Source organism: Streptomyces sp. NPDC056948 (assembly GCF_042674225.1).
GTDB lineage: Bacteria > Actinomycetota > Actinomycetes > Streptomycetales > Streptomycetaceae > Streptomyces > Streptomyces purpurascens.
Map to the genome: position 1 here is coordinate 1 of NZ_JBHUQX010000003.1, position 57,457 is coordinate 57,457.

Annotated in this window: 46 protein-coding genes, 1 other RNA gene and 3 pseudogenes (1 of these 50 cut by a window edge); 25 read left to right on the plus strand and 25 right to left on the minus strand. The window is 70.5% G+C overall.

Features of this window, described 5'->3' with window-relative positions:
• Positions 1–153 precede the first annotated feature (153 nt).
• The 7 genes from ACFTZL_RS00750 to ACFTZL_RS00780 form a co-directional block, all read right to left on the minus strand.
• A complete protein-coding gene (locus ACFTZL_RS00750; protein WP_382576503.1) occupies positions 154–504 on the minus strand; it encodes a hypothetical protein in 351 nt (116 codons plus the stop codon).
• Positions 501–1,805, minus strand: a complete 1,305-nt coding sequence (locus tag ACFTZL_RS00755) for a cupin-like domain-containing protein (RefSeq protein WP_382576506.1) — start codon at positions 1,803–1,805, stop codon at positions 501–503. The genes ACFTZL_RS00750 and ACFTZL_RS00755 overlap by 4 nt, the downstream gene beginning before the upstream one ends.
• A gap of 32 nt (positions 1,806–1,837) precedes the next feature.
• Complete coding sequence (locus ACFTZL_RS00760; protein ID WP_382576508.1) at positions 1,838–9,772, minus strand: amino acid adenylation domain-containing protein; 7,935 nt, start codon at positions 9,770–9,772, stop codon at positions 1,838–1,840.
• 6 nt (positions 9,773–9,778) lie between these two features.
• Positions 9,779–9,988: an MbtH family protein gene (locus tag ACFTZL_RS00765; RefSeq protein ID WP_382576510.1), complete on the minus strand. Its 210-nt coding sequence runs from the start codon at positions 9,986–9,988 to the stop codon at positions 9,779–9,781.
• Between the two features lie 83 nt (positions 9,989–10,071).
• On the minus strand, positions 10,072–10,692 hold the full coding sequence (locus ACFTZL_RS00770; protein WP_382576513.1) for an LmbU family transcriptional regulator: 621 nt from the start codon (positions 10,690–10,692) through the stop codon (positions 10,072–10,074).
• Positions 10,693–10,735: 43 nt separating this feature from the next.
• Positions 10,736–11,875, minus strand: a complete 1,140-nt coding sequence (locus ACFTZL_RS00775; protein ID WP_382576516.1) for a methyltransferase — start codon at positions 11,873–11,875, stop codon at positions 10,736–10,738.
• Positions 11,872–12,351 carry a flavin reductase family protein gene (locus tag ACFTZL_RS00780; RefSeq protein ID WP_382576620.1) on the minus strand — a complete coding sequence of 160 codons (480 nt, stop codon included), beginning with the start codon at positions 12,349–12,351 and terminating at the stop codon, positions 11,872–11,874. Before ACFTZL_RS00780 ends, ACFTZL_RS00775 begins: the two co-directional genes overlap by 4 nt.
• Before the next feature lie 397 nt (positions 12,352–12,748).
• Here ACFTZL_RS00780 and ACFTZL_RS00785 point away from each other — a divergent pair, with 397 nt between their 5' ends.
• The 5 genes from ACFTZL_RS00785 (at position 12,749) to ACFTZL_RS00805 (ending at position 19,427) form a co-directional block, all read left to right on the plus strand.
• Positions 12,749–14,182, plus strand: coding sequence for a DHA2 family efflux MFS transporter permease subunit (locus ACFTZL_RS00785; RefSeq protein ID WP_382576518.1), 1,434 nt, complete (start codon positions 12,749–12,751; stop codon positions 14,180–14,182).
• Between the two features lie 309 nt (positions 14,183–14,491).
• Positions 14,492–15,919 (plus strand): cation:proton antiporter, encoded by a 1,428-nt coding sequence (locus ACFTZL_RS00790; RefSeq protein WP_382576521.1) that lies wholly within the window; start codon positions 14,492–14,494, stop codon positions 15,917–15,919.
• A 97-nt stretch (positions 15,920–16,016) separates the two neighbouring features.
• Positions 16,017–17,387: a cytochrome P450 gene (locus tag ACFTZL_RS00795; RefSeq protein ID WP_382576522.1), complete on the plus strand. Its 1,371-nt coding sequence runs from the start codon at positions 16,017–16,019 to the stop codon at positions 17,385–17,387.
• Between the two features lie 28 nt (positions 17,388–17,415).
• On the plus strand, positions 17,416–18,411 hold the full coding sequence (locus ACFTZL_RS00800) for a terpene cyclase (protein WP_382576525.1): 996 nt from the start codon (positions 17,416–17,418) through the stop codon (positions 18,409–18,411).
• The gene (locus ACFTZL_RS00805) at positions 18,408–19,427 is read left to right on the plus strand and encodes a polyprenyl synthetase family protein (RefSeq protein ID WP_382576528.1); all 1,020 of its coding nucleotides are present in this window, start codon (positions 18,408–18,410) and stop codon (positions 19,425–19,427) included. Before ACFTZL_RS00800 ends, ACFTZL_RS00805 begins: the two co-directional genes overlap by 4 nt.
• A gap of 242 nt (positions 19,428–19,669) precedes the next feature.
• Here the strand turns inward: ACFTZL_RS00805 and ACFTZL_RS00810 are convergent, their stop codons facing one another.
• Together ACFTZL_RS00810 and ACFTZL_RS00815 are read right to left on the minus strand one after the other, a co-directional pair.
• The gene (locus tag ACFTZL_RS00810) at positions 19,670–20,752 is read right to left on the minus strand and encodes a pyridoxal phosphate-dependent aminotransferase (protein WP_382576530.1); all 1,083 of its coding nucleotides are present in this window, start codon (positions 20,750–20,752) and stop codon (positions 19,670–19,672) included.
• Complete coding sequence (locus ACFTZL_RS00815) at positions 20,749–21,399, minus strand: 2OG-Fe dioxygenase family protein (protein WP_382576533.1); 651 nt, start codon at positions 21,397–21,399, stop codon at positions 20,749–20,751. The genes ACFTZL_RS00810 and ACFTZL_RS00815 overlap by 4 nt, the downstream gene beginning before the upstream one ends.
• A gap of 204 nt (positions 21,400–21,603) precedes the next feature.
• Between ACFTZL_RS00815 and ACFTZL_RS00820 the strand changes: the two genes are divergently transcribed.
• The gene (locus tag ACFTZL_RS00820; protein ID WP_382576536.1) at positions 21,604–22,350 is read left to right on the plus strand and encodes a Clp protease N-terminal domain-containing protein; all 747 of its coding nucleotides are present in this window, start codon (positions 21,604–21,606) and stop codon (positions 22,348–22,350) included.
• A gap of 36 nt (positions 22,351–22,386) precedes the next feature.
• On the opposite strand, the gene ACFTZL_RS00825 is transcribed toward ACFTZL_RS00820, so the two are convergent.
• Positions 22,387–23,409, minus strand: a complete 1,023-nt coding sequence (locus ACFTZL_RS00825) for a GNAT family N-acetyltransferase (RefSeq protein WP_382576538.1) — start codon at positions 23,407–23,409, stop codon at positions 22,387–22,389.
• 448 nt (positions 23,410–23,857) lie between these two features.
• On the opposite strand from ACFTZL_RS00825, the gene ACFTZL_RS00830 reads away from it, so the two are divergent.
• From ACFTZL_RS00830 to ACFTZL_RS00845, 4 genes are all read left to right on the plus strand, one after another.
• A complete protein-coding gene (locus tag ACFTZL_RS00830) occupies positions 23,858–24,328 on the plus strand; it encodes a hypothetical protein (RefSeq protein ID WP_382576541.1) in 471 nt (156 codons plus the stop codon).
• Between the two features lie 185 nt (positions 24,329–24,513).
• On the plus strand, positions 24,514–24,861 hold the full coding sequence (locus tag ACFTZL_RS00835) for a hypothetical protein (protein WP_382576544.1): 348 nt from the start codon (positions 24,514–24,516) through the stop codon (positions 24,859–24,861).
• 8 nt (positions 24,862–24,869) lie between these two features.
• Entirely contained in the window at positions 24,870–26,000 is a 1,131-nt protein-coding gene (locus ACFTZL_RS00840; protein WP_382576547.1) for an MAB_1171c family putative transporter, read from the plus strand.
• A complete protein-coding gene (locus ACFTZL_RS00845; protein WP_382576550.1) occupies positions 25,997–27,181 on the plus strand; it encodes an amidohydrolase family protein in 1,185 nt (394 codons plus the stop codon). The genes ACFTZL_RS00840 and ACFTZL_RS00845 overlap by 4 nt, the downstream gene beginning before the upstream one ends.
• 121 nt (positions 27,182–27,302) lie before the next feature.
• Here ACFTZL_RS00845 and ACFTZL_RS00850 read toward each other — a convergent pair whose 3' ends face one another.
• A complete protein-coding gene (locus ACFTZL_RS00850) occupies positions 27,303–28,919 on the minus strand; it encodes an MFS transporter (protein ID WP_382576552.1) in 1,617 nt (538 codons plus the stop codon).
• Between the two features lie 133 nt (positions 28,920–29,052).
• On the opposite strand from ACFTZL_RS00850, the gene ACFTZL_RS00855 reads away from it, so the two are divergent.
• A complete protein-coding gene (locus tag ACFTZL_RS00855; RefSeq protein WP_382576555.1) occupies positions 29,053–29,640 on the plus strand; it encodes a TetR/AcrR family transcriptional regulator in 588 nt (195 codons plus the stop codon).
• Positions 29,641–29,677: 37 nt separating this feature from the next.
• Here ACFTZL_RS00855 and ACFTZL_RS00860 read toward each other — a convergent pair whose 3' ends face one another.
• Together ACFTZL_RS00860 and ACFTZL_RS00865 are read right to left on the minus strand one after the other, a co-directional pair.
• A complete protein-coding gene (locus ACFTZL_RS00860) occupies positions 29,678–30,322 on the minus strand; it encodes a TetR/AcrR family transcriptional regulator (RefSeq protein WP_382576557.1) in 645 nt (214 codons plus the stop codon).
• Positions 30,323–30,336: 14 nt separating this feature from the next.
• Positions 30,337–30,972: a TetR/AcrR family transcriptional regulator gene (locus ACFTZL_RS00865; RefSeq protein ID WP_382576560.1), complete on the minus strand. Its 636-nt coding sequence runs from the start codon at positions 30,970–30,972 to the stop codon at positions 30,337–30,339.
• A 159-nt stretch (positions 30,973–31,131) separates the two neighbouring features.
• On the opposite strand from ACFTZL_RS00865, the gene ACFTZL_RS00870 reads away from it, so the two are divergent.
• From ACFTZL_RS00870 to ACFTZL_RS00890, 5 genes and pseudogenes are all read left to right on the plus strand, one after another.
• Positions 31,132–32,250, plus strand: a complete 1,119-nt coding sequence (locus ACFTZL_RS00870; protein ID WP_382576562.1) for a VOC family protein — start codon at positions 31,132–31,134, stop codon at positions 32,248–32,250.
• 33 nt (positions 32,251–32,283) lie between these two features.
• Positions 32,284–33,222 carry a fumarylacetoacetate hydrolase family protein gene (locus ACFTZL_RS00875; RefSeq protein WP_382576564.1) on the plus strand — a complete coding sequence of 313 codons (939 nt, stop codon included), beginning with the start codon at positions 32,284–32,286 and terminating at the stop codon, positions 33,220–33,222.
• A 52-nt stretch (positions 33,223–33,274) separates the two neighbouring features.
• Positions 33,275–34,911: pseudogene (locus ACFTZL_RS00880) on the plus strand (bifunctional 3-(3-hydroxy-phenyl)propionate/3-hydroxycinnamic acid hydroxylase); the annotation flags it as partial.
• 13 nt (positions 34,912–34,924) lie between these two features.
• A pseudogene (locus tag ACFTZL_RS00885) lies at positions 34,925–35,464 on the plus strand (AMP-binding protein); the annotation flags it as partial.
• Between the two features lie 89 nt (positions 35,465–35,553).
• Positions 35,554–35,682 carry a DUF6408 family protein gene (locus tag ACFTZL_RS00890; protein ID WP_382576566.1) on the plus strand — a complete coding sequence of 43 codons (129 nt, stop codon included), beginning with the start codon at positions 35,554–35,556 and terminating at the stop codon, positions 35,680–35,682.
• A gap of 45 nt (positions 35,683–35,727) precedes the next feature.
• Here the strand turns inward: ACFTZL_RS00890 and ACFTZL_RS00895 are convergent, their stop codons facing one another.
• The 6 genes and pseudogenes from ACFTZL_RS00895 to ACFTZL_RS00920 all read right to left on the minus strand — a co-directional run bounded on the left by ACFTZL_RS00895 (position 35,728) and on the right by ACFTZL_RS00920 (position 42,648).
• Positions 35,728–37,860 carry a DUF2075 domain-containing protein gene (locus tag ACFTZL_RS00895; RefSeq protein WP_382576621.1) on the minus strand — a complete coding sequence of 711 codons (2,133 nt, stop codon included), beginning with the start codon at positions 37,858–37,860 and terminating at the stop codon, positions 35,728–35,730.
• Positions 37,861–38,054: 194 nt separating this feature from the next.
• Positions 38,055–39,941: a DNA/RNA helicase domain-containing protein gene (locus ACFTZL_RS00900; protein WP_382576569.1), complete on the minus strand. Its 1,887-nt coding sequence runs from the start codon at positions 39,939–39,941 to the stop codon at positions 38,055–38,057.
• Positions 39,942–40,281: 340 nt separating this feature from the next.
• Positions 40,282–40,473, minus strand: a complete 192-nt coding sequence (locus ACFTZL_RS00905; protein ID WP_382576571.1) for a hypothetical protein — start codon at positions 40,471–40,473, stop codon at positions 40,282–40,284.
• A 15-nt stretch (positions 40,474–40,488) separates the two neighbouring features.
• An RNA gene (rnpB, locus tag ACFTZL_RS00910) (RNase P RNA component class A) lies at positions 40,489–40,894 on the minus strand.
• A 115-nt stretch (positions 40,895–41,009) separates the two neighbouring features.
• A pseudogene (locus ACFTZL_RS00915) lies at positions 41,010–41,789 on the minus strand (DMT family transporter); the annotation flags it as partial.
• A 19-nt stretch (positions 41,790–41,808) separates the two neighbouring features.
• Complete coding sequence (locus tag ACFTZL_RS00920; protein WP_382576574.1) at positions 41,809–42,648, minus strand: AraC family ligand binding domain-containing protein; 840 nt, start codon at positions 42,646–42,648, stop codon at positions 41,809–41,811.
• A gap of 97 nt (positions 42,649–42,745) precedes the next feature.
• On the opposite strand from ACFTZL_RS00920, the gene ACFTZL_RS00925 reads away from it, so the two are divergent.
• The 4 genes from ACFTZL_RS00925 (at position 42,746) to ACFTZL_RS00940 (ending at position 45,637) form a co-directional block, all read left to right on the plus strand.
• Positions 42,746–43,501 (plus strand): MerR family transcriptional regulator, encoded by a 756-nt coding sequence (locus ACFTZL_RS00925; protein WP_382576576.1) that lies wholly within the window; start codon positions 42,746–42,748, stop codon positions 43,499–43,501.
• Entirely contained in the window at positions 43,498–44,079 is a 582-nt protein-coding gene (locus tag ACFTZL_RS00930; protein ID WP_382576579.1) for a hypothetical protein, read from the plus strand. The genes ACFTZL_RS00925 and ACFTZL_RS00930 overlap by 4 nt, the downstream gene beginning before the upstream one ends.
• Positions 44,080–44,132: 53 nt before the next feature.
• Positions 44,133–44,915 carry a peroxide stress protein YaaA gene (gene yaaA / locus ACFTZL_RS00935; protein WP_382576581.1) on the plus strand — a complete coding sequence of 261 codons (783 nt, stop codon included), beginning with the start codon at positions 44,133–44,135 and terminating at the stop codon, positions 44,913–44,915.
• 74 nt (positions 44,916–44,989) lie between these two features.
• Positions 44,990–45,637 (plus strand): bifunctional 4-hydroxy-2-oxoglutarate aldolase/2-dehydro-3-deoxy-phosphogluconate aldolase, encoded by a 648-nt coding sequence (locus ACFTZL_RS00940; RefSeq protein WP_382576584.1) that lies wholly within the window; start codon positions 44,990–44,992, stop codon positions 45,635–45,637.
• Here the strand turns inward: ACFTZL_RS00940 and ACFTZL_RS00945 are convergent.
• The 3 genes from ACFTZL_RS00945 to ACFTZL_RS00955 are packed head-to-tail and all read right to left on the minus strand — an operon-like array spanning position 45,612 to position 48,603.
• Positions 45,612–46,937, minus strand: a complete 1,326-nt coding sequence (locus tag ACFTZL_RS00945) for a bifunctional RNase H/acid phosphatase (protein WP_382576586.1) — start codon at positions 46,935–46,937, stop codon at positions 45,612–45,614. The two genes, ACFTZL_RS00940 and ACFTZL_RS00945, sit on opposite strands and share 26 nt — an antisense overlap.
• Before the next feature lie 20 nt (positions 46,938–46,957).
• Positions 46,958–47,701: a zinc ribbon domain-containing protein gene (locus ACFTZL_RS00950; protein ID WP_382576624.1), complete on the minus strand. Its 744-nt coding sequence runs from the start codon at positions 47,699–47,701 to the stop codon at positions 46,958–46,960.
• The gene (locus ACFTZL_RS00955) at positions 47,698–48,603 is read right to left on the minus strand and encodes a Nif3-like dinuclear metal center hexameric protein (protein WP_382576588.1); all 906 of its coding nucleotides are present in this window, start codon (positions 48,601–48,603) and stop codon (positions 47,698–47,700) included. The genes ACFTZL_RS00950 and ACFTZL_RS00955 overlap by 4 nt, the downstream gene beginning before the upstream one ends.
• A gap of 209 nt (positions 48,604–48,812) precedes the next feature.
• On the opposite strand from ACFTZL_RS00955, the gene ACFTZL_RS00960 reads away from it, so the two are divergent.
• Together ACFTZL_RS00960 and ACFTZL_RS00965 are read left to right on the plus strand one after the other, a co-directional pair.
• Positions 48,813–50,198, plus strand: a complete 1,386-nt coding sequence (locus ACFTZL_RS00960) for a hypothetical protein (protein ID WP_382576589.1) — start codon at positions 48,813–48,815, stop codon at positions 50,196–50,198.
• Between the two features lie 97 nt (positions 50,199–50,295).
• Positions 50,296–50,463, plus strand: coding sequence for a hypothetical protein (locus ACFTZL_RS00965; RefSeq protein ID WP_382576592.1), 168 nt, complete (start codon positions 50,296–50,298; stop codon positions 50,461–50,463).
• Positions 50,464–50,532: 69 nt separating this feature from the next.
• Here the strand turns inward: ACFTZL_RS00965 and ACFTZL_RS00970 are convergent, their stop codons facing one another.
• The 3 genes from ACFTZL_RS00970 to ACFTZL_RS00980 are packed head-to-tail and all read right to left on the minus strand — an operon-like array spanning position 50,533 to position 53,463.
• Positions 50,533–51,474 carry a 3-oxoacyl-ACP reductase gene (locus tag ACFTZL_RS00970; protein WP_382576594.1) on the minus strand — a complete coding sequence of 314 codons (942 nt, stop codon included), beginning with the start codon at positions 51,472–51,474 and terminating at the stop codon, positions 50,533–50,535.
• An 11-nt stretch (positions 51,475–51,485) separates the two neighbouring features.
• On the minus strand, positions 51,486–52,562 hold the full coding sequence (locus ACFTZL_RS00975) for a Zn-dependent alcohol dehydrogenase (protein WP_382576596.1): 1,077 nt from the start codon (positions 52,560–52,562) through the stop codon (positions 51,486–51,488).
• A 43-nt stretch (positions 52,563–52,605) separates the two neighbouring features.
• The gene (locus ACFTZL_RS00980) at positions 52,606–53,463 is read right to left on the minus strand and encodes a MaoC/PaaZ C-terminal domain-containing protein (protein WP_382576599.1); all 858 of its coding nucleotides are present in this window, start codon (positions 53,461–53,463) and stop codon (positions 52,606–52,608) included.
• A 300-nt stretch (positions 53,464–53,763) separates the two neighbouring features.
• Between ACFTZL_RS00980 and ACFTZL_RS00985 the strand changes: the two genes are divergently transcribed.
• The 3 genes from ACFTZL_RS00985 to ACFTZL_RS00995 form a co-directional block, all read left to right on the plus strand.
• Positions 53,764–55,602, plus strand: a complete 1,839-nt coding sequence (locus ACFTZL_RS00985) for a histidine kinase (RefSeq protein ID WP_382576601.1) — start codon at positions 53,764–53,766, stop codon at positions 55,600–55,602.
• Between the two features lie 129 nt (positions 55,603–55,731).
• Complete coding sequence (locus ACFTZL_RS00990) at positions 55,732–56,955, plus strand: hypothetical protein (protein WP_382576603.1); 1,224 nt, start codon at positions 55,732–55,734, stop codon at positions 56,953–56,955.
• Positions 56,952–57,457 carry the 5' portion of a response regulator gene (locus ACFTZL_RS00995; RefSeq protein ID WP_382576605.1) on the plus strand. Its footprint extends 112 nt past the window's final position, so only the first 506 of its 618 coding nucleotides appear in the window; it begins with the start codon at positions 56,952–56,954; its stop codon lies beyond the right edge, outside the window. Before ACFTZL_RS00990 ends, ACFTZL_RS00995 begins: the two co-directional genes overlap by 4 nt.

Consider the following 57,457-nt stretch of genomic DNA (forward strand, 5'->3'; position numbering starts at 1 on the left):
GCAGCCGGCCGACCGCGACGCCGACCAGCAGCATGAAGACGGCGGGTCCGACGCCGCCGATCACGATGGTGAGGAACAGCAGCGCCGTGCTCCCACGGCCCGACTGCCAGGCCAGCCCGATGAGATCCCGTCGGTTGTGCCGATGGGTGCTCTTCACGTGACGTCCTGCTCCTCCGCCGGTGCGCCCTGCGGGGTGAGGCGGGCCAGTTCCTTGCGCACGCGCTCCTCGTCGAACGTCGTGCCCCCCCGCTCGGCCAGGCCGGCGACGAGGGCTTCGAGGTCGGACACGCTGCTGATGTCGGCGGTCTCCTCGCCGGGCAGCGGCGGCAGCTGGAAGATCTCCTCCAGGGCGAAGGCCAGTTCGGCCAGGGCCAGGGAGTCGTAGCCGAGGTCCTCCCGCAGCAGCAGCTCGGCGGGCGCCTCCGCCGGCCGGTCGGGCGCGAGCCGGAGCACGACCTCGCGGACGCTGGCGCGCAGTGCGTCGGTACCGATGGAGGGCATCATGCTCCTTGGTTGGTCATGGCCACCGCCGGAACGGCGCCGGACGGCGAACGCAGGAAGGCGAGCAGGCGGGACGCTTCCTCGCGGTTGAGGTCCGAGAGCGAGGTCCTGCCGAACTTGTTGAACAGCACCTTGTCGAGCAGCGGGCCCGGATATCCCTTGGCGGCGACGGCCTTGTCCAGCGAGGCCAGCTGCGCCGGCGACGCCGCGGGCTCCGGCGTCGTGATGGCCTCCATCGAGGTGCGCACGCCGGGCCGGTACAGGAAGTTGCTGTTGAGCCGCATCTCGTCGTAGTAGTCGGTCTCGTCGTCGAGCGGGAACAGGAACAGGGGCAGCTCGGGCGTCAGGCCCTGCCTGACATGCAGGTCACGGAAGACCTGGCGCATCGCGCGGTACTTGTCGTGCCGGGAGTCGTAGTCCCGGTTGAACGCCTCGATGACCTCCTCGAGAACCTCGCGCTGCGCCGCGTCCGGCTCCGCCTCCGGCGCGATGCCCGCGAACGGCTCCGCCACCGCCTGGAGGTACTGGTCGGCGAGGAAGTTCTCCACGGACAGGAACTTGCTGTACGGGTTCCGGCCGAAGCGCACGTTGAAGGAGCCACCGAGGTCGAGGTAGTCGAGGTAGTGCCACAGCAGCGGGGGGATGTAGATGGCGTCGGTCGGGTGGATGACCGTGTAGGCGCCGCCGGCGAGCTCGACGAAGTTCTGGCGCTCCTCCGGCTCCATGACCTGCAGCGAGATCGACCCGAAGTTGCCGAAGGGGTGCAGCCAGGGGGACGACGAGGGCGGGAACAGCGCCACGCCCTTGCTGCCGAAGACCTGGGCGAGCAGCACGTGCCGCTGGTCCATGTCGAAGTGCAGGTGTGCCCAGTTGTGCGGACCGGCGATGAAGGAGTGCAGGTACAGGCTGTGGTGCGGGGTCGTGGGCCGGCAGAACTCGGGCAGGCTGAAGCTCTGCAGGAGGTCCGTGGGCAGGTCCCACTCCGTGACCACCTTGCGGCTCTTCTCCTGGGAGCCGTATCCGTCCAGGTACTCGGCGAGCGTGCTGAGGACCGGGTCGGGGGCCTTCTGCTTCGCCTCCGCCGCCTCCTTGCGGGTGTAGTCGATCTGCCGGGTGTACTCGTCCTGGACCAGGACCGGCATGGAGCCCAGCAGCCGGCGCGCCCCGTCGAGCGTCGCCGCCTCGGCGATGGGCTGGTCGGCGTAGATCCCGCGGATGACGACTGGCCTGCGCGGCAGTACGTAGCGTTCCCAGAAGCCGCCGACGTCGGCTGCGGATATCTCGTCGATCTCGAATTTCGGCACGGTGTTCTTCCTTCCTGGGGCGCGGCGGGGCTTCAGGCCCCGGCCCTGACGCGCGCGTCGGCCGTGAACTCGGCGATGGTCCGGCGTTCCAGAACGATGCGTGGCTCGATGGAGAGTCCGAGCCGGGCTGTGAGCCGGCTGGAGATGGCGGCCGCTCGCTCCTCGTCGCCGCCGAGGGCATAGAAGTCGTCGTAGATTCCGACCGAGCCACGGCCGAGGACCTCGGCCCAGACCTCGGCCACGGCCTCCTGGATCCGGTTGCGGGCCGCCGTGGCCCGGGGGGCGGTGGGAGCGGCGGGGAAGACGGTCAGGGTGCCGTCGTTGTTCCAGCGGCCGCGGTCGCCGGTGGCCAGCATCCGGGAGCCGGGTACGCCGGAGAACGGGTCGGGCACGAACGCGGCCGCCGTCCTCGACGCGCGGCCCGCGTAGCCGTGGGCGAGACCGGGGCCGGCGACGTACACCTGTCCGGTGGTGCCGATCGGCACGGGCCGCAGCTCCTCGTCGAGCACATGGGCTCGCAGGCCGCCGACGAGTCGGCCGTTGGCGCAGACCGGTCCGCTCTCGTCGGGCCGGTACTCGTCGGCCACCTCGAAGGACGGGGAGGCGCCCCGGGGTTCCGGCCCGCGGCCCCTGGTGATCACCAGCCGCGGCGCCGTGTCCCCCGGATGCGGGCCGTACGACAGGTCCCTGGCCGACGCCGGGTCGAGGACGGCAACCGTGACGCCGTGGCCGGCCTGCCAGGCGGCGGAGCCCTGTGCGGTGCGTTCGGTCCGGTCGGGGCCGATCAACACGGTGGCCCCGACTGCGAGGGCGGCCCACAGCCGGACATCCGAGTCGGTGTGCGCATCGTCCGGAAGGAGTGCCAGGCGGTCTTCGGACGTCAGGCCGTGTGCGTCGAGGCATCCCGCGACCCGGGCGGCGAGAGCGTGGTGCGACAACGGCATCCGGGTGCCGCCGCGTGCCACGGTGACGGCAGCGGTACTCCCGCCGACGACGGGCACCTGCGGCTGTGCGCCGCCGGTGTGCGCCCGGAGGTGGAGCTGCGTCCACGGCGTCGCCCCGTCGGCGGGGGCTTCGGTGAGCAGGGCGTCGGCACCCGCCTCCCGCATGATCCGTTCGCGCCGCTGTGCGGAGGCGGCGGGGTCCAGCGGCAGTACGGCACCACCGGCCAAGAGCACCGCCAGCCGTCCGACGACGGAGTCGGCGGACGGCTCCGCGCAGACTCCGACCACCGTTTCCGGGCCGACACCGTGCTTCACGAGCGCCGCGGCGAGACCGCCGGCCCGGTCGAGGAGTTCGCCATAGGTGAGGCTCTCCTCGCCCGCCACCACGGCGAGCGCGCCGGGGGCGGAACGCGCCCGCTCGACGACGCGTTCCTGCACGAGCGGCGCGGGCAGGTCCGTGTCCCGCCGTCCGAACGTGTCGGCGAGCAGGTGCCGTTCCTCCTCGGTCAGCAGGTCGAGGCGGGACAGGCGCAGCGCGGGTTCGTGCGCGATCTGGCGGAGGATCAGCAGGTACCGGTCCCACAGGCGGCGCATCGTGACCGCGTCGAAGAGGTCGGCGGAGTAGACCACCAGCCCGTGCCAGTCGCCGTCGTCCTCCTCGATGAGGTGGAGCTCCACGTCGGCGCGGGTGGTGACCAGGTCGAGGTGGAACGGGTTCACATCGAGGCCGTCCAGGTCGAGCCGGGCGGCGGCCGCCGAGCCCGAGTCGGTCGGCTGGACCACTTGGAAGAGCACCTGGACCAGCGGGTTCCGGCTCAGGTCCCGGACCGGGGCGAGTTCCTCGACCAGCTTTTCGAAGGGCAGCTCCTGATGGTTGAGCGCACCGTGCACGCTCTCTCGCACCCGGGCCAGCAGATCCAGGTACGTCGGGTCGCCTTCGCAGTTGGTGCGCAGCACCAGCCAGTTGGCGAAGAAGCCGATCAGGTGCTCCAGTTCCCGGTACGACCGTCCGGCCACCGGTACGCCCACGGCCACGTCAGACGCTCCGGACCAGCGGCTGAGCAGCGCGTCGAAGGCCGCGAGGAACACCATGAACAGGGTGGCCGAGCCGCGCTTCGCGACGCCCTCCAGGGAGGCGACCAGGTCGGCCGGCACGGTGAAGTCGATCCTGTGGCCGACGTAGTTGAGCGTGGCGGGCCGCGGACGGTCGGTGGGCAGTTCCAGCGGCTCCAGACCGGCAAGCCGCTCGGTCCAGTAGGAGGTCAGCTCCTCCAGGACCGGGCCGTGCAACCTGCGGCGCTGCCACTCGGCGACGTCGGCGAACTGGACGTCCAAGGTCCTGGGCTCGCCACCGGCGTACAGGGTCTCGAGTTCATCGGTCAGCACCGACAGGGACCAGCCGTCGGCGGCGATGTGGTGCGAGGCGATGACGAGCACGTGGTCGTCTGCGCCGATCCGGTACAGGCCGGCGCGCAGGAGCTGGTCGGCACCGAGGTCGAACAGGTCGCGGCCGAACCGCTCGCCGAGCAACCGGGCCTCGTCGGCGCCGGACACGTCGACCAGTTGGACGTCGACCGGGGCCGTGGGGCGCACAAGCTGGCGCGGCACACCGCCGACACGGCCGAACGTGGTGCGCAGGACGGTGTGCCGTTCCGCGACGGTGGTCAGTGCCCGGGACAGGCGTGCCACGTCGACGGTGCCGCGCAGCCGGAAGCCGAGGGCTACGTTGTAGAAGGGCTGGTGGGGCGCGAGTTCGCCGAGGAACCACAGCCTCTCCTGGCCGAAGGACATCGGCAGGTCGGTGCGGCCGACGAGGTCTCCGTGGAAGACCCGAGCCGGGCCGGCGCCCTGCACCTGGCCGCCGGCGGCCTCGACGCGGCCGGACAGCTCCTCCAGCGTCGGGCTCTCCAACAGCGCCGACAACTCCAACTCGACCCCGAACTCACTCCGCAGCCGCGACACCACCTGCGCCGCCAGCAACGAATGCCCGCCCAGATCGAAGAAGTTGTCCTGCGCCCCGACCGACTCCACACCCAGCACCTCGGCCCAGACCCCGGCCACCACCCCCTGCACCGCCGACCCGGCCGAAACGCTCTCCACCTGGCCGCCGGCGGCCTCGACGCGGCCGGACAGCTCCTCCAGCGTCGGGCTCTCCAACAGCGCCGACAACTCCAACTCGACCCCGAACTCACTCCGCAGCCGCGACACCACCTGCGCCGCCAGCAACGAATGCCCGCCCAGATCGAAGAAGTTGTCCTGCGCCCCGACCGACTCCACACCCAGCACCTCGGCCCAGACCCCGGCCACCACCCCCTGCACCGCCGACCCGGCCGCAGCCGGGCGTGGTACGGCAGCGGCCTCGGCGGACGGTGCCGCAGGCCTGGGCAGGGCGCGGCGGTCGGCCTTGCCGCTGGTGGTCTTCGGCAGCTCGGTCAGGGTGACGAACGCGGAAGGGGCCATGTAGTGCGGCAGCCGGTCGCGGACGTGGGTACGCAGTTCCTGCTCGGCGACAGACGGTCCGGTGGGGACGACGTAGGCGACCAGGCGCCGGTCTCCCGGGGTGTCCTCCCGAGTGATCACCGCTACCTCGCGGATCCCGGGGTGCCGGAGCAACTGGGCCTCGATCTCGCCCGGTTCGACCCGGAAGCCGCGGACCTTCACCTGATCGTCGGCACGCCCCAGGAACTCCACCGAACCGTCGGCGGTCCAGCGGCCGAAGTCGCCCGTGCGGTAGAGGCGGGCGCCGGGCCGGCCGTCGAAGGGATCGGGCACGAACCGTTCCGCCGTGAGTGCGGGCTGTCCGGCGTACCCACGGGCCACGCCGGTGCCGCCGACGCAGATCTCACCCCGGGTTCCGACGGGGACCGGCTGGAGCCGGTCGTCGAGGAGGTAGACCCGGGTGTTGTCGACGGGGCCGCCGATCGGCAGTGCCGCGTCGTCGTCCCCGAGGTCCGCGGTGAGGTACGTGGCCTGCGTCGAGATGACCGACAGCTCGGTCAGCCCGTAGACGTGGTGGACGGTCTCGATCCGTCCCGTCCAGCGGCGGAGGGTCTGCGCCGGCAGATGTTCGCCGCCGATGACCAGACGGGGCAGCCGCACGCCGGAGTCCGGGTCGAGGCCGGACCACAGGGCGGGCACGGTCTGGATGATCTCGATGCCGGAGTTCTTGATGAACCGTTCCAGGCCGGGCCCGGAGGTGTCGTCGGCGGTCGCCAGGTGCAGCTCCGCCCCGCTGACGAGCGCGACGTAGACGTCGAGCACCGACACGTCGAAGACGGGCGAGACCGCCTGGCCCACCTTGGTGCCGCTCTCGACACCCCAGGTACGTGCCGAGGACAGGGCGATGTTGACGATGCCGCGGTGCGGCACCATGACGCCCTTGGGCCGGCCCGTGGAGCCGGAGGTGAAGATGACGTAGGCGCAGTGGTCGGGGCCGACCGCGACCGGCGGCGGCCCTGGGCGCTCCTCCCCCGCGGTGTGCACGTCGACAACCTGGCACCCGGCCGGCGTCGCCCAGTCCTGGGCGACGTCCGGCGCGGAGACGACCAGAGAGGCGCCCGCCGTACCGATCATGTAGGCGAGTCGCTCCGCGGGGTCGCCCGGGGACAGCGGCAGAAAGGCGCCGCCGGCCTTGAGGACGGCGAGCTGGGCGACGACCGAGTCGATGCCGCGGTCGAGGCACACGCCCACGACGGAGTCCGGGCGCAGTCCGTGCTCATACAGCGTCCAGGCCAGCCGGTCGGCCCGGGCGTCGAGCTCCGCGTAGCTGATCGAGGCGTCACCCCGGACGACCGCCACGCGGTCCGGGGTACGCCGTGCCTGTGCGGCGACGAGCTGGTGCAGGGCGAGACCGGGGACGGGGTGCTCCGTTCGGTTGAACCCGGAGACGACGTCGTACCGCTCCTCCTCGGACAGCAGCTTCAGCCCGGACAGCGGCAGGTCCGGCCGGGTCGCGAACTGCCGGAGCACGCGGACGTACCGCGCCCACAGCCGGCGCATCGTCGGCTCGTCGAACAGCTCGGTGGAGTAGACGAGTTGTCCCGACCAGGCGCCGGAGGCGTCCTGGGCCACCTGCATCTCCAGATCGAGCCGGGTGGTCAGGACGTCCACCTCGAACGGCTCGGCCGCGACGCCGGGCAGGTCGAGCCCGCCCGCTCCGGCCTCGCGGGCGCCGGCGACGTGGAAGAGGACCTGGACGAGCGGGTTGCGGCTCAGGTCCCGGGCCGGGGCGAGTTCCTCGACGAGCTTCTCGAACGGCAGCTCCTGGTGGTCGAAGGCCGCGTGAGCGTCGGCCCGCACCCGGTCCAGCAGCTCCGCGAGCGTGGGGTCGCCGTCACAGGAGGTGCGCAGCACCACGGTGTTGACGAGGAAGCCCATCAGGGACTCCAGCCTGCGGTACGACCGGCCCGCCACCGGGACTCCGACGGCGATGTCCGACTGCCCCGACCAGTGGCTGAGCAGCGCGTCGAAGGCGGCGAGCAGCACCGTGAAGAGCGTCGCCGACGCACGCTTGGCGGTGGCCTCCAGCTCCTCGACCAGGTCATCGGGCAGTGCGAACGTCAGCCGGTCCCCGGCGTAGCTGAGCGCCGCGGGCCGCGGGTGGTCCGTGGGCACCTCGAGCGGGACCAGCCCCGCGAGGCGCTCCTTCCAGTAGGCACGCTGCCCGTCCAGCGCCCCGCTCTCCAGCCGCTCCCGCTGCCAGCGCGCGTAATCGGCGAACTGCAGGTCGAGCGGGCTGAGTTCGACTCCGCCGCAGAGGGCGGAGAGCTCCTCGCACAGGAGGGACATCGACCAGCCGTCGGCGAGGATGTGGTGCACCACGAACAGCAGGACGTGTTCGCCGTCCGCGAGCCTCAGCAGCCCGTAGCGGGCCGGCGGTGCCGTTTCCAGATCGAAGGGGCGCAACAGCCAGGTGCGGGTGGTTTCGCGTGCCGCGTCGAGGTCGGGGACGTCGACGGTCTCCAGGGGCACGGGGGCAGCCGGGTGTACGACCTGTCGGGGCACGCCGTCGACGCGAGCGAACGACGTGCGCAGCACGGCGTGCCGCTCGGCCAGAACGTCCAGCGCCCGGGTGAGCCGCGGCACGTCGAGCTCACCGCGGAGCCGGAAGGCGAGCGCCACGTTGTAGAAGGGCTGCCCGGCCGCCAGTTCGCTCAGATACCACAGCCGTTCCTGGTCGAACGAGAGCGGCAGCTCCTGTTCGCGCGCCAGATCACCGTCGTAGAACCGGATGGGCCCGTCCGTGTCACCGGGTCCGGATCCGTCCGTGCGGTTCGTGTGGGCGGACTCCACCCGTGCGGCGAGGCGGGCCACGTCCGGCCCGTCGAGCAGCGCGGAGATCTGCAGGTCGACGCCGAACGCCTCCCGTACCCGGGCCATGACCTGGGCGGCAAGCAGCGAGTGACCGCCCAGGTCGTAGAAGTCGTCGTCGAGGCCGATGCGTTCGACGCCGAGGACCTCCGCCCAGATGGCGGCGATGGTCTGCTGGGCGGGGGTCCGGGCGGCGACGTGGGTGCCGGCGTCCTCGGCCCGGCTGCCGCTCGGCCGGGGCAGTGCCTGCCGATCCACCTTGCCGCTGGCCGTCTTCGGCAGTTCGCCGAGCACCACCACCGCGGCGGGCACCATGTAGTCGGGCAGCCGGTCCCGCAGGTCGGACCGGAGCCGTGACTCCGACAGAGCGCCGTCGGCGGCGACCACGTAGGCGACCAGCCGTTTGTCGCCCGGCGTGTCCTCGCGCGCCGAGACCGCGGCCTCCCGGACGTCAGGGTGGGCCAGGACGTGCGCCTCGACCTCGCCCAGTTCGACGCGGAAGCCCCGGATCTTCACCTGGTCGTCCACGCGGCCGAGGAAGGTGACGGTGCCGTCCTCGGAGCGGCTGCCGAAGTCCCCGGTGCGGTACAGCCGGGCGCCGGGCTGGTCGGAGAAGGGGTCCGGCACGAAGCGGTCCGCCGTCTGGGCCGGGCGGCCGACGTATCCTCGGGCGACCTGGGCGCCGCCGACGTAGATCTCGCCTCGCCGGCCCGCTGCGACCGGTCGCATGTCCGCGTCGAGCACATGGACGGTGGTGCCGGGCAAGGCGACGCCGATCGGCGGATAGTCGCGGACCGGCGGCGACACCTCGCCGCTGGTGCAGATGACCGCGGCCTCGGTGGGTCCGTAGGCACTGACGAAGGTGCGTCCCTTCGCCCAGTGGTCGGCGACTTCCGGCGGTACGGCCTCACCACCGGAGATCAGCTGCCGCAGCCGCGGGAGTTCGGCCCGCGGCATGGACTGGAGCGCGGCGGAGAGTACGGCGGCCGTGGTGACCTCGTATTTCTCCAGTACGTGCAACAGGTCGCCACCGGAACCGACAGTGTCCGGCGGCAGCAGAACCAGGGTGCCGCCGTTGCACAAGGCGAGACAGAAGTCGAAGACGCTGGCGTCGAACCGCACCGGGGCGAGCTGGAGCACGCGCTCCCCCGGACCGTGCCGGTACAGCGTGCGCTGCGCCCGGGCGAGGTTGACCACGGCACGGTGCGGGACGACGACACCCTTGGGGGTACCGGTGGATCCGGAGGTGTAGATCACGTAGATGGCGTTGTCGGCGTCGCCGCGGGTGTCGAGGGGTGCCGAGGAGCACCGCGCGACCTCGTCCGCGGTGTCGTCGACGTCGACCACCCTCCACGGACCGTCGGGCCAGGGGGAAGTGATGCCGGATCGGCTCAGGACGAGGGGGGCTCCGGCGTCCGCGAGCATGAAGGCCACGCGGTCCGGCGGGTCCGCCGGATCCAGCGGCAGGTAGGCAGCGCCCGCCTTCATGACGGCGAGCAGAGCCACGACCTGGTCGATCCCCCGCTCCAGGCACAGCCCGACCACGGTTTCCGGTCCGGCTCCCCGCTCGCGCAGGAAGCGGGCCAGTCGAACAGCGCGCCCGTCGAGTTCGCCATAGCTGATCTGTTCCGTCCCGCAGACCACGGCGACCGATTCGGGAGAAAACCGCGATTGGTCGGAAACCAACTCATGGAGCAGAGACCGATCCGGCATTTCCGCTCAGCCCTCCTGAGCCGTGCTCGCTGCGACGGACTTCCGCACGCTCAACGGTCGTATGTCGCTCCAGACGCTCTCGATGTGGGCGAGGCAGTCCTCCTTGGGACCACTGAATCCCGCCTCACGCCATCCCGCTGGCAATTCCATTTCCTTTGACCAGACCGAGTACTGCTCCTCGTGGTTGACCACGACGGAGTATTCGCCTTCACCCATCCTGATACCTCATTCCACACGCCGAAGTAGGCTGTGACCAGCGACAGCGGATGCTATTTATGGCCCTTCTCGGACGTCAAGGCTCAGACTGCCAGGGGGCGTTGACCGAAGCCGACAAGATCACCATGCTGAAGGAGCTCGACCGCTTCCCTGTCGAGGACTCGCTGAATCCAGTCGTCGAGTGACGTTCCAGCTCTGCTCGCGGCTTCCTCCCAGCGCTGCATTCGGTCGGCCGGCGCTTTGAGCGTGACCGTCGCCGGGGTTACGGCCGGGATCCTGTCACCGGTCGCCTTGCTTTCCTTGATATTCCGGCGCAGTTCGGTGACGGACCATCCCCCCTGCTCGGCATGGTCGAGCCACAGCTCCTGTTCCTCCTCGGTCAGGGCCGCGACTTCGGCGTGGTGTTGCATGCTCAGCGTGTCCCGTCGACGGGACACGTCGAACTTCCGTGCCACCCAGGCGTAGTTCCGCAGTGTCTTGTAGTGGAGCGAACTCGCCTCGATTGCTCGTTTGTACCGGTCCGGATACCGGTTCTGCCCGTAGATGAGCCAGTCGCCGAGCCACCAGGACGAGGCGTCCGTGATGGAGAATATTTCGACGCCGATCGAGATCCAGGCCTCCAGCGGAACGGCCCGTGGAAATGTCAGACTGGTGCGTCTCTTCTGGACGTTCACCGAAGAAACACCGGGACGTCGTACGTTCATGGGAATCCCCCGTTCGATATTACTGTGCTGAATCAGGGCCCGCTCAGGAAGAAATCGAGACGATGGCCGGGGCGACGTTGCGGATGCCGGCCCGCTTGAGGGACCTCACCAGCGACTCCGCTGACGCGCGATCGTCGGCGAGCAGGCAGCCGGGCTGGATGCGGAGCCGGTCGATGGCGTCGGCGGGGACGCTGAGGGCGGAGTCGGCCACCTCGGCCACCTTCAGCCCGGCGAGCGGGGTGAGACCACCGAGCCACTCCGCCACCACGCCCTCGGCCCCCTGCAGGCGATGGGGCACGGGGACGATGACGAGGATCTCGGCCAGTCCGCCCGGAGCGGCCAGCGCCTTGGGCAGGCTCGCGACAACATCCTTGACCAGGTCCGACGCGTCGAGAACGGGCGTCTCACCGGACTGGTCCGCCGTGCCGGAGGCGCGGCCCGGCGCATTGAAGAGGACGTGGTCCACAGGGCCGAACTCCTCCAGTCCCGCACGGAAGTCGCCGACCTCGAAGGCTGCTTCGCGCCCGGCGATGAGCGCGTTCAGGCGGGCGTAGGCCACTGCTCGCGGATCGATGTCCATGCCCGCCACGGACGCATGACGGTCGGAGCGGTGCAGCGCCAGGACACCGCATCCGGTGCCCACGTCGAGGAGTCGATTTCCGCGGGGAGCGGTGTTCTGCAGCAGAAGCAGCGTGCTTGCGTGCGGCGGCATCACCGGGTCGAAGTCGCCTTCGGCCTTCTTGGCCATGACCGGGTATCCGTCGGATTCCGCCCGGCACTCGAACAACCGGTCCGAAAGGTAATACGCCGAGCCGAGCGGAGAGATGGAGGCACGAGCGGTTATCTTTCCGCCGGCGTCCTGCACTAGCTCGAGGGCGTCGAATGCGGACCGCAGGGTGCGGGAAATCCGCTGCTCGTACACCGCAGGTGCGATCTCGCCGTTCCTGACGAACAACTCTGTCAGTACGCCCGCCGAGTCGGCGGCGAGTTCGTTCACCCGGTGCCGTGACCAGAGAGAGTAGAGCGCGGAGTTGCGCAGCAGGTCCGTATCGCCGGCCGCACCGAGAAGTGAGGCTGCGGAATCGGAGGTGAAGCCGTGCGCCGAGAGTTCGTCGCTTAAGCCGCGCAGCGCGGAGGTGAAGGCGGGCGATCGGGTGGCCGACGTATCGGTCCAGGGAGTCATGGGGAGTCCACCTTGTGAGTCGACTGAACGAACTGACGGTCCACATACAGCAACGGATCTGATGCGTGCGAGGCCAGGCGCACCTCCACGACAAGACCGATCAGCAGAAGATGGGTGGAGCGGTCGACAACCTGGTCGAGTTCGCAGACGAAAGCGGCCAGGGAATCCGCGAGCAAGGGCACACCGGGCCGTTCCTCGCGCCACTCACCGTAGGAGAAGCGGGCTTCGCCCCATACTCCTGAGATCAGACCGGCGAACGCCTCGGCAACGGGCAGCTGGAGGGCGGACAATACGTTGACAGCGAATGTCGGGGCGGTCCGGACGGCCTCCCCGAGGCGGGTGTTCTTGTTGATGCACGCGACGAGTGACGGAGGATCCGCCGTGAGCGAGCACACGGCGGTTGCCGTGAGCCCGCAAGGTTCACCACGGTCCGTGCTTCCCGTAATCACACAGACGCCACCGGCGAGGCGCCTCATCCCCAGGTGAAAGTCGTCAGAAGGCCGTTGGATCACCGTGAACTCCCCCGTGTTGCACGCCGCTTGAGCCGCCCTCGAATTGGCTCGTACTGGCAATCGATTAGAGCAACGCCGGATGTTGGGTGGGAAGAACACACCAACTCACAGCTCCGGGCACCGGAACGGCATGTCGGTCCGTCAAACACGGGAGGCCGATCAATGGCTCGATCCGACCGGAAGGATGGCCGGATGGTGACTACTCGCGCTCCCGCAAAGGCATTTGACATCGCATCAGCCCCACCCGCACCTCTGATGCGCAACCGACTCCGAATGGCAAGGCGTCCTTGACAAGCTCGATTTGTCAATCAAACATTGCCGAGTCCTGCTTGCCGCCGACACGCAAGGAAGCGGATCCCGTATGAACGCCTCTCCCCCCACGCCCCTGCGTTTCCCGCCCGTGTTACGCCGGGTCGTCCTGGTGACCGTGCTGGGCTCGGTCATGACGTACCTCGACGCCACGATCGTCAACGTGGCCCTGCGGTCCTTGTCCGGCAGCCTCGACACATCGCTGGCCACGATCCAATGGCTGGTCACGGCCTATCTCCTGGGGCTCGCGGCCGTGATCCCGGCGAGTGGCTGGGCCGCGTCCACCTTCGGGGCCAAGCGGATGTACGTGGTGTCCATCGCCGCCTTCACCGTCGCCTCACTGGCCTGCGGACTCGCCCAGAACGTCGAGCAGTTGATCGCCTTCCGCGCGCTCCAGGGCGCCGCCGGCGGGCTCGCCCTGCCGATCGCCACGATGATCATCGTGCGGCTCGCGGGTCAGGAGCGGCTCGCCCGCGTCATGAGCATCAGCGGGATACCGACCCTGCTCGCCCCGGTGTTCGGTCCTGTGCTGGGCGGCTCCCTGGTGGAACACGCGGGCTGGCACTGGATCTTCTACATCAACGTGCCGATCGGCGTGCTGACCGTCGTACTCGCCCAGCGGCTGGTTCCCGCGGACACCGCACAGCAGGGCGGGCGGCTCGACGTCCCGGGCCTGGTTCTGATGTCCCTCGGTTTCGCGGCCCTCACCTACGGTCTCGCGGAGATCGGTACGACCGCACGCGTGGCGGACGCGCAGGTGCTCGTCTCGCTCGCGATCGGCGCCGCCCTGATCGCGGTCTTCGTCTTCCATGCGCTGCGGGCCGCGCAACCCCTCGTCGACGTGCGCCTGTTCCGCAACAAGCTCTACTCGGCGGCCCAGCTGACCAATCTCTGCCTAGGCTCCGCGGTCTTCGGATCGGTCATCCTGATGCCGCTCTACTTCCAGATCGTGCGTGGCGAGGACCCCGTGACCACAGGTCTGCTGCTGATCCCGCAGGGCATCGGGGCCGGCTTCGCGATGATGGTCAGCGCCCGGCTGACGGACAAACTGGGCAGTGGGAGGGCCGCGCTGCTCGGCGGTGCGGTCAGCACCGTCGCCACCATCCCCTTCCTGGTCATCGAGTCGGACTCCTCCTACTGGTTCCTGGGCCTGGCCATGGTCGCCCGGGGCTTCGGGATCGGGGCGTGCGCCATCCCCGCGACCACCGCCGCCTACCGCGTCGTCCCTCCGGCGAAGGTCAACGACGCGACCATCCAGATCGGCATCCTCCAGCGCGTGGGCGGCTCCACGGGTACGGCTCTGTTCGCGGTGGTCCTGCAGAACCAACTGGGCTCCGCGGGCAGCCCGTCGGCACAGGCCGCAGCCTTCGGCACCACCTTCTGGTGGGTGCTCGCCTCGGCGGTCCTCGCCACCGCGCCCACCCTGCTGCTCACCGCGGCCGAACGCCGCGCGGCCAAGGCCGTCCCCGTGACGGAGAACGCCTAGGCGCAGCCCGGGAGGCTCCCGGGAGCGACCGGGTTCCAGGCCTCCGGCCCGCTTCGCCGGCGGGGTTCTCCCTCGTCGACGCCCACGTCGTCCGTGTGACTGACGACGTGGGCGTCGGCATGTCCGTAGGCACCGTCCATGGGCACCGTCCGTCGGCACATTCCTGGACCCCGACGCGGGCCGTTCGTTACCTTCACGCTTCGTCGGGCAAGCGCCGCGGTCCCGCTCAATCCTCAACGACGCGTCTGCCCAGGCCGGTTGCAGCGCTGTGCGCTCCTGGCCCCTCCGGCTCCCACGGACGAGGTGAACGTGACGCAACGTGCTGTCGAGAAGGACCACAGATCCAAGTCATCCGCTGACGACGGCGGAGCGTCCTCCCCGTCCCACCGTCGAGCGCTCGGTTACGGCCTGCTGGTCGTTCTGCCCTTGCTGGCCGCCACGGTGCTCCTGGTGTCCCACAGCTCGCGCCCGGTCCGCACGGGGGCTGCGAGCACCGACAACCATGCGGCCGCGGCGCTGTTCTTCGCCATCGCGGTGGTCGTGTGCGCGGCCCGGCTGGCCGGCCTGCTCGCTGCCCGCCTCGGCCAGCCCCAGGTCGTCGGCGAACTCCTGGCGGGCATCGCGCTGGGCCCGACGGTGCTGGACCGCCTGGCCCCGTCGGTCCGGGACTGGCTCTTCCCGGAGGCCGTGGTCACCGCGATCGACGCCCTGGCCCAGCTCGGGCTCGTCCTCTTCATGTTCGGTGTCGGCCAGGAGGTCGTCCGCAACAGCCGTGACCGAGCAGGTCGCGACAGCGGTCTGATCGCCCTGACCTCTCTCGTGCTGCCGTTCGCCGCGGGATGCGTCCTCGCCCTGCCGCTGGCCCCGCGCTTCACGGGCGCGGCCGGTGACCGTCTCACGTTCGCCCTCTTCCTCGGTTGCGCGATCAGCATCACCGCCTTCCCCGTCCTCGCGCGCATCCTCACCGACCTGAACCTCATCGGAACGCGTACGGGCCGCCTCAGTCTCTTCTCCGCCGCCATCGGTGACGGCATCTGCTGGCTGCTGCTGACTGCCACCCTGCTCCTCGCCCAGGGCGGTGACATGTCCTCCCTGTGGCGGTCCCTGCTTCTCGCGGTGCTGACAACCGTCGTCCTTCTCGGGCCGGTACGCGCCGGGCTGGCCCGCTACCTGGTCCAACGTGACCGGCCGCCGAAGGCCGCGTTCGTGCTGATGATCGCCGTCGTCGGTGTCGCGGCCTCGGCGGGGATCACCGCCCTGCTCGGAGTCCACCAGCTCATCGGGGCCTTCCTCTTCGGGCTCGCCTGGCCGACGGCCGTGCCGCCCGAGACCTCCGTGGTCCCCCCGCTCGGCACCATGGCACACCTTCTCCTTCCGTTCTTCTTCCTGGGTTTCGGTCTGTCGGTGGATCTGGGCGACCTGCCCTTCACCGCGGAGACCCTGGCCGTCGGCGGCCTGCTCATGGTGGTGGCGGTCCTCAGCAAGACCGGCGGTGTCGCCCTCGCCGCCCACTTCTGCGGGATGGGCCGCAGGGAAGCGACGACCCTCGGCCTGCTGATGAACGCACGTGGACTCACCGAGCTGGTGGTGCTGGGCATCGGCCACGAGGCACGGCTCATCGACGGCGAGATGTTCGCCATGCTCACCCTGGTCGCCCTGGTCACCACGCTGATGACGGGCCCCGGAGTACGGCTTCTCGCCGGTCCGCGCGGCCCTGGGCAGGAGCAGGCGCCGTGACCGGCCAGGACCGGAGGAACCCCGCCCCGACGCCGAAGCGCCGCACCCCCGCGTCCACCGTCCACCTCCTCCCCCACTCCCACGGAGCCGCTGCATCATGACGCCGCGAGAACTTCCCGTCGCCGGTGCCCAGAACCTGTTCGGCGGCGCGTTCGCCTTCAAAAGGGACCAGTTGGGCTTCCTGGCCGAGAACATCCGCCGCCACGGGGATCTGTTCCGGTTCAGTCCCCTCGGTGTCCCCATGGTCCTGGCCAACCACCCCGACCACATCCAGCACATCCTCGTGGACGGGGAAGAGCGCTACGACAAGGACGCGACCATCTTCAAGGTGGTCAGGCCCGTGCTCCGCAACGGCCTGATCTCCATCACCGACAAGGAGCAGTGGGGCCGGCAACGGCGCATGATGGCACCCCACTTCACACCGCGTACGGTCGCCGGGTTCGCCGAGAACATGACGAGCGAGACCGTGCGCATGCTGGAGCGCTGGGAGCGCCGGCCGCGTCCCGCCGACGAGGTACTGGACGTCACCGACGAGATCGGCCAGCTGGCGCTGCGGATCGTCAACCGGTCGCTGTTCAGCGCCGACGTGAGCCGGGCCGCCCAGGCGTTCGAGCGCGCCTTCGCCGCTGCCAACACCGTGCTCGGCTCGTTCTTCCGGTTCCCCTTCCCACCGCTGACCTGGCCCACCCCACGCCGGCGCCGGCTGCGTCGCGCCATCGAGGACATGGACCACTTCGTCTCAGGCGTGATCCGCGAGCGGCTGAGCGGTGACGACGCCGGCCGGGCGGACGCATCCGAGCCGGACCTGCTGACGCTGCTCCTGCACAGCGTGGACGACGACGGCAACGCAATGGACCTGGAACAGCTCCACCACGAGGTGCTCAACCTCTGCATCGGCGCCTTCGAGACCACCACGAACACCCTGTCCTGGGCGTTCTACCTGCTGGCGCGGCATCCGCAGGCCGAGGAACAGCTGCATGCCGAGGTCGACGCGGTGCTCGGGGGGCGCGTCCCGCGGTTCGAGGACCTGCCCCGGCTCACCTACACCCGCAGGGTCATCGACGAGACCTTGCGCATCTACTCCCCCGCCTACCAGACCATGCGGCATGCGCGTGAAGAGGATGTCATAGCCGGATACCGCATCCCGGCCGGCAGCAACGTGCTCCTCAACAGCTATCTGCTGCACCGGCACCCGGAGTTCTGGCCGGATCCGGAGCGGTTCTCCCCCGAGAACTTCGCGCCGGAGCGTGTGGCCGCGCGGCCCAAGCACGCGTACATCCCCTTCGGCAGCGGCCGGCGCGTGTGTATCGGCAAGCACTTCGCCCTGGCCGAACTGACGCTGGCGCTCGCCACGGTGGCGCGCGGACACCGCCTGCTGCTGCCGGACGGGGTGCCCATCGTGGAGCCGGAGCCGCTGATCACGCTGCATCCCCGAGGAGGAGTCCACCTTCGCCTCGCCCACCGCTGACCCCCACCCCCACACCCACGGAGCTGCTGTGATCGACGTAGCCTGCCCCTTCCCCTTCTCGGTCAGCCCGCACACCGCACAGGCCCGTGAGCGCTTGGCGGTCTGGACCCGGGAGACGGGCCTTCTCCGCGGTCCCCGCGCCCGGGAGCGCTTCGGACGGGCGGACTTCGGATGGTTCGCGGCGCTCGTCTATCCGACGGCTGACGCCGAGACGCTGAAGCTGATGGCCGAGTGGTTCGCATGGCTCTTCCTGGTGGACGACCAACTGGACGACGGGGACTTCGGCCGCTCCCCCGAGCGCATGGCGCAGGCGGTCCGGCTGATGCGGCGCATACTCGACGATCCGGCCGCACGGCCGGACACGCCCTTGCCCCCGGCCGCCGACGCGCTCGCGGACCTGTGGCGCCGCACGGCGGGCCGGGCATCGCCGGCCTGGCGCCGCAGGTTCGCAGACCACCTGGAGCTCTGCCTGACCACGGCCACCGCCTGGGAGGGCGAGAACCGGATGCGCGGAGCCGTGCCGTCCGAGAGCTCCTACATCGCCAACCGGCGACACACGGGCGCCATCTACGTGTGCATGGACCTCATCGAGATCGTGGAGGGCGTCGAGGTTCCGGCGGAGACCTACACCGCGCCCGCGTTCCGCACCGCGCTGGACGCCGCGTGCGACGTCGTGTGCTGGGTCAACGACGTCTACTCGCTCTCCAAGGAGCGTTCCCTGGGCGAGGTGCACAACCTCGTCTTCGTCGTGGAGCACCACCGCCGACTGGACGAGCGCCACGCGCTGGAGGAAGTGGGCGCCGCGATCGCGGAGCGTACGAAGACGTTCCTGGCCGCGGAGGAGCGCCTGCTGCGGGAGCACTCCGGCAACGCATCGTGGCTGCGTCCCTGTCTGGCGGGGATGCGGTCGTGGATGCGCGGCAATCTCGACTGGTCGCGGCGCACGCAGCGCTACGCGTCCGGCTCGCCGGACGGTGACCCGGGCAGCTACCTGGAAGCCGACCTGATGGACGTGCGCCCGTGACCGCGATCAGTGCCGAACAGGATGTGTGGGGCCTGCTGTCCCAGGCCCGGCAACTGACCGAACCAGCCCTGCGGAAGGCCGTACGACGACTGCCAGAGCCGACCCGTGCCGTGGCGGAGTACCACTTCGGCTGGCAGGACCGGGAGGGCAACCCGGCCGCCGGCGACTGGGGCAAGGGGATCCGGGGAGCGCTGGTCGTCGCCTCCGCGCAGGCCATGGGCGCCGATCCGGAACAAGCGGTCCCGGCGGCCGCCGGTGTCGAGCTGGTCCACAACTTCTCACTCGTGCACGACGACCTCATGGACCGGGACGCCCTGCGCCGCAAACGCCCGGCGGTGTGGTCGCTGTTCGGCGACGCTCAGGCCGTGCTGACGGGAGACGCGCTGCTGGTGGTGGCGATGGAGGTGCTGGCCGAGGACCGCACGATGCTCCTGGAGCTGTGCGACGCGCTGCTCTCGCTGGTGGCCGGGCAGAGCGCGGACCTGTCCTTCGAGCAGCGCTCGGATGTGAATCTCGACGAATGCCTGGTCATGGCCGCCGGGAAGACGGCCGCGCTGCTGTCGAGTGCATGTGCGCTGGGCGGGCTGGCGGCAGGGGCGGCACCACGGCGGACGGACGCCCTGCGCCGGTTCGGACACCACATGGGTCTGGCTTTCCAGCTCGTCGACGACCTGCTGGGCATCTGGGGTCACAGCGCGGTCTCCGGCAAGCCGGTCGGGGCTGATCTGCGGCGGCGCAAGAAGTCGTTGCCGGTCGTGGCCGCGCTGTGCGCGGACGGGCCCGAGGCCTGGCGGCTGGCCGAGCTGTACACCTCGGGGACCGGGCCGCTCGGTGAGGCCGAGATCCTCGAGGCGGCCCGACTGATCCACCGGGCGGGCGGGCGCGCCTGGGCGGAACAGGAGGCACAACGGCAGCGCGCCAGAGCACTGGCCGCACTGGCCGAAGCCGATCCGGAACCCGAGGGCGCCCGGACGCTCGCGTCGCTCGCCGAGGTGATCACCCGACGCCACTGGTGAATCGCTCCGGCCACGGAAGAAGGATCGCCGACCGGCCGGCTTCGGCCACCGCGGCCGTGGGTGGCGTCTCCCCACTCACAGGCCGGTTGCCGACCGCCACCGCCCCTTAGCCACCCCGCCCGGCCGGGCATCGCGGGATACCCGGCCCCGCCACGTTTCCGGGCGGCTTCACGCCACTCTCGTCCCGTCCACGGGACAAGGAAGCGTCCATCCGTCCGGTCACCGGCATGCGTTCCCCACGATCAGCCGACGTCGGCGAGGACCTTGCCGAGCCGTTCCAGGCCCTCCTCGAGAACCTCCGCCGGTCGGGCGAAGCTGACGCGGAGTGCCTTTTCGGCACCGAACACCTCAGCCGGCATCACCAGCGTCCGGTGCTGCTCCAGCAGCCGCTCGGCGATGTCCCGGGAGGAGGCCTCGGTCAGGGTGTTCACCCAGGCGAAGGGGGTGCCTTGCGGCGGGACCAGCCGCACGGTGTCAGTGTGCCGCCCCGCGAAGTCCCGCAGGGTGCGCAGACCGGGTTCCACCAGGCGCCGGAAGCGGTCCACATGCTCGGCGCGGCGTTGCAGCACGAGCTCGGCCGCCCGCTCCCACACCAGGGAGTTGGAAACCGTGGTGTAGCGCTTGTAGTTGACGACTCCTTCGATGACATCGCCGGCGGCGACCACCCATCCGAGCCGCAGGGCGGGCATCCCGAACACCTTGGACAGACCGGAGACCGAGATGGCCCGGGAGTGGCGGTGGACCACCGACTTATCGAAGTCCAGCAAGTACTCCTCGTCGTTGACCACCCAGATGCCCCGCTCGGCCGCCACCTCCATGACGGCCGCCCAGTCGTCGGGGTCGAGCACGCAACCGGACGGGTTCCCGGGGCTGTTGAGGGTGATCATCCGAGTACGCGGCCCCAGGGCCCGTAGCAGCGCCTCGATGTCGAAACGTTCGCCGGGCGGCCACGGCAGCACGGTGACGTCGCAGCCGATGTGCCGGGGCACCTCCCAGGCCTGCTGCCAGCCGGGGCTGGTGGTGACCACGTGGTCACCGGCCCGGAGCAGCGTGCGGTACAGCAGGTAGAGCGCCTCCTGTGCACCGTGTGTCACGGCGACGTGCCCGGCGGAGACGGCCCCGTCGTGGCCGCCGTACATCTCCGCGATCGCACCCCGCAGTTGCGGCCGGCCGCGGTCGAGGCTGTAGTCGAGCTCCCAATCCGGCTGTATTTCCAGATCCCGGAGGAGCCGGAACTGCACACCGCTTTCCGCCAGATCAATGTCGTACCGGCCTCGCGCCTCGTCGAAAAGCCACTGCTGAATGGCGTATTCGGATATGCTCACGCGTTCGACTCCCGCTCTCTCGTCAGGTCAAAGGTGACCACGATCACGTCCCGGTGTGCGGAGGCGTCGGGGAATTTCGGAGTGATGGGGCTCACGTAGTGCACGACCCTGCGGTCGTCGAGGTACAGCGTTTCCCCGGGAGCCATCACCCGGTCCAGCAGCACATCCCCCTCTCCGTCCCCTTCGCGGACGAGCGAGATACCGCCACTCACGTTCTCGGCGGCAACCACGGTCACCGCGATGCCGTCGAATCCGTCCCGGTGGAAACCCTCCGGAGCGGGCCAGCCGACCTGACCGTCACCAGCGACGATACGGATCTGGTGACAGCCGATGACGAAGTCGTCGCTCCCGACGAGCTTGCGCACACCGGGATCGCGGACCAGTTCCTCGGCGAACTCACGCACCGGCTTTTCAAGCGGGCCGAAGCGCCGTTCGATCCCGCCCGCATAATGGTTCACGGTTTCGCTCTGGAGGAACGAAGAATCCTCCTGCCAGAGAATCTCGTCGCTCTCGACCCGAGCCGTTCCGAAAGCCCGGAAACGAAACGGAGTCCGCGACTTCACATACTCGTCCGGAGCGAGACCGTTGAAGCTCATAACAAGCTCGTCCGACATTTTTCCGCACGTATTGAAGAGAGCCAGACGCATGCATGTGCTCCGCATTCCCCGACGAACCGCACGACAATGTTCACCGAATCGAACACGACGCGCTCCGAGGGGTCAAGATTCAGGCACGCCGACCGCCGGACGGCTCCACGCCCCCCTCCCGCCTCAGCCGGAGACCGGCACGGCCATGTCGCTGGACGCAAGGTGGTCTTGACAAACCATCAACTGTCAAGAGCTACTTGCCTCATGACTCTTCCCGACCTTGACGACCTCATCGCCGAAGTGGACCGGACGTGCGACTCGGCCCATCGCCCCGGCGTGCAGGACCAGCCCGACTGGCTGGCGCTGCTGACGGTGGCTGCCGGCATCTCCGGCCAACTCCAGGCACTCGCCGACGACTTGGTGGAGGACTACGTCGAGCACTGCCGCATGCACGGTGTCTCGTGGGCGGACATCGGCGCGTCCCTCGGCGTCACCCGGCAGGCGGTTCAGCAGCGATTCCACGCGCCGCACAAGCGGTACACCCCGGAGATGCTGACCGAGGGCCTGCAACAGGCCATGACGCACATGAAGCGGGCCGCCGTACAACACCGCAACAACTACCTCGGAACAGAGCACCTGCTGTACGGCCTGACCGCGGAGGCGGACGACGTCCCGGACAATGCCGCGATCCTCCTCCTCCGCACGGTGGGCGCCTCGCCGGAGAAGATCCACCGGGCGGTGGAGTCACGGCTCAGCTGGGGGGCCTCCCAGGCAGCGGAACGCATCGCATGGACCCCGTTCTCCCGCAAGGCCATCGCCATCGCCGAGGAGCGGGCGACGCAGGGGGGATCCTCGGCGCTGATCGACTGCGATCATCTGCTGCTCGGACTCACCCAGATCGGCCGGGGCCTGGCCGCGACGGTGCTGAACGAATCGGGCGTCACCCTGGAAACCCTCGAAGAGGCCGTCGCACAGGGCAGGTCGGCCACCGGCTCCCCCCGGAGCAGCTGAGACCGCGGACCGTGCCGGCCCCTGTCCCTCGGACGGTCAGGCCGGCACGAGGTGCGGTGCGGTGAGGATCGACAGGGTGGAGCCCCACTCGGGCTGGTACTGCCCTGCTCCGCCCTGTTCGGGAGCAGGCGTGCGTCCCAGGTCCAGCATGGTGAACCCCTTGCGCCCGAGGTCCGCGATGAGGTACCGCAGCAGGGCGTGGTCCGGGGCGAGGTGCCGGTACCCGGCATCCGTCACCGGCACCAGGGAGTAGCAGTGCCGGCCGCGCGTCAGGCACAGCCGCGCCGCCACCACCCTGTCATCGACCGCCAGGGTCGCAATGAACGTTCTCGTCGGGTCGAGTTGACGCAGGACGGATCTCCAGTGGTCCGGGCCGCCCACCGATGACGGCCCGGAGAACAGGGGGTCGTACCAACGGGCAGGACGCAGTGCCGCCATGAAGGCGTGGGCGTCCAGCAGGGCCTCGGGGTGGTGCGTACGGGCGTATGTCACCCGGTGGTGGGCGGCGGCACGGTCCCAGGCGCGCTGCCGCCGCTGGTGTTCCCGCCGTGTGGAGCGGGACAGAGCGGCATAGACGAAGGGCAGGCGGACGCGTGGGTACTTGGTGTCGACGCGGTTCCACCCGGCGCCCTGGGAGATCTGCGTCAGAGACCGCCCCAAGCCGCTCCCGGCGAGGACGTCCGTCATGCTGACGCCCTCGCCCTCCTCCTCGGTCAGCATCAGATGGAACACGAACGACGCCGCGACGGTGGGGTCGTCCGCGTGCGGGCCGACGGGCCGGATGCATTCGGCGTACGGCGCCGAGAGCGGGACGATGCGCGCGTCGGCTCCGTCGTCGTGACGGGCGAGAGCCAGAGCGGCGAGCGGTCTTCCCGTCGGTGACATCGCGACGAGGACCATGGGTGTCGTGGCCGGCGCGAGGTGCTGCGCCCAGGCGCTGAGCCAGGCGGGCGACTGGAACGGCGTAGCGGCCGTGTCCCTGGCATACATCTCGCGCCAGGGACCGTTGAGGAAGTCCATGGCCTGCGAACCGGTGTACCTGCGTAGGGCGTGACTCATGGTCGTCCTCTTGCCGTTCTGTACGTGGGGGGATGGCCGTACGAAAGGAGCAACGGTTCGTGAAGGTCCGGCTCGCGGCTGGGGTCATCACCGCCGCGGGTCTTTGCAGTGAACGGGCAATCGCGGAGTCATGAGTACATGACACCTGGAAGCGGCGAGTCCACCTACGACTTCGCCGTCCAGAGCACAGAATTGCCCATGCAAACGTGAAGCGCCCCCTTACCTACGCCCAGCAGGTACGTATGCGTGGAGACCCGGGGCCACCACTTTGATCACCGCACCCGTTCCACAGCCAAGCAAGGCCTGGCTCTTGGCGAAGCGTCCAAGATATTGGCACCGAGCCGCAGCCAGGTCAACAGGAATGAGATGTGCATCAACAAATGCCGGAGCATGACGGCTGTACCATCCTGAAGGCGCAACGGGGCAGACTGGCGCGAGGAGCGTGGTCGTGAGTTCAGCGGGTGACCAGGAACAACAGCGGTCTTTGGCCGAGCGTTTGAACTCGTTGTTCGCGATGGTGCGATGGACCGACGCCCACGGTCGGCAACGGGAGTACTCCACCGCCGAGGTGGCCAAGGCAGTCACCACTGACCCGTCGCATCCGACGACCCTGTCCCGGAGTTACCTGGCAATGCTGCGCAACGGGTCGCACACCAACCCGACGCTGAGCGTGCTGGAGAGTCTCGCCAAGTTCTTCGACGACCACCGCCCGCCGGGGACACCACCGATAACGGTGCAGTGGCTGGTCGCACAAGAAGACCCCGACGACGAGCTGTTGCGGCAGCGACTTGCCGATCACCAGGTGCGGGCGATCGCGATGAGGGCGGGTGCGATGACGCCGGCCATGCGCAGGCAACTGCTCAAGATGATTTCGATCTTCGATCAGGACGGCGCCCCCGATCCCGGCCCTGGAGAATGAGAAAGGACATCGTGGTCGTACGCGAACGTGAGCTCCGCCGCCAATGCAGACATCTCCTGCGGAAGCTCGACATTCAACCTCCCTTACATGTCGACGACTTGTGCCGCAGGCTCGGTGAACATCTGGGCAAGCCCATCCGGTTGATTCCCTGGGCGCTTCCGGTCCCGGGCCCCTTCGGACTGTGGATGTCCCGGCCGAACGAGGAGGTGATCTTCTATCAGGAGGAAACCACCCGTGTTCACCAGGATCACATCATCCTGCACGAGATAGGCCATATCCTCGCCGATCACCAGGACGACGGCGACATCGGCGAGGGCCTCCCCGACCTCGGCCCGGACTTCCCTCACGACTTGACGACACGAGGCTTTCGTCGCACCTGCTACACCGAGGACTACGAGCACGAGGCCGAACTGGTGGCGACGATCATCCAGGAGTGGGCGGTGGTCATCGACTACGTCACCCCCCGTACGCCCGAAGACCCGGCTCTCGGTCCGCTGCGCTCCGCACTGAACCCCCGTTGGGGGTGGACCTGATGTTTCAGATGCCTCTCATCACCCTGCTGAGCATGGGGGTTCTGTGGAAAGGTATCGACCTGGCACGCGCCCCGCACAACAGGGTGCTGCGTCTGCTCGTCGCCGCTCTGCTCTTGCTGCTGGGCGGAGAGGTTCTCAGCCTTCCCGAGGTCAACGGCGCGATCGACGCGGCCACGGGTGTCGGTGTCGGCAAGGTGGCCTTCAACGGGATCTACCTGTCCGGCCTGTTCGCGCTCTTCCTGTTCTTCTCCTCCTCCGTGCGCGACACCGACACCGCATACCGACGACACCTGCGGATCAACGTCGGCCTCCTCGTCGGCGTCCTGATCGCCCTGGTGATCGCCATGATCGCCACACCGGCAGCGATGCGCGGCCACTCATTGGGCACCCCGTACATGGCGGAGCCGAGCATCGCCTCGTTCTACATCATCGGGAACGTCTACTTCGTCTACGCCTATCTGGCCTCCGCACTCTGGGCGCTGCGTTACGGACGCGCGGCGTCCCGGCACCTCGGACTCGGATTGTGGATCATGGCCCTGGGGCTCCTCGGGCTGGCGATCACCGCGGTCAATCGCATGATCCTGGTGGTTCTGCGCATCGACCGGCCCGGGTCACACGAGGCGTTCAACACGGTGAACTGGTCCCTGTCCGACTGGGCCATGGGAATCGTCCTCATCGGGATCTGCTACTCGGCCTGCGTGCAGCTGATCACCCGGCTTCGTTCGATCGTGCACCACCGGCGCATGTATCAGGAGCTCACTCCCCTGTGGACGGCCCTGACCACCGCCTACCCGGAACTCGTCCTGCACCGGGCACCGGCCGGCTCCACTTGGCATCGGCTGCGCCAACGCAGCACCCAGGAGCAGCGGTTCTATCGTCGGCTCATCGAATGCCGCGACGGACTGGTACGCCTGAGCCCCTATCTGACGCGTGTCGCGCCTGACGCCGATCTCGCCCGCGGCCCGGCCGACCAACTCGCCCGGCACATCACCAGGGCACTGAAGCTGAAGCCGACGACCGAGTCCCCGCACGCCGAGTGGTCCGCCGTCCGCATCGCGTCACCGGCCGGCAACGACCTCGGGGCCGACGCCCGTGAACTCATCGCCATATCCCATGCTCTACGCGAGAGGAAAACGTGAACGAGGTACTGATCACCGCGGATCGTGTCATCGCCGGGCCCGCGGATCAGGTGATCGACAAAGGCGGCGTGCTCGTCGGATCCGGCATCATCGCCGCTGTCGGTGCCGCCTCCGAGTTGGACGCGTCAGTGGATTCACGGGTGCCCAGGTTGCGCTGTGCCGGAGCGACGGTGCTGCCCGGAATGATGGACTGCCATGTCCACCTCGCCTTCGACGCGGGCCCGGACCTGATCAGCGCCGTGGCCGACGCCGACCCTGATGAACTGTCCACCGCCATCACGACCCGTGCCCAGCAGATGCTGGCCGCCGGGGTGACGACCGTACGGGATCTCGGTGACCGTGACGACCTCACCGTGGCGGTGCGCGCCTCCATCGACTCCGGGGCGACGGTCGGGCCCCGTATCGTCGCCGCGACCGCACCATTGACGGCACACGGTGGCCACTGCGGCTTTCTGGGCGGTGAGGTGACCACGGATGACGACATCCGGGCACAGATCGCCCGCAACGCGGCAGCCGGCGCCGACGTGATCAAGGTGATGGCCTCGGGCGGCGCGCTCACTCCGAGCGGACCCCGCATGTGGGAGGCACAGTTCACTCCCGGTCAACTGCGCCTGATCGTCGAGGAAGCGCGACGCCACGGCCTGGGGGTGGCGGCTCACGCTCACGGCACCGAGACCATCGGTCACTGTGTGGCCGCCGGCGTCCGGACCATCGAGCACTGTTCCTGGCGCACCGCGGAGGGCATCGTCTACGACCCGGAGATCACCGACCGTATCGTCGCCAACGACGTCTCTGTCTGCCGCTGCGTCTCCGGGGACTGGCAGTTGTTCCTCGAGCAGATGGGATCCGAGCGCGCCGCGGCCATGGTCAAGGTCATTCAGGAGATGCGCGAGGCCGGAGTCCGGTTCATCGCCGGCACGGACTCCGGTGTGCCAGGGGCGCGGTTCGGCGACTACGTCGGCATGCTCGAGTTCTTCGCCTCGCTCGGCTTCGGGCATGCCGAGATCCTCGACATGGCCACCGTCAACTCTGCCCATGCCCTCGGGCTTTCCGACACCGGCGTTCTGGCACCCGGCATGCGGGCCGACCTCATCGTCGTCGACGGCAACCCTCTGACCGAGTTGGACGCCCTCCGCCGGCTCCGGCACGTCTTCACGGCAGGCCGTCCGGTCACCGGGTGAACCGCGTCCGGCACGACCGCTCGGAGATCGAGGCACGGGCCCGGCGTTCCTGAGCCGACACCGCTGCCCGGCCTCGACGAAACGAGGCCGGGCAGGATTCCCCCAGGGATACGAGCGGTGACTACCGCACGGAGTCCGCGTACTCCTCGTCCCGGTCGGCTTCCACCGGTTCGGCCTGGCTGTGCCGGCCCGTGCTCTCGCGGCCGGGCAGCACGGCGATGACGATCATGGTTCCGGCGGCCATGATGACGGCGCCGATGAGGCTGGTCCGGGCGATGGCGTGGGCGAAGGACTCGTGGACCGCGTCGATGAGGGCCTGGGCCTGCTGGGCGCCACCGTCGGGGGTCTTGGCGACCTGCTGGGCGACCGCGAGGCCGCCGCCCACCGAGTCCTGGGCGGTGTCCATTGCGGCGGCCGGGAGGTGCCCGCCGACCAGGTCGGTCAGCTTGTCCTTGTAGGACGTGGCGAGGAGCGAGCCGAGGACGGCGATCCCGAGGGCGCCGCCGAGTTCCAGGGCGGTGTCGTTGGCGCCGCCCCCGACGCCCAGTTCCGACTCGGGGAAGGAACCCATGATGGTGTCGGTGGCCGGGGACAGGCTCAGGCCGATCGCGAAGCCGAGCAGCAGCAGCGGCGCCAGGAAGTCGGTGTACGTGGAGCCCGACTCGATCCGCGTGAGCAGCAGGACGCCCACCGTGCCGAGCGCCATACCGGTCCCCACCACCAGCTTGACGCCCAGCTTCGGGGCCAGCCGGCCGGTCACCGCGGCACCGGCGAAGACGGCTCCGGCCAGCGGCAGCAGCCGTACGCCGGTCTCCAGCGCGCTGTGGCCGAGGACGAACTGCAGGAACTGGGTGGAGTAGTAGATCGAGCCGAAGGTGCCGAAGAAGAAGAACAGCACGGCGAGCATCGACCCGCTGAAGGGGCGCTCCCTGAACTTGCGCACGTCCAGCATGGGGTTGGGGTGGCGAAGCTCCCAGGCGACGAAGGCGAGCAGGCCGACACCGGCGACCACGGCCGCGGCGATCGGGCCGGTGCCCCAGCCGAAGTGCGGGCCCTCGATGGCCGCGTAGACCAGGGAGCCGATGGAGACGATGGAGAGCAGGCCGCCGACGTAGTCGATCGCGCCCATCCGCTCCGCCTTGGACGGCGGCACCAGGAGGAGTGCGCCGACGACGCCGAGGACCGCGATGGGGACGTTGATCAGGAAGGTGGAGCCCCAGGCGTGGCTCTCCAGCAGCCAGCCCGCGGCGAGCGGGCCGGCGGCGATGGCGAGGCCCGAGGTGGCGCTCCAGGCCGTGATGGCCTTCGCCCGCTCGGCCCTCGGGAAGATCGCGACCAGCAGGGACAGGGTGGCCGGCATGACGACGGCGGCGCCTATGCCCATGATCGCCCGGGCGGTGATCACCAGGGTGGTCTCGTCGACCATGCCGCCCATCACCGAGCCGCCCGCGAAGATCAGCAGACCGAGGACCAGTGCCCCGCGGCGGCTGTACTTGTCGCCGATCGCGCCCAGGACGAGCATCAGCGCGGCGTAGGGGACGGTGTAGCCGTCGACGACCCACTGCAGGTCGCTGCTGGTCAGGCCCAGGTCCTTGGTCATGTCCGGCGCCGCCACGATCAGCGACGTGTTCGCCATGACGACGATCAGCAGGCTCAGGCAGAGCACCAGCAGGGCCCACCAGCGCCGCGGATAGGGCGCTGTCATCTTCTCGGCGGGTGTGTCGGCAAGCAGCGGCATCGGAGGCTCCTCGGGGGCGAAGCGACGGGGGCAGTTATTTGCCCAACGATGTGCAGACTAGTTTATTGCCCACCGGTGTGCAAATATCGAGTCGCCCTCCCCCGTCGACCGTCGACCGGAGATCCGATCCGCCATGACCCGCCCACGCCGACCGGCCCACCCCACAAGGGCCCGCATCCTGGAAGCGGCGCGACGGGAACTCGGCCGTGACCCCGACAGCAGCCTCACGGACATCGCCGAGGCCGCCGGGGTGGTGCGCCGCACCGTCTACGACCACTTCGCCGGCCGGTCCGCACTGGTGGAGGGCCTCGCCACGGAGGCCGCGGAGGCACTGCGCCACGCCTTGGCGGCGGTGGCGGCCCCCGATCCCGCCGACGACGCCGCCACCGCTCTACGCCGCTTCGTCCTGGCGCTCTGGCCCGTCGGCGACCGCTATCGCATCCTGCTGAGACTCGCGCCGCAGAACCTGGGGGCGGCACGGGTCGACGAAATCCTCGCCCCCGCCCGTGACATGGCGACGGCGATCATCGAACAGGGACAGCGGCAAGGCGCCTTCCGCACGGGCATCCCACCGGCCCCGCTCGGCAGAGCGCTCGAGAAACTCCTCCTGGCCCTCCTGGACTGCGTGAACGCCGGCACCTGGAGCGACGACGGCACACACAGCGCGAGGGCGGCGCTGATCGCGGTGGGGGCGGACGCCCCTGTGGGGCCCACGGGATGAGCTCACACGGAGGTCAGTGGCTCACTGACCGCCCCGATCAACTGTCGGACGCGTCGTCCCGCATCTCCGACGCCACGTCCCGGACGATCGCCGTAGCCACCTCGTCCGACACCCCCGCGGCGACCAGCGTGGCCACCGCCGTCCGGGTCCCGTCGTCCTCCCACGCGCCCGTGTTGACGCTCTCCAGCAGGGAGAGCGTGACGGCCTCCAGCGCGGCACTCAGCACCGCCGCCGGCAGATGGTCGTGGAACACGCCCGCGCGCTGGCCGCGTTCCAGGATCGCGGTGGCCTCGTCGCGGGCCGGGGCGAGGGTCTCGGACACCCGTTGCGTGCCCAGGTCCTGGCGGGCGAGGGAGAGGAGCAGCCGGTAGCGGTCGCCGACGGGCCAGATCGACAGGACGAACCGGGCCAGGGCCCGCTCCGGCGCCTCCTCGGCGTCGGGGACTCCGGCCGCGATGCCGCGCAGCGTCTCGGACGCCTCCTCGGCGAGCGCCTCCAGCAGGGCCGCGCGCCCCGGGAAATGCCCGAAGAGCGTACGGCGGACCACCCCGGCGGCCCGTGCGATCTCCTCCAGCGTCACATCGGGGTTCCGGCCCAGCTCCTGCCGGGCGGTGGCGAGGATGCGGGCCCGGTTGGAACGGGAGTTGCGTCGCAGCGGTTCACGGACAACGGGTTTGGTCACGGCGCTCAGCCCTGTCAGTCGAGGTCGGGCAAGGGGCGGCGGGCGACGTCACGGGCGTCCTCGGGCGGCACTCCCAGCATGCACAGCAGCATCTCGGCCAGGTTGGACGCGGCCTCGTCGCCGTCGAGCTCCGGCCGGGCGAACCGCAGTTCCACCAGCGCCAGCAGCGAGCCGCCCAGGGCGGTCACCGCGACGGTGGGATCGGTGACGGTGAACCGGCCGGAGGCGATACCGGCCTCCAGATCGCGCACCGCGCGCGGCGCCAGGCCCGATTCCGAGTGGATGTGTCCGAGGCCGCGGTGGCGCAGCACCTGCATCAGCTCGGGCCTGGAGTCGGCCATGCGCGCACTGAGACGGAAGCCGGTCGCGACGAGTTCCGCCGGGTCGTCGACGCCCCGCAGCTGCTCGTCGAAGGCCTGGCCGAGCTCTTCGAGGGCGTCCCGCACCGCCGCGTCGAACAGCTCCGTCTTCGACTCGAAGTGGTTGTAGAAGGAGCCGAAGCCGACGTCCGCGCGCTCCGCGATCAACTGGATGCTCGCGCTGGTGTCCCCGGTCTCGGCGAGGATCTGCCGCGCCGCGCGGACGAGTGCCTGCCGGGTCTCGGCACGGCGCCGTTCGAAGCGGTTGCGGGGCGGGGCTGACGACGGCATGCGGGCGAGTCTAACAACGCTCCCCAGGGCGTCACAGTTCTGATGAATCAGTCAGCACAGTTCTGAGGAAATCCTCAGTTCACTTGCGAGCGGCTATTGACGATCGAAGAGTCAAAGCTGATGATTTCCTCAATACAGCAATGTTGCTTGGAGGACGTCATGTCCAAGACGGCTCATCAGGACCTCCACAGCGAGCAGGGCGCCCAGCGCGGCGAACACCCCGGTCGCTCCCGGAACCCGGTGATCAAGGTGGCCGACCTGGCCTGGCTCGAGTTCGAGAAGCCCGACCTGGACCGCGCCGAGGTCTTCGCCCGGGACTTCGGCTTCGGCATCGCCGCCCGCACCGAGCGGGAGCTGTGGCTGCGCGGCACCTTCTCGGGCTCGCCGTGCATGGTGATCCGGCGCGGTCGTACGTCCCGCTTCATCGGCCCGGCCTTCCGCGCGGCGGAGCGGGCCGACCTGGACCGGCTGGCCCGGGCCACGGGCATGGCCGTACGGGACGCCGATGTGCCGGGCGGCGGAAGGGCGGTCGACCTGCTCGACCCCTCGGGCTTCCCCGTGCGCGTGGCGCACTGCGGCGAGGACCTGCCGGCGCTGCCCGAGCAGCGACCGCTCCTCCTCAACTCCGGCACCGGGCACCGCCGTACGAACGCCACGCAACGGCCCCCGCGCGAGCCGTCCCGAATCCAGCGGCTGGGCCACGTGGTGCTGGAGACGCGGGTGTTCACCCGGGCCCTGGACTGGTACCTGGACACGCTCGGCATGATCGTGTCCGACTTCCTCTTCCTGGACGGGCAGCGCGACCGCGGCCCGACCATGGCGTTCATCCGCTGCGACCAGGGCGGCCTGGCCGTGGACCACCACACGCTGGCGATGCATCTGGGGCCGGGCACGGGCTACGTCCACTCCGCCTACCAGGTGACCGACCTCGACTCGATCGCCGCCGGCGGCGAGTACCTGGCCGAGCGCGGCTACCGGCGTAGCTGGGGCATCGGCCGGCACATCCAGGGCAGCCAGCTCTTCGACTACTGGCGCGACCCCGACCGCTTCATGCTGGAGCACTTCGCCGACGGCGACCTGTTCTCCTGCGACGTCGAGCCCGGCTGGGCGCCCATGTCGACGAGCGGACTGGCCCAGTGGGGCCCGCCGGCCACCCGCGACTTCCTCGGCGCGAGCCCCTCCCCGCAACGGGCCCGCGAAGTGTTCCAGGCCCTGCGGGGCGACAACGAGCTGGACCCGGCACGCCTGCTGGGCCTGCTGAAGGCCGCGCGCTCCTGACCACTTGAACTCTTCTCACCAAAGGCAACCGACATGAGCACCAACGTCCTGCGCACCGCCGACGGCTGGTGGGTCGCCCTCGGCGACCGCGCCGTCCCCGTCGACACCAAGGTCGTCACCACGGCCGAACTGCTGGCCGACCGGGCCGCCGTACGGGAGGCGGCTCTGTCCGGTGAGGCGGGCACACCGGTCGCCGACCTGGTACCCCTCTCCCCCGTCACCACCCCCTGCCGGGTGGTCGCCCAGATGGTCAACTACCGCAGCCACGCCCGCGATTCGGGCTTCACCGGCGACATCCCGCCCGCCTTCTTCCGCAAGGCGTCCGGGTCGGTCAGCGGCCCGCACGAGACCATCGTCCGCCCGCAGCACGTCCGGCTCCTCGACTACGAGATAGAGCTCGGCCTGGTCCTGGGGTCCCCCCTGCCCGTCGGCACCGTGGTAGAGGAAGAGGACCTGCCGTCGTACGTCGCCGGACTCGTGATCACCAACGACGTCAGCGCCCGGGACGTACAGCTGACCAGGACGCAGTTCTACGAGAGCAAGTCGTACCCCACCTTCACACCGACCGGCCCCGTCCTCTGCCTGCTGGAGCCGGAGGACTTCGCTCATCTCCTCGACCTGCGGCTGAGGTTGTCGGTGAACGGCGAGCCGCGTCAGGACCGCACCCTCGCCGACATGATCGTCCGTCCGGCCCGGGCGCTCACCCTGCTGGCCCGGTTCCAGACCCTCGACCCCGGCGATCTGCTACTCACCGGCACGCCCGGCGGCACCGCCCTCAAGGCCCCGCCGAAGCCCGTCGAGAAGATCGCCGCGCTGCTGCCGCCGGCGATGAAGTGGAGGGCGTTCTTCAAGGGCCAGGCGAAGAACCCCCGCTACCTGCGCCACGGCGACGTGGTGACCGCGACCATCGCAACGCCGGACGGGCGCATCGACCTCGGGGAGCAGCGCACGCCCGTGTCCCACGCGGAATGACCCGCGCGACCGAGACCGAACACCCACACTCCGAGACCCGAATGAGCCGCACATGACCGTCGAGTTGCCCTCGGCCTCCGCACCAGTGGTGATCGTCGGAGCCGGACCCGTGGGCGTGACCGCCGCCCTCCTCCTGGCCCGGCGCGGCGTGCGTACCGTCGTTCTCGAACGCCACCACGGCGTCTACCCATTGCCGCGTGCCGTCGCCGCCGACGACGAGGTCCGCCGCATCCTCCAAGCAGCCGGGGTCGAGGCGGAGTTCGCCGTGATCGCCCGCCCCGCACGCGGGCTACGGCTGCTGGACGCCCGGCACCGGGTGCTGGCCGAGTTCCCGCGCGCCGCGCAGGGCGCCCACGGCTTCCCGCAGACCAGCATGTTCGACCAGCCCGAGCTGGAGCGGGTCCTGCGCGAGGCCCTTGCCCGCACGCCGGAGTGCGAGCTGCGCGGCGGGGTGGAGGTCGTCGGCGTGGAACAGGACGTCGTCGGCGTAGAGAAGGACGAGCGGGACGCCGACGGTCCGGTCCGCGTGACCTATCGCGACGACACGGGCGAACACCTGCTGCGCGCGGACGCCGTCCTCGGCTGCGACGGCGCCAACAGCCTCACCCGCGAGGCCATCGGCGCCGGCTGGGAGGACCTGCGCTTCGAGGAACGCTGGACCGTCGTCGACGTCCGCACGAGCCTCCCGGTCCGCTGCTGGGAAGGCGTAGAACAAGTCTGTGATCCACGGCGCCCGGCGACATTCATGCGCATCGGCAAGGACCGCTACCGCTGGGAGTTCCGCCTACGGGACGACACGGAGCCAACCGACGAGCAGGTGCGGGAACTGGTAGCCCCATGGGTGGACCTCACGCATGGTTCCGACTTCGAAGTGCTGCGCCAGGCGCGCTACACCTTCCGGGCACGGATCGCCGACCGCTGGCGCCGGGGCCGGGTCTTCCTCCTCGGCGACGCGGCCCACCTCACCCCGCCGTTCATCGGGCAGGGCCTGTGCGCGGGCCTGCGGGACGCGCACAACCTGGCCTGGAAGCTCGCCGCTGTCCTCCGGCGGGGCGGGGACGAGCGGTTGCTGGACACGTACGAGAGCGAACGCAGGCCGCACGCCCACCACATGATCCGGCTCGCGGTCGCCATGGGCTGGGCCATGACCGGCGGCCAGGACGGCGCCGCGGCCCTCCGGCGCGGTGCGCTGAACGCGGCCGTCCGCATCCCCGGGCTGAGCACGGCCGCCGCCCGCGACCTCAGCCCGGCCCTGACCGCGGGCCCGCTGGTCTGCCGCAGGCCCCGGGGCGCCGGCCGCCGCTTGGTGGGCCGCATGTGCCCGCAGCCATGGGTGACGACGGCCGGACCCCAGGAACACCGCACCCGCCTGGACACCCTGCTCGGCGACTCCTTCACGGTCCTCACGGCCGAGCCACCACCCCCTTCCCTCCAGGCGGTAGCCGATGCCCTCGGCGCCCGGACGGTCCTCGTGACCGACCTCGGCAACGACGGCCGCCGGCTCGCAGCCTGGCTGCGCACGGGACGGGCGGAGGCCGTACTCCTACGACCGGACCGAGTCGTGATGGACGTGATCCCGCACGGGGGTGCCGAGTTCACGGCAGCCACGACCTGGGCGCCCCTGCTGCACACCGCACGCACACCACCCCTGCGCGAAGCCTGTTGACTCGAAGCCTGTTGAGGAGCACCAAGATGAAGTACCCGGACCGCCTCGGTGGCCGCGACCCTGCTCGACCTGGGGGTGGGACGGGGCGACCGGGTGGTCGGCTACCTGCCCAACACCCCGCACGCGATCGTCGCGTTCCTGGCCACCGCGAGCCTGGGCGCCGTCTGGTCGGTATGCGGCCAGGACTACGCGCCCCAGGCGGCCGCCGACCGGTTCCTTCAGCTCGAACCCACGGTCCTGATCACCGCCGACGGCTACCTCTTCAACAGCACCACCCACGACCGCCGCGAGGCCACGGCCGAACTGGCCGCATCGCTCCCGACATTGAAGGCCACGCTCCTGATCGACCACGTAGGCCTGCCCTGGCCCGCCACCCTCAGATCCGCTGTAGCCGATCTTGAACCAGCCCAGCTCGCCGGTCGGGGTCATGGCGCTCTAACTCCAGCCGAAGGCATGGAAGTTGCTCTGATTCGGTGTCTGGGCTGTGCGCTAGGCTTGTTACTCGCTGCGCACCTTCCCGGAGGGTACGAGGCGGAGCCGCGGTCCAGTCCGCTGGTCGTGAGTAACGGATGGTGAATCCACCACGTGGACCTCACTTCGGTGAGGGCGGATGCCCGGTAGGGCGATCCCTGCCATTCCGAACTCACAACCTGGAGTGGCCCTTCATGGAACCGATCGAGTACAAGCCTGCGCGTCGTCCCTGGATCCGCGAGATCCTGGTCGGCGCCGCCGCCGGAGTCGTCTCCAACCTCGTGTTGGAGGCGCTGGCGGCGGCAGCGCACCTGCTCGTCTGAGGCAGGCATGTGGCGGGCCCGGTGAGCCCGCCACTCCTCAGATCCTCAGAAAAGAGGTCGCTGCCCGGAGTGGGGCTGGTTCTGCTTCTTCTTCCGGTTGCGTGAACCTTTGCGCTTCCCCTTGGGGCGGGGAAGGTGAGGGACCCTGGCTATGGGTGGAAGGTTGTCCCACGTGGGCCGCAGGTCGTGTATCTGCACGTCACCGACGGCCTCCCTCAGGTAGGCCTGCGTCTCCTCGTCCGTGGAGTAGAGGACGGTGGCACGGCTCGCCCGGGTCATGAGGACGTGGTACGCGTGCCGGATGCACCGCGCGAAGTCCTCCTCGCTCAGGTTCTTCCACCGCAGCCTCGGGTCGAAGGAACCGGGGACCGCGACGCGCTTGACCCCCGTTTTCGGGTCCTTGCGCGTCTTGCCGCGCCGGAAGACCCAACGGCCGTCGCGGCGCACCATGTCCTCGCCCATGATCACGCCGCACCAGTCCCACTCCAGGCCCTGGGCGGTGTAAACGCAGCCGATCTGGTTGATGCCGGCCGGGTCCACCGACCAGATCTTCGAGGGAGGCACTGTCCCGTTCTCGCACCAACTTGTGCTGTCAGCGTTCCAGGGCTGGTGCCAGCCGCCGATGCGTACGTCCTCCTCCAGCCACCTCCCCTTTCCCTCGCCCCGCGGTTTGGACCAGGGCCAGCAAAAGCCTGCGACCATGCGCGCCGAGGCGCCGGCTTCGGACTCCGTCCTGATGATCCGCTCCAGTTCCTCCGGGCTGTCGGCGACCTCGACGTGCATCAGCCCGTCAGGGGTCCACATCCGCGGTTCGTCGCCTGTCAGTCCCAGAAGGTCCTGCACCCAGCGCACATACCCGTCGCTTCCCCCGCAGCGGTACTGGTCGGTGAGTTCGTGACGGCCCGGCGCCAGGCCTCGGGCCTTGGCGGCGTTCACGATCAGGTCAACCGTGCCAACCTCATTCGGACGAACAGTCTGGCTTCCGTCGAGAAAGAACACTGTGAGACGGGACGCGTCCAGCAGCTCGTCCACCTGAGGTTTCGTTCCCTGCCGCTCCGCGGGCAGGTAGCGGTTGGTGGTGCGGTCCCTCATGCGGTGGGCCTCATCGCAGATGAGGACATCAAGAGGCGGCTCGGGTGGTGTGACGAAGTTGCTGAAGTAGGAGAAGCTCTCCTTGAACTCTTTGTCCCCGTAACCGACGTGCTCCTGCAGCGCCCCGTTGAAGGCTCGACTGCCGCTCGCATACTTGACCGTTCGTCCGTCAGCTTCGAACTCTGCCTTGAGTTCCAGTCCGACAGCGCTTTTCCCCGTGCCCGCGCCACCCGTGATGATGAACACGGCACGGCGGTCATCCGGTATGAGGCCCGGCTGGTCAGGATCGCCGAGGATGAGCGAAGCCTTGTCCAGTACGTCCTCGGCAACCTCCTTTTGCTTGCCCCGCAGCGCAAACACGGTGTCCTCACCACGGGACTTGATCATCGCGTCGAGAAGCGGCGTGTTGCGGAGGCTCAGGCCCTGCAGCAGCAGCTCGGCTGCCGAGTCACCGCCTTCTTCCGCGAAGTGCTTTCGCAAGTCGGCAAGCAGCCTGTTGCGGCGGTCCTTGGTGTAGGTGCGCGCGTAGGGCCCCATGGGTGCATCGACGGTCAACAGGGGCCTTACGGACTCCTCCGTGGCATTGTGGAGATACGTGAAGCCGCCGCATTCGATGCGATGCCCGGCCAGCGGACCCTCGTCGCCCGTGAAGAGCTGGAAGTACTCGCGCAGTTGCAGGGCGGGGTGTCGCTTCGGCTCGCAGATTCCCGGAACATGGACCAGTTCGGCAGTGGCCTTCTCGACTCTCGTGACCGTGGACCATCGTTTCAGCTCTACCAGTTGGTACGACGGACGGTAGGTCTCGGGGTGGTGCCCGGCGAGCACCACATCGATGAGGCGCTGGTCGTGGGGATTCTCGGGTTCGTCGGCGGTCGCACCGCATTCGACGATCATCTCCACATTGCCGCGACCCGCCTCGATGAGGTCCTGGGCCAGTTCGACCAGGCTTTCCGCCCAGGCGGTTCGTTCGGAGAGCGAGGCATCGGTTTTCCGGAAGTGCTTCCACCTCGCCGCGAGGTGGGGCACCATCCGGCGCCTCGAGTTCAGAGTGAGCAGATCCTGCGCAGACAGCCTCAGCAGGAGCATGGACACGAGGTGGTTCCCCCAGGGCACGAGTGACTCGTGCGGGTGGGGGCGTGTCCTCGCGCAGGGGAAGCCCGTCGGGCCGCAATTGGTACGGGTGATCTTAGGGAGCGCTACAGCTCATGCGAACTCCTCCCGCCAACTCATGGCATGTCAGCAGCAAGTTGGCGGAAAAGCTGTGGGTTCAGGCCGATCGTTCACGCCGTGACAGCCACGCGCCGCTCAGCACCCACCAATTCCCGTAGTTTTTCCCGGGTTTCCCGGTCCGTGGAGTAGACGACCGTGCCGACCATTCCGCGGGTCAAGAGCACCTTGTATGTGTTGCGGATCAGTCGGTCCACGTCGGCATCCGGCGTCGAGCGCTTGAAAACCGGATCCTTGGACGCCGTGCGGTCCGTGACCCAGCGGTCGCCGCGCCAGACCAGGTCGGGGCCGATGATGACGCCGGACCAGTCGTACTCGAAGCCCTGGGCGGTGTAGACGCACCCGACCTGACCGAAGCCGGCCGGGTCGGTGGCCCACAGGACTGCCGGTGGTGCGCCGGAGACGGAGCGGTCACCACGCAGATTCCAGGGACGGACCCAGTCGCCGATGACGACGTCGGGCGGGAGCGGGTCGCCGGGCTTGGGTTCCGGGGACCAACGCCAGCAGTAGCCGGCGGACATGCGAGCACCGTAGTCATGGGCCCGGCGCGCTTCGAGGAAGGCTTCCATCTCCCGCGGACTGTCGGCGACAAGCAACCGCATGCGGTCGTCAGGTTCCCATACGACCGGCCCGCCCGGCTCCAGGCCGAGGAGACGGACCACCCAGCGCAGGTAGGCGTCACTACCACCGCAACGGAACTGGCTGTCCAGCGGGACGACACTGCAGGGGATGCCCCGCTTCGCCGCTGCCGCCTTGATCTCGGCCACCGTGCCCATCTCGCCAGGGCGGACGACCTGGTGCTCGTCCAGGAAGAAAACAGGCACGTAGGCCACGTCGATGAGTTCGTCGATCTGCGCCTTGCCTGTGCGGTGCGCGGCGCGCGTGTAACGGTTGGCCGAAGTCTCCCGGACGCGGTGCGCCTCGTCGCAGATCAGGGCACCCAGGCTGTTCTTCTCGGCCGTCATGAAGCTGTTGAAATACTTGAACAGGTCCTGGACCTCGCGCTTGCGGGCTCCGGCGACCTTCCTCATCGTCTTCGTGAACGACTGCGAGCCGGTGGCGTGCAGTGCCGAGACCCCGCGCCGGTAGAGCTCACCGAGCAGTTGGAGAGCAATGACGCTCTTGCCGGTGCCGGGGCCGCCCGTGACGATGACGACCTCCTTGCGGTCGGCGCGCTTTGCTTTCTCCACGGCGTTGAGCACCATGCGGTATGCGACCTGCTGCTCGTCGAGGAGGACGAATTGTGTACGCTCGCGAACCTCCTCTGCGGCCACGGACATGAGCTGCTTCGACGGCACCGTGGCGCCTGCGTGGAGTTCGTCCGCCGCCCGGGCCCCTGGGGGCTTGTCGCTCAGCCTGGCACGAAGGTGGTCGAGGAAGGCGCCTCGGCGTTCCGCGGTGAAGAGCAGTCCGTGGCCGTCACGCTCGATCTCCCGCAGCCCAGTCACGCCGAACTCGGTGGCGTTGTGCAGAAATGCCACTCCGGCCACCCGGTGCGCGTGTTCGGCCAGCGCCCCGTTGAAATTGACGAGGTATTCGCAGTAGCGGCGGACCTGCTCGATGGGGTTGAGGACCGGATGGGCATAGGCATCAACATGGCACAAGGTGGGATCGTCCTCGTGAGGCAGTGCCTGGCTCCACTGCTTCAGCTCCACCACGACGTAGGACGGCTCTCCCGTGACCGGGTGCACACCGGCGAGTACGACGTCGGCCCGCTTGCTGTTCAGCGGGAGCGCGTACTCCAGCATGACCTCCACGTCGCCCAGGCCGGCATCGTTGAGTGCGGCGGCCAGGACGGGAATGCTGCGCTCCCAGGAACGCACCTCCGAGGCGCCGGGCCGATAGCCATGCATGTGGACGAACTGGTCGGTGAGGTGCAGGAACAGCGAACCGTCGAGTGCCATGACGGCGACCGTCTTCGCGGACGCGCGGAACAGCAAGGACTTCCCCCAGGCAGCACGAAAAGACTCGTGCGGGTGGGGGCATGTCCTTCAAGACTCCACCAGGGTGGAGCGGAAGCCCGGCGGGCCGCGTTGACGATGTGTTTGAGGGTACCTGGCGGTACTGACAGTCGTATCGGTGGTCACCAGTGACGGCAGCGGACGCCGTGCCCGGTCTCCCTACCGGCGTCCGGGTACCGGGGCGCATGGCCTCTGCCCTGTGCAGTCGGCGCTGTCGACCTCGGTGGCGGCCGCCTCGTCCCAGCGGTCGTCACCCTGGACAGCCCGACCTGGACATCTAGGGCCTCCAAGCGATACGAGGAGAGCCCACCTCAACGGATCAAGAACCCTCCGCAGGCATCAGGCCGCCCTCCGACTCGACCAAGTCCCCGGCGGCGATCAACGCGCCGATGTCGCCGGTCAGCGCCTCCCGGATGTCGGCTCCGAGCCACGCCCATCCGAAGAAGCGAGCAGCCTCCCGCAGCAGATCCTCGCGGTGCGCGCCCGGTCCCTCGTCGAGCACGTTAGGCAAAGCCGCAGGCAGCGGCAGACGAGTCGGGCTATACGCCGGGTTCTGTTCCCGGAGCTCCTCGCGGAGCCCCGGGCGACGGCCATCCATCTAGGGTCGGCGTTGCCACCGACCTCGTGCGGTCTACCCGCGGACTCGGGCGGGCAGCCCTCGATCGTCCGCGCAGAAGCACCGAGGTGCTTCCTCTTGACCTTGCTCCGGGTGGGGTTTACCTAGCTGCCCAGGTCGCCCTGGGCACTGGTGGTCTCTTACACCACCGTTTCACCCTTACCCAGTGCCGAAGCGCTGGGCGGTCTGTTTTCTGTGGCACTGTCCCGCGGGTCACCCCGGGTGGCCGTTAGCCATCACCCTGCCCTGTGGAGCCCGGACGTTCCTCGGGAAGCTCCCCGTCAGGGGGACTCCACGCGGCCGTCCGCCCGGCTCGTCTGCCGTGTCGACCATGGTACCGGGCGTGAGCGGGGCCGCGGACCGGCGGCGGTCGCCAGGACCGAGCCCGCGAGGATCAGCGTGAACGCCGCCACGATGCCCGCCGTCAGCTGCTCGTCCAGAAAGATCGCGCCCGCCGCCACCGCGACCGCCGGATTGACGTACGTGAAGACCGTCGCCCTGGTCGGGCCCGCCTCCTTGATCAGCTCCAGGAAGGCCACGAAGGCGACCGCCGTGCAGACGGCGCCCAGGGCCGCCAGCGCCGCCAGGACAGAGGCGGAGGGCATGGCCGATGGCCAGGTCAGCGCCGCCGCCGGGGCGTAGACCAGCGCCGACAGGGCCAGGCAGGGGGCGATGAGCTGGAGGGTCGGGACGTTCTTCAGGTGGCGGGCCGCTATCAGGGGCGCCGTCGCGTAGCCCACCACCGTCACCAGTACCTCGGCCAGCGACTTCGCGTCGCCGCCCGTCAGGTGCGGGACCGTGAGGACCCCTACGCCGGCCAGGCCCAGGCCGAGTCCGGTCATCCGCCTCGCCCCCAGCCTCTCCGTCTCGCCGAAGAAGCGAGCCAGGGCCACGCCCACGATCGGGACGCCGGCGATCAGCAGGCCTGCCGTCGAGCTGGAGAGGTGGCGTTCCGCGTCGGTCAGGGTCCACCAAGGGCCGATGATCTCGATGCACGCGAAGGCCAGCATCGGGCGCCAGTGGGTGCGGATCGTGCGGGGCAGGCCGCCCTGGCGTATCGCGAAGGGGAGCAGGAGTGCGGCGCCGAGGGCGCAGCGCGTGAACACCACCATGGACGGGGACACGGCGTCCACCGCCACCTTGATCATCAGGTAGGGGACGCCCCAGATCACTCCCATCAGGGAGAACAGGAACCAGCCGCGTGCAGTCATGCGGCGAGTCTCGGCCGCCTCACCCCGCCGTGTCTTGAACGCTGTTGCGGTACGCCGCCGGGGTCACGCCCAGGACGCGGCGGAACCAGCGGGTGAGGTGCGCCTGGTCGGCGAAGCCGACGAGTCCGGCGACCTCGGCGGGGCGCAGGCCGGACTCCAGGAGTCCGCGGGCCCTGGCGACCCGGTGCTGGGCGAGCCAGGCGTACGGCGGTACGCCCATCGTCGTGCGGAAGGCGCGCAGGAGCTGGTAGCGGGAGAGGCCGAGGTCCGTGGCGAGGGCGGCCAGGGAGGGAGGGTCCAGCAGTTCGTCGGCGAGGCGGTCGCGTACGGACCTGGCGATGTGGGCGGCGCCGGGCACCGCGTCCTCGCTCGCGCGGGCCGTGGAGTGGCGGCGGGCCAGGGCCGTGAGCAGCCAGGGCAGCCGGGACTCGGCCTCCAGCGGGTCGGGGCAGGTGCTGATGTCCGTGTGGGCGCGGCGGAGGGCGGTGGCCAGGTCCGGGTCGTGGAGGACGGCGTCCCGGAAGTGCGGGAGGCCGCCGAGGGTGCCGTCGGTGAGGAGGGACGGCTCGGCGTAGAGGGCCTGATAGGCGTACCCGTCGGAGGCGGCCGGGCCGCCGGTGTGCATCTCGCCCGGTTCCAGGACGACGATCGAGCCGGGGTAGGAGTGGATCCGCCCGCCCCGGTAGGCGATGACCTCCGAGCCGCCGACCGTGACGCCGATGGTGAACTCGGTGTGCGCGTGCGGCGCGTAGACGTGCTGGTCGAAGTGGGCGGTGAGGAGGTCGAGGGGCGGTCCGCAGCGGCCCAGCCTCGCCCTGGTCCAGCGGGCCTGTTCTCGTATCGGTTGCCGTGTGCTCACTTCGTACCCCCCGGCTCACAGGGGAGCAGAGGCAGTCGGTCGTGTCCAGGGGTTATCAGCTTGACCTTGCCGCAACGTCAACGTCTTCACTGGTGCCATGCGGATCGGAGAACTCGCCACCGCCGTCGGCGTCACCACGCGGGCTGTGCGGCACTATCACCACCTGGGCCTGCTGCCCGAACCGGAGCGGCGGGCGAACGGGTATCGGGAGTACGGCCTGCGGCACGCCGTCGTGCTGGCGCGGATCCGGCGGCTCACCGAGCTGGGGCTCGGGCTCGCCGAGGTGCGGGACGTGCTGGCGGACGAGGCCGGGAAGGACCTGGTCGAGGTGCTGACCGAGCTGGACGAAGATCTGGCGCGGCAGGAGGAGGCCATCCGGGAGCGGCGGGGGCGGTTGCGGATCCTGCTGGAGGCGGAGGGCGGGTTGCCGGTTGAAGGGCCGGTGTCGCCGGAGCTGGCCGCGTTGTTCGCCGGGTCGGCGCAGCTTCCGGACTCGCCCATGGCCGCCAAGGACCGCGAGATCATGGCCTTCCTGGAGACGGCCATGCCGGACGAGGCACGGGAGCAGCTCGTGTCGTCGTTGGGTGAGGCCCTGGGGAATCCCGAGGCCGTGGCGCGGGCCCATGAGGCGTACGCGCTGCTCGACGCGCTCGCCGAGGCGGAGCCGGACGATCCGCGCGTCGCCGACGCCGCCCGGGCCCTGGCCGACTGCATTCCCCCGGGGCTGTTCCCGGAGGTCGGGGATCTCGACCACGACGACAGTGTCCTGCGCGCCTTCTACGCCGACCTGGCCCCGGCCCAGGCGGAGGCGATCCGCCGGACGCTGCACCTTCTCACCGAGGAGCGACGATGAGGATCGCGCGGCTGCTGGTCGGGCACGAGGTGCGCGTGCTCGTGAGTCTCGTGCTGTGGGTGGCACGGCGTACGCAGGGGGCCGGGGGCGGTGGTCGGGCGTTCGGGTACGCGCGCGGGCAGGGCGCGATGATGTTCGGGTTCGGCTTCGTGTGTGTCGTCGAGACCGTGGCGATGTCGGTGCTGCTCCGGGACTGGCCCACCGTGCACGCCGTCTTCCTCTTCGTGGACGTGTACAGCGTCGTCTTCGTCATCGGGCTGCACGCCTCGTCGGTCGTACGTCCGCACGTACTGGATCCGGTCGGTGGTGAGCTGCGGATCCGGCGGTACGTCCATGTCGATCTGCGGGTGCCGCTGGAGCGGATCGCCTCGGTGCGGCGCGAGCTGAGGATGACGCACGAGCGGGCCGACGGCGAGCTCAATGTCGAGGTGGGCGCCCAGACGACCGTCACGATCGAACTGACGGAACCCGTCACCCATCTCACCTTCCTCGGGCGCCGGCGCCCGGTCCGTGTCGTCCGCTTTCACGCCGACGACGCCGACGACCTGGTCCGCGCCCTCGGCCGGGCGCGCGTCTGAGGTCGGCGCAGGTCCCCGTACGCTGTCGGCGGAGTTCGATCGAAGGAGTACGCGTGCTTGTCCTGCTGCCGCCGTCCGAAGGCAAGGCCTCCTCCGGCCGCGGTGCCCCGCTGAAGCCGGAGTCGCTGTCGCTGCCGGGGCTGACCGACGCCCGGGAGGCCGTCCTCACCGAGCTGGTCGAGCTGTGTGCCGGCGACGAGGTCAAGGCGCGCGAGGTGCTCGGGCTCAGCGAGGGGCTGCGGGGCGAGGTCGCGAAGAACGTGGAGCTGCGGACGGCGGGAGCGCGGCCGGCCGGGGAGATCTACACCGGCGTGCTCTACGACGCCCTCGGCCTGGCGACCCTGGATACCTCCGCCAAGCGGCGGGCCGCGCGGTCGCTGCTCGTGTTCTCCGGGTTGTGGGGTGCCGTGCGGGTGACGGACCGGATTCCGTCCTACCGGTGCTCGATGGGGGTGAGGCTGCCGGGGCTCGGGGCGCTGGGCGCGCACTGGCGTACGCCGATGGCGTCGGTGCTTCCCGAGGCGGCCGGGGACGGGCTGGTGCTGGATCTGCGGTCCGCCGCGTACGCCGCCGCCTGGAAGCCGAAGGGCGAGATCGCCGGGCGGACGGCGTCGGTACGAGTGCTGCACGCGCCGACGCGGAAGGTGGTCAGCCACTTCAACAAGGCGACCAAGGGGCGGATCGTGCGCGGCCTGCTGACCGCCGGGGTCGATCCGAAGGGCCCGGCCGAGCTGGTGACGGCGTTGCGGGAGCTCGGGTACGTGGTCGAGGCCGAGGCGCCGGCCAAGGCGGGGCAGGCGTGGGCGCTGGACGTGCTGATGGACGAGGTGCACTGACCGCCGAACGATGCCTGTTGCAGCATGCGCAATGAGCTTTGCGCATGCTGCTGGATCGGCGGCAGGATACCGCCATGGTCTCTCCCCTGCCCGCCTCCGTGCTGGACCTCGCGCCCGTCATCCCCGTCGTCGTCATCGAGGATGCGAGCGACGCCGTACCGCTGGCGCGGGCGCTGGTGGCCGGTGGGCTGCCCGCGATCGAGGTGACGCTGCGGACGCCCGCGGCTCTCGAGGCGATCCGGGAGATCGCGGGGCAGGTGCCGGAGGCGCTGGTCGGTGCCGGGACGGTGATCAGCCCCGGGCAGGTCGAGGAGTCGGTGGCCGCGGGCGCCCGCTTCCTGGTCAGCCCTGGCTGGACGGACCTGCTACTGGACGCGATGCGGGCGTCCGGGGTGCCGTTCCTGCCGGGGGTGTCGACCACGTCCGAGGTCGTAGCGCTGCTGGAGCGCGAGGTGCGGGAGATGAAGTTCTTCCCGGCCGAGGCCGCGGGCGGTACGGCGTACCTGAAGTCGCTCGCCGGGCCGCTGCCGCAGGCCCGCTTCTGCCCGACGGGCGGGATCGGCTCGGCCTCCGCGCCGGATTATCTGGCACTGCCCAACGTCGGGTGTGTAGGCGGGAGTTGGATGCTCCCGCAGGACGCGATCGCGACCCGCGACTGGGGGCGTGTCGAGGCGCTGGCCCGTGAAGCGGCGGGGCTCAGCGCAGGTGGGACGTGTCGTTGAGGAGGCGGACGCTGGCGTTGCCGTCGGCGTAGTACGCCACGACCGACAGGGACGCGGCCGAGAGTTCCATGCGGAACAGGGACTCCGGCGGGGCTCCGAGGGCGAGCCGGACGAGCGTCTTGATCGGGGTCACGTGGGTGACGAGCAGGACCGTGCGGCCCGCGTACGCGGCGACCAGCTTGTCGCGGGTGGCGGCGAGCCGGGTGCCCGTCGCCGCGAAGCTCTCGCCGCCGCCGGTGGGTTCGGCGTCCGGGGAGGCCAGCCAGGCGTTCAGGTCGTCGGGGTGGCGCTCGCGCACCTCGGCGAAGGTGAGTCCCTCCCAGGCGCCGAAGTCGGTCTCGCGCAGCCCGTCGTCGATGCTCACGTCGAGCCCGAGCCGGGCGGCGACGATCCCTGCGGTCTCCCGCGTGCGGGCGAGGGGCGACGAGACGACGGCCTGGATCGTGCCGCGCCTGGCCAGCAGGGCGGCGGCCCGCTCGGCCTGTTCCCGGCCCGCGTCGGAGAGGGAGGGGTCGGTGCCGCCGCTGCCGGAGAAGCGCTTCTGCGGGGTGAGGGGGGTCTCGCCGTGGCGCAGGAGTACGAAGGTGGCGGGGGCGCCCATGTCGGCGGGTGCCCAGCCCGGCGCGGCAACGGCCTTGGCGGCACGGGCGTCGGCGTCGGCCTTCACCGAGCGTGCGTCGGCATCAGCCTCCGCACCGGCGCCCTCTGCATCATCGACGTCAGCCTGCGCGGCACGAAGGTCGGCATCGCCCCCGGCCACCGCGGCTTCGCCGCCGTCCTGCCCCGTCGTTCCACCGGCGGCAGAAGGCCCGACGGAAGCCCCGGCATCCGACCCCGCACCGTCAGAAGTGTCCAGCTCGGCCGTCGATGTCGACTCCGACCACTGTTCTCCCCTGGCCCCGGCGTCCATCGCCTCGTTGGCCAGCCGGTCCGCGTGCTTGTTCTGCTCCCTGGGCATCCACTCGTACGTGACCCGCCCCGGCGGGAACACCCGGGCCGCCTCTGCCGCCAGGGGCTTCATGTCGGGGTGCTTGATCTTCCAGCGGCCCGACATCTGCTCGATGACGAGCTTGGAGTCCATCCGGACGTGGACCGTCGCGGCCGGGTCCAGTTCATGGGCGGCGCGCAGGCCGGCGAGGAGGCCCCGGTACTCGGCGACGTTGTTCGTGGCGACGCCGATGTACTCGGCCGCCTCCCGCAGGGTCTCCCCCGTCGTCGCGTCGCTCACCACGGCCCCGTAGCCCGCGGGCCCCGGGTTGCCCCGCGACCCGCCGTCGGCCTCGACGATGAACTCCCGCACGGCCACCGCCCCTGTCGCCCTTACAGACCTGACTCGGACGTGCGCACCAGGATGCGCCCGCAGTTCTCGCAGCGGATCACCGTGTCGGGCGCCGCCTTGCGGATCTCGGCCAGCTCCGTGAGGGCCAGCTCCTGCCGGCAGCCCTGGCAGCTTCGCGCGTACAGCTTCGCCGCGCCGATGCCGCCCTGCTGCGCGCGCAGCCGGTCGTAGAGCTTGAGCAGATCGGCGGGCACGGACCCGGCGACTACCTCGCGCTCCTTGGTCGCCGTGGCGGCCTCGCCGTCGAGCTCCTCGAAGGCCGCGTCCCGGCGCGCGGTCGCGTCGTCGATCTTCGACTGGACGGAGGAGACCCGCTCGGTCAGCTCAGCCGTCCGCTCCTGCGCGGACTCCCGGCGCTCCATGACCTCCAGCACGACGTCCTCCAGATCGCCCTGCCGCTTGGCGAGGGAGGCGATCTCGCGCTGGAGGTTCTCCAGGTCCTTGGGGGAGGTGACGGCACCGGAGTCCAGGCGCTGCTGGTCGCGGGTGGCGCGCTGGCGCACCTGGTCCACGTCCTGCTCGGCCTTGGTCTGCTCGCGGGCGGTGTCGCTCTCCTCGGTCTGCGCGGCCACGAGCAGGTCGCGGAGCTGGATGTGGTCCTTGGCGAGCGACTCGATCTCGGCGTGCTCGGGCAGCGACTTCCGCTTGTACGCGAGCTGCTGGAGGCGGACGTCGAAGTTCTGGACGTCGAGGAGTCGGATCTGGTCGGCGGGCTCGGCGTTCAGTTCGGGGCTCCCAGTGGGTCAGAAGAGGTAGGGGGGCGCGAAGCGCTCGTTGGAAGGGGGGTGGCGGGCGACGGGTGGGCAGAGGCCGCGTGCGCGGTCCAGGGGTCGGTGACCGTCTTCGAGACGTGGACACGCAGGTCCCATCCGTGCCGGTCGGAGATCTCGTCGAGCTGGCTCGCGGCCAGCTCGCACCAGGGCCACTCGGTGGCCCAGTGCGCCGCGTCGAGCAGCGCGAGGGGGCTGTGGGCGCGGGCCTCCGACACGGGGTGGTGCCGCAGGTCCGCGGTGAGGAAGGCGTCGACGCCCGCCGCGCGTACATGGTCGAAGAGGCTGTCGCCGGAGCCGCCGCTGACGGCGACCGTGCGCAGCACCGCCTCGGGGTCGCCGGCGACGCGGATGCCCTGCGCGGTGGCGGGCAGCCGCTCGGCGGCGCGGGCGGCGAACTCGCGGACGGTCAGCGGGTGGTCCAGCGCGCAGACGCGGCCCAGGCCCCGGCGGCCCTCCGGGTCGCTGGGGTCCGGGACGAGCGGTCCGGTGACGCGCAGGTCCAGGGCGCCCGCGAGGGCGTCGGAGACACCCGGGTCGGCGGTGTCGGCGTTGGTGTGGGCGACGTGCAGCGCGATGTCGTTCTTGATGAGGGTGTGGACGACACGGCCCTTGAAGTGGGTCGCCGCGACGGTCGTCGTGCCGCGCAGATAGAGCGGGTGGTGTGTGACGAGCAGGTCGGCGCCCAGCTTCAGCGCCTCGTCGACGATCTCCTGGACCGGGTCGACGGCGAACAGCACCCGGGTGACCTCCTGGTCCGGGTCGCCCACGACGGTGCCGACCGCGTCCCAGGACTCGGCCCGCTGGGCGGGCCACAGGTTCTCGAGCGCGGCGATGACTTCAGACAGACGGGGCACGGGAGCAAGGCTACCCGTCTGATCTGTGGCGTTGAACCGCCACGGCCACCGCCACCGCCCCCGTTGGCCGCCTGTCGCCCCGCCCAGCACAAATCCCCCCTTTTCCTCAGGCGAATCGTTCCTGGAACACCCTTATGTGTGAAGCCGGAACGCACGGATTCCCCGCCTGTGGCACGAAAACTACGTTCGTCACTGGAGGTGACCGAACGATGACTGCCTGTGCGATCGAGCCTTCGGCGGCACATGAGGACGGGGACCCGGACGGTGGCGGGGGCGGAGGCGGAGGCGGGAACGGGGACCGGGACGGGGACGGAACCGCGCCCGCCCGCTGCGCGCTCTCCGCGGACGGTGCCTACGCCGCACGCCTGGCGTCGGCCGGCGACTCCTGGTTCCCGGAGCGCTGGACCCTGGACGGCCCCGAGCCGTACGCGGTGCCGCTGCCCCGCAACCAGCCGGAGGAGCCGGGCACCGAGGTGCAGCCGATGGCCGACGGGCGGGTCCTCATCCACCGTCTGGTGGCCGGGCGGCACACCTTCTCACTGCTGTACCCGACCGGGCCCGGCACCGGCGAGGTGCCCCTGGGCGCGGTCGAGTGCCCGGACACGGCCGCCCGGCTGCGGCTGCTGCCGCCCGCCCCCGGCGGCGAGCGGGCGTATGCCCTGGCGGTCGGCCGGCGTTCGACGGCGGTGTGGCTGGTGGCGGGCGGCCCCTTCGGGCCCGAGCAACTGGCCGAGCTGCCCGGCCGCTGCTCGGGCGGGGTCTGGCTGGACCCGACGGGACGGCTGCTGGCCCTGGACCGGGAGACCGGCGGGCGCACCAAGGCCGTCGTGGTGGATCTGGAGCGCGGCGGCGAGGTGTCGCCGCTGCTGCAGATCGCCGACGAAAGCGACGACCGGCTGCTGCTCGCCGACCACGACAGCGGGCTGCTGATCGTCCGCTCGGACGCGCCGTCGCCGGGCCGGGGCCGACTGGGCTGGGGTGTTCTGGGCAGCACCCTGCCGGTGCGTTTCCCGGAGTGCCTGCGGCTGCGGGACTGTGTCGTCACGCCGTTCGCGATCCAGCCGGGGCAGGTGCTGACGCCGGAGAGCTGCGCGGTGGCGCTGCGCGTGGACGGTCCGGCGGGTAGCTGGGTCGCCGTGTGGCGGCCGGCCGAGCGGCGGGTGCACCATCTCCCGGCGCCCGAGGGGTGGTTGGCGGGCACCGGCCTGTGGACGCCGGAGGGAGTGCTGCGGCTGCCGTACGCGACGGAGGTCGTGCCGTGCGGTGTGGCGCAGGTGAGCGCGCCCGCGGCGGCGGTGCCGGAGCCCGGCGCCGCGCCGCCGCCCTGTCCGGAGCCGGGCCGGGTGCCGCAGCCGGGGCAGGAGACGGACCCGCGGACCGCCGGCAGAACCGCCGCACCGGGGCACCCCCCGGAACCGGGACAGGGACCGGGAACAGGACCGGGACCGGGAACGGAACCGGGAGCGGGAACGGAACCGGGAGCGGAATTTGAACCGGGAGCGGAATTTGGAACGGAACCGGCGCCCCTGACCCCCTCCGCCCCGCGTCCGGTCCCGCTGCAGCAAGCGCCATTGGGACGGCTTGTAACGAACTAGTGCCGGTTGGCGTGGCCGCCTGGATCCCCGATGCGGGGTGCCGGATACACTCACCCGGCTGTAAGAAAGATCATGTTGACGGGGTGAATTCCATCCGATGAGCGACGCCAGCACGAACCAGCTGCACGCTGCCGACGTCCAGGAGACCTCCGCCGGCCACGGCCGGCACCGTGGTGAGGTCTCCACGCACGACGGCGAGACGGCTCCGCGCGGCCGCCACCGCAAGCCGGTGGCGGAGACCGGGCAGACCGAGACGGCAGCCTGACGGAACGTCAGTGACCGAAGAGCTGACGGCCCCACCCACTGCACGACGGGTGGGGCCGTTCAGCGTTCCTCAGCCGCGTTTCAGTCCCAGCACCTCCGCCGCCGCGAAGGTCTCCCCCGCCGGCCGGTCCGCGTAGTACGGCCCGAGGACGGCCTCCAGTTCGTCGTACGTGAAGGTGTCCTGCTTGCTGTCGAACTTGGCGGCGACCCGCGGCCGTTCGACGACGGCGACCATCCCGCCGTGCACCACGAGGAGCTGCCCGTTCACCTGGGCGGCTGCGGGCGAGGCCAGATAGCCGACGAGCGGGGCGACATGCTCGGGGGCGAGCGGGTCGAGGCCGTTGCCGGAAGCGTGCTCGACGCCCGCGAAGACGTCCTCGGTCATCCGGGTGCGGGCGCGGGGGCAGATCGCGTTGGCCGTCACCCCGTACTTGCCGAGGGCGAGGGCCGTGGAGGTGGTGAGGCCGACGATGCCGCCCTTGGCCGCCGCGTAGTTGGGCTGCCCGGCGGAACCGGCGAGGAACGCCTCCGAGGAGGTGTTCACGATCCGCCCGAACACCGGCGCCCCGGCCCGCTTGGACCGCTCCCGCCAGTGGGCGGCGGCGAACCGGGTGGTGTTGAAGTGCCCCTTGAGATGCACCCGGAGCACGGCGTCCCACTCCCCCTCGGCCATCGAGAACACCATGCGGTCGCGCAGGATGCCCGCGTTGTTGACGAGGATGTCGAGCCTGCCGAACTCGGCTACGGCCGACTCGACCAGTTCGCCCGCCTGCCGGAAGTCGGAGACGTCACCGGTGTGTGCGAGGGCGGCCCCGCCCGCCGCACGGATCTCGGCGGCGACCTCCTCGGCGGGCCCGGCGGACGCCTCGCCGCTGCCGTCGCGGCCCGCCTGCCCGTAGTCGTTGACGACCACGGCGGCACCGAGCCGGGCGAGTTCCAGCGCCTCGGCCCGGCCGAGCCCGCGGCCCGCGCCCGTGACGACGGCGGACAGTCCCTGGAGAGGCAGCGGCATGGTGTGCGTCCTCACATCTCGATGCACGTACGCAGGGCGGTCCCGGTCCGCATCTGGTCCAGGGCCTCGTTGACGTCGGCGAACGGGACCCGGTGGGTGATCAGGCCCGCCAGGTCGACCCGGCCCGCGCGCCACAGGGCGATGGTGCGTTCGTAGGAGCGCAGGACGTCTCCGCCGCCGTACATGGACGGCAGGACGCGCTTCTCGTCGAAGAACAGCTCGAACATGTTGAGCTGGAGGAAGTCGTCCATGGCGCCCGCGCCGACCACGACGAGGGTGCCGCCGCGCCGGGTGGTGTCGTACGCGGTCCGTGCCGTGGCCGACTTGCCGACGACCTCGAAGACGTAGTCGAAGCCCTCACCGGCGGTGAGCTGCTGTTTGGCGTCGGGCAGTTCGTCCGGGGAGACGGCCTTGGTGGCACCGAACTTGAGCGCGATCTCGCGGCGCGAGGCGATGGGGTCGACGGCGACGATCTCGGCGGCGCCCCGCAGCCGGGCCCCCTGGATCACCGAGATGCCGACGCCCCCGCACCCGATGACCGCCACCGACGAACCGGCCTCCAGGTCCGCCGTGTTGAGCGCGGCGCCCAGCCCGGTCGTCACACCGCAGCCGATGAGGGCGGCGATGTCGAAGGGCACGTCGTCGGGTATCGGCACCGCGCAGCCGGCGTCGACGACGACCTCCTCGGTGAAGGTGCCGGTGCCGGCGAAACCGAAGACGTCCCCTCCGGGGCGCTTGAAGTTGGGCGTGCCGGCGTTCATGAACCCGGCGAGGCACAGTTCGGTCTGCCCGCGCTTGCAGGCGGGACAGGCACCGCAGGCGGGCAGCCAGCACACGACGACCCGGTCACCGGCCTTCAAGTGGCCGACGCCCTCGCCGACTTCGAGGATCTCCCCCGCCCCCTCGTGCCCGGGCACGAAGGGCGCGGGCTGCGGCAGTACCCCGCTCATCGCGGACAGGTCCGAGTGGCACAGCCCCGTGGCGCGCACCCTGATCCGCACCTTGCCGGGTCCGAACCCCACCGCCTCGACGTCGTCGAGGACCTCCAGTTTGTCCTGGCCGATCTCGTGCAGTACGGCTGCGCGCATGGTGCGGCTCCCCTCGTACGGCGTTCTGGACTCAGTTCTGTACTCAGGTGTGTTCGACGATCGTGTCGGCGAGGACGGGCGCGTCGTCCCGCTCTGCGGCGCTGACGGCGACCCTGGTGGACTCCCGCGTGTGCCACATGCGGATCCGCAGCGTCTCCCCCGGGTACACGACCCCGGCGAACCGGGTGGTGTAGGTGCGCACCCGGGTCACGTCCCCGCCGAGCAGCGTGTCGACGACCGCCTTGAGCGTCATGCCGTAGGTGCACAGCCCGTGCAGGATGGGCCGCTCGAACCCGGCGACCTTGGCGAACTCGGGGTCGGCGTGCAGGGGGTTCCAGTCGCCGGAGAGGCGGTAGAGGAGGGCCTGGTCCTCGCGGACGTGCCGCTCGACGATCCGGTCCGGCTCACCGGCGGGCGGATCGAGCCGGGCGGAGGGGCCGCGGTCGCCGCCCCAGCCGCCCTCGCCTCGGATGAAGATCTGGGCGTCGTTGGTCCACAACGGGCCGTCGGCGTCGCCGACTTCGGTACGCAGTACCAGGACGGCCGCCTTGCCCTTGTCGTACACGGCGGCGACCCGGTTGGTCGCGGTGGCGGTGCCCGTCGCCGGGAGGGGCCGGTGGATGACGAGGCTCTGGCCGCCGTGCAGGACACGGGCGAGGTCGACCTCGATGCCGGGCATGGACAGCCCGCTGGTCACCCCGGGCTTTCCGCCGCCCGCGACGGTGGCGAAGCTCGGCAGGACGTGCAGCCGGGACTCCAGGGTGTAGCGCAGCTCGTCGGGGTCGGTGGCGGGGGTGCCCGCGCCGATGCCGAGGTGGTAGAGCTGCACGTCCTTGTGGTCCCAGGTGATCTCGCCGGTCCGGGGTTCGGCGGCGAGCGCCTTGGCTGCGTCGATGGGCATGGGGCTCCTGATCGCCGTAGGAAGACCTCGGCATCGCCGTGGAAGAGACCTCGGCACGGCCGTCCGCACCGTCGGCCGCACCGAGGCCGTCTGGGACCGGACCGGAACGGACCGAATCCAACTGGAACGCGTTCCAGTCCCGCGCCCTCTGTATAGCCCAGGCCCCCACACTTGTGAAGCCTCCTGACGTCGTGTCAGATCGCGGGGATCCGGGAGGGTGGGCACCGGTGACATTTGTCCTGCCGGACTCCGTACAACCGCATCTGCCGCCCACCACGCCGGATCCGTAGCGTCACTGCCATGACCACGATCGAAGGCGGGGACATGTCCTGGACAGGCAAGGTCAGGTGCCACGTCGAGGCGACACGGTCGGCCGTCCGGCAGGCCAGGGAGCACCGGCGGTACTACAAGGCGAACAGGACACGGCTCAAGGCCGAGTGGCGGGCCGCCCGGAAGTCGGGCGAGCTCCCCGAGAACCCCGGCCCGGCGCCCAGCGGTTTCACGCTGCTGCCGTGGCTGCTGATGGGGATGGGCGCGTTCTCCAACCTCTTCCAGGACCGGACGACGGACCCGTGGATCGGCGGGCTGGGTCTGTTCACCTTCAACTCGCTGTACATCTACGTGGCGTTCCGCGCGTTCGACCGGGAGAAGCGCGAGGCCCTCTCCACGCGGGTGGCGCTCGCCCTGCTGGCGGCGGTGACCTGCGCGCTCGGCGTCGGCTACGGCGGCTCCTGGCTGCTGTTCTTCCCCCTGCTCGGGCTCGCGACGGGCGCGGCCCTGCGGCTGTCGCAGCTGCGGCCCGCCAGTACGGCCGTGGCGCTGCTGGCGGGTGCGGTGTCCTGCTTCCACGACGGCTGGGGCGGCCTCGACATCGCGTACGCCACGTGGATCTCGGCGATGGTGACGGCCGCGATCATCCGCCTCTCCGAGGCCGTACGGGAGCTGCGCGCCGCCCGCGAGGAGCTGGCCCGCCGTGCGGTCGAGAAGGAACGGCTCCGCTTCTCCCGTGACCTGCACGATCTGCTCGGGCACACGATGTCGGTGATCGTCGTGAAGTCGGAGGCGGCCCGCCGCCTGGCCGCCCGCGACCTGGACGCGGCGCTGGCCCAGATCACGGACATCGAGGCCGTGGGCCGCCAGGCCCTGACGGAGATCCGCGAGGCCGTGACCGGCTACCGGCAGGGCAGCCTCGACACGGAACTCGACCGCGCGCATTCGGCCCTGACCGCGGCGGGCATCACCCTCACCGTGGCCCGAACCGGCCCCCCGCTCGGACCGCAGACCGAGGTCCTGCTGGGCTGGGTGATACGGGAGGCGGTGACGAACGTCGTACGACACAGCGACGCGGCGCGTTGCGAGATCACGCTGGCGGGGGCCGGGGAGCGGGTGCGGGTGAGTGTGGCGGATGACGGGGCGGGGGTGGTTGCCATGGGTGGGCGCGGGATGGTCGGCGCGGGCGGGGCCGGGGTGGTTGCCGACGGCGGGGGCGGGGTGGTCGGCGACGGCGGGGCCGGGGCGGTTGCCGACGGCGGGGCCGGGGCGGTCGCCACGGGCGGGAGCAGGGCGGTCGGCATCGGCCGGGCCGGGACGGTCGCCACGGGCGGGAGCAGGGCAGCCGCCACGGGCCGGGCCGCGACGGTCGGCGACGGCGGGGCCGGGGCGGTCGCCACGGGCGGGAGCAGGGCAGTCGGCGCGGGCCGGGACGGGGCGGACGGCAACGGCGGGGGCGGGGTGGTCGGCGACGGTGGGGCCGGGGCGGTCGCCACGGGCGGGAGCAGGGCGGTCGGCATCGGCCGGGCCGGGACGGTCGCCGACGGCGGGGCCGGGGCGGTCGGCGACCGCGCGGGCGGGGCGGTCGGCGACGGCGGGGCCGGGGCGGCCGGCGACGGCGCGGGCGGGAGCAAGGCGGTCGGCGTGGGTGAGTCCTGTGCCGCTGGCGAGCTTGGAGCCGTGAGCGGGCCCTGGGGGTTCGGTGGGCTCGGGGGCACGGGTCTGACCGGGCTGACGGAACGGCTCGCGGTGGCGGGGGGATCGCTGACGGCGGGGCCGCGGGCGAGGGGCGGATTCGCGGTGACGGCGGAACTCCCGCTCGATGTCGATACGGCGGATGCGCGCCCGGCGGTGGTGGAACCGGCGTGACACCTCGCCGTCGGCAGGCAGCCGGCCGCAGGGGGCGGGACCTCTGCGGAGAGACGTCGCCGTGTACGTTGGCCGAGGGGGCGCGCCGTACCTCGACGGCGTTGGCAACGGCTGGGGGAAATGGAGCACATGGCACGCGTCGCCGTCATCACCGCGCCGAACATCGGGTACCGCAACACCGGCATGCTGACCGTCGACTTGGCGTTCGAGTCCCTGCGGCGGCGGATGACCACCGAGGTCGACGAGGTCGACGCCACCTGGTTCACCCTGCACACGCCGGACACCGTGCCGCTACGCGCGTGCGCGCAAGGCACCGACTTCCCGTTCCGTTTCCTTCCGCTGGCCGAGCACCTCGACACGCTCCGCGACCACGACGCGGTCGTCTTCTGGGGCGACTTCCTGCACACCCGGCACTATCTGGCGCAGGACGCGACGAACCGTCTGCTCGACTTCGGCATCGCCGCGGACCGTGACGCCGCCCGGACCCTGCTGAACCGGACCCTGCTGTTCGCGGACCAGCCCGACGAGCTCCTCGCGCGGACCCTCAGCTACGGCGGGACCATCCTGCACAACACGCAGTCGGACTACGAGGACAAGGAGTACGGCCCCTTGTTCTCGCGTCTGGTGACGCGCAACCACCGCACCTGGGTGCGTGACCCGCTCTCGGCCGCGAAGATCGCGCACCTGCGCGGGGACCGTACGACCGACTACTTCGGTTCGGACGCGGCGCTGCTGTCCCGCCCGGGCGACCTCGACCACCTCCCGACGACGGACTGGTCCCGGTCGGTACCGGACGGCGGTGCGATCGGTGTGTTCCTCGGCGCCAGGACGCCCGTCCCGGCGTGGCTGCCCGCCTCCTGCCAGGAACTGTCCGACCGCCTGGGCGCTCCCCTGGAGTGGCTGCCCTGGTTCGACCGGGACGTCCCCGCTCCGGTCGGCCACATCGCGGCCCGCCCGGGCGACCACACCATCGGCGACCTGGTGAGGGTCCTGCCCCGCTACCGGCTGGTCATCACGGACACCTACCACCTGGCGGTCAACGCCTGGGGCGCCGGCACCCCGGCGGTGTGTGTCGGAGCGCCCGAGCCGACCCCGAAGACCCACGACGACTACCTGACGCTGAGCGATGTGAAGAAGCACGTCTTCCACATGGCGTACGACGCGACGGACTTCTATCTGTCCACCCAGGAACCGCACGAGCAGAACATCGACCGGGTCGTCCAGCTCGTGGAGGGCGGCGGAGCCGACGCCGTAGCGACCCGCATACGCGAGCACGCCGACCACTCGGCGACGGCCTTCACCGAAACGCTGGCCTCGCTGCTCGACACACCCCGCTCTACCCTGGGCGCGTGACCGACAGACCCATCCGCGTGCTGCTCGCGGAGGACCAGGGCATGATGCGCGGCGCGCTCGCGCTGCTGCTCGGCATGGAGGACGACATCGAGGTCGTCGCCCAGGTGGCGGCCGGTGACGCGATCCTGGACGCGGCCCTCGCCCACCGCCCCGACGTCGCCCTCCTCGACATCGAACTCCCGGGCAGAAGCGGCCTGGACGCCGCCGTCGACCTGCGCACCCGGGTCCCGGACTGCCGCGTGCTGATCCTCACCACGTTCGGCCGCCCCGGCTATCTGCGCCGCGCGATGGAGGCGGGAGCCACCGGCTTCCTCGTGAAGGACGGCCCGGTGGAGGAACTGGCCGCCGCCATCCGCCGTGTCCTCGCCGGCGAGACCGTCGTGGATCCCGCCCTCGCCACCGCCGCGCTCAGCGCCGGTCCCAACCCCCTGACCGGCCGCGAGAGCGACACCCTCAAGGCCTCGGCGGACGGCGCGACGGTCGCCGACATCGCCGCCCGACT

Bases quoted from the DNA above. Each gene is read 5' to 3' on its own strand.
- ACFTZL_RS00750 (WP_382576503.1), bottom strand. From the start codon at position 504: ATGATGCCCTCCATCGGTACCGACGCACTGCGCGCCAGCGTCCGCGAG.
- ACFTZL_RS00760 (WP_382576508.1), bottom strand. From the start codon at position 9,772: ATGCCGGATCGGTCTCTGCTCCATGAGTTGGTTTCCGACCAATCGCGG.
- ACFTZL_RS00765 (WP_382576510.1), bottom strand. From the start codon at position 9,988: ATGGGTGAAGGCGAATACTCCGTCGTGGTCAACCACGAGGAGCAGTAC.
- ACFTZL_RS00770 (WP_382576513.1), bottom strand. From the start codon at position 10,692: ATGAACGTACGACGTCCCGGTGTTTCTTCGGTGAACGTCCAGAAGAGA.
- ACFTZL_RS00775 (WP_382576516.1), bottom strand. From the start codon at position 11,875: ATGACTCCCTGGACCGATACGTCGGCCACCCGATCGCCCGCCTTCACC.
- ACFTZL_RS00780 (WP_382576620.1), bottom strand. From the start codon at position 12,351: ATGAGGCGCCTCGCCGGTGGCGTCTGTGTGATTACGGGAAGCACGGAC.
- ACFTZL_RS00785 (WP_382576518.1), top strand. From the start codon at position 12,749: ATGAACGCCTCTCCCCCCACGCCCCTGCGTTTCCCGCCCGTGTTACGC.
- ACFTZL_RS00795 (WP_382576522.1), top strand. From the start codon at position 16,017: ATGACGCCGCGAGAACTTCCCGTCGCCGGTGCCCAGAACCTGTTCGGC.
- ACFTZL_RS00815 (WP_382576533.1), bottom strand. From the start codon at position 21,399: ATGCGTCTGGCTCTCTTCAATACGTGCGGAAAAATGTCGGACGAGCTT.
- ACFTZL_RS00820 (WP_382576536.1), top strand. From the start codon at position 21,604: ATGACTCTTCCCGACCTTGACGACCTCATCGCCGAAGTGGACCGGACG.
- ACFTZL_RS00825 (WP_382576538.1), bottom strand. From the start codon at position 23,409: ATGAGTCACGCCCTACGCAGGTACACCGGTTCGCAGGCCATGGACTTC.
- ACFTZL_RS00835 (WP_382576544.1), top strand. From the start codon at position 24,514: ATGTCCCGGCCGAACGAGGAGGTGATCTTCTATCAGGAGGAAACCACC.
- ACFTZL_RS00840 (WP_382576547.1), top strand. From the start codon at position 24,870: ATGCCTCTCATCACCCTGCTGAGCATGGGGGTTCTGTGGAAAGGTATC.
- ACFTZL_RS00850 (WP_382576552.1), bottom strand. From the start codon at position 28,919: ATGCCGCTGCTTGCCGACACACCCGCCGAGAAGATGACAGCGCCCTAT.
- ACFTZL_RS00855 (WP_382576555.1), top strand. From the start codon at position 29,053: ATGACCCGCCCACGCCGACCGGCCCACCCCACAAGGGCCCGCATCCTG.
- ACFTZL_RS00865 (WP_382576560.1), bottom strand. From the start codon at position 30,972: ATGCCGTCGTCAGCCCCGCCCCGCAACCGCTTCGAACGGCGCCGTGCC.
- ACFTZL_RS00870 (WP_382576562.1), top strand. From the start codon at position 31,132: ATGTCCAAGACGGCTCATCAGGACCTCCACAGCGAGCAGGGCGCCCAG.
- ACFTZL_RS00875 (WP_382576564.1), top strand. From the start codon at position 32,284: ATGAGCACCAACGTCCTGCGCACCGCCGACGGCTGGTGGGTCGCCCTC.
- ACFTZL_RS00890 (WP_382576566.1), top strand. From the start codon at position 35,554: ATGGAACCGATCGAGTACAAGCCTGCGCGTCGTCCCTGGATCCGCGAG.
- ACFTZL_RS00895 (WP_382576621.1), bottom strand. From the start codon at position 37,860: ATGCTCCTGCTGAGGCTGTCTGCGCAGGATCTGCTCACTCTGAACTCG.
- ACFTZL_RS00925 (WP_382576576.1), top strand. From the start codon at position 42,746: ATGCGGATCGGAGAACTCGCCACCGCCGTCGGCGTCACCACGCGGGCT.
- ACFTZL_RS00930 (WP_382576579.1), top strand. From the start codon at position 43,498: ATGAGGATCGCGCGGCTGCTGGTCGGGCACGAGGTGCGCGTGCTCGTG.
- ACFTZL_RS00940 (WP_382576584.1), top strand. From the start codon at position 44,990: ATGGTCTCTCCCCTGCCCGCCTCCGTGCTGGACCTCGCGCCCGTCATC.
- ACFTZL_RS00960 (WP_382576589.1), top strand. From the start codon at position 48,813: ATGACTGCCTGTGCGATCGAGCCTTCGGCGGCACATGAGGACGGGGAC.
- ACFTZL_RS00965 (WP_382576592.1), top strand. From the start codon at position 50,296: ATGAGCGACGCCAGCACGAACCAGCTGCACGCTGCCGACGTCCAGGAG.
- ACFTZL_RS00970 (WP_382576594.1), bottom strand. From the start codon at position 51,474: ATGCCGCTGCCTCTCCAGGGACTGTCCGCCGTCGTCACGGGCGCGGGC.
- ACFTZL_RS00975 (WP_382576596.1), bottom strand. From the start codon at position 52,562: ATGCGCGCAGCCGTACTGCACGAGATCGGCCAGGACAAACTGGAGGTC.
- ACFTZL_RS00980 (WP_382576599.1), bottom strand. From the start codon at position 53,463: ATGCCCATCGACGCAGCCAAGGCGCTCGCCGCCGAACCCCGGACCGGC.
- ACFTZL_RS00985 (WP_382576601.1), top strand. From the start codon at position 53,764: ATGACCACGATCGAAGGCGGGGACATGTCCTGGACAGGCAAGGTCAGG.
- ACFTZL_RS00990 (WP_382576603.1), top strand. From the start codon at position 55,732: ATGGCACGCGTCGCCGTCATCACCGCGCCGAACATCGGGTACCGCAAC.